This window comes from Bacillus sp. ISL-47 (assembly GCF_018613175.1).
Lineage (GTDB): Bacteria > Bacillota > Bacilli > Bacillales > Cytobacillaceae > Cytobacillus.
Map to the genome: position 1 here is coordinate 1 of NZ_JAGGQS010000006.1, position 57,671 is coordinate 57,671.

A 57,671-nucleotide genomic window follows, 5' to 3' on the forward strand; every position below is an offset into this window, starting at 1 on the left:
CACAATTATATGGACTTTATCCTCCCTTATTAGAATTTAGAATAGGAATTCTGTTTTGGCGGAGAAATCTCCTGCTTTTTTACTTCATTTTTAGGCACCAAATGATTTATCAGTCACTTTACAGAGTTTATCGGTCAGATTAAGATTTTATCGGTCACTTTTTTGATATATCGGTCAAATTTCATTTTTATCAGTCACTTTTTCAATATATCGGTCACTTCGCGTCCTATCAACATTCCTGCATTCTCAAGGTGTAAATAAAAAAAACGAAGAGCCCAAAAGTAAGTAGTTCGGTTTTGAAGTGCAAAATTAGAACTAACCTTGCTAATCAAACGGTAATTCACATTTAAATTAACAGGCAATTTGATAAGCAAAAATGCTTGGAACATGGTGTCTCCAAGCATCTTTTATATTATCTGGCACTCTATAGTTGAACAAAATAATAGAGCATTGATTTCACTAAGTTTGAAAAATAAACGGAAAAATTCCGTTTATTTTGGGAAATACCAACATTTCTCGCAAAATACGTGGAGTTTTTCCGCTTATATGAACCTAATCTTTAGAGTTAGTTATATATATAGAAGTTAATCGGAATATATCCGCTTATATCTGCTTCTTGTACCCCTACTATACACATTAACCGGAATTTCTCCGCCTATGAATTCCTATACCTCCGCAAAAAAGTCAACAATGGATAACAACAGAGTCTTTTCTGACTTGAATATCAAAAAACCTACCAACCATTTTTAAGCACATCCATCCCCAATTAAATTAGCAAACAATTTCGAACACTGACACTAACTTTTGTCATCCTGTTAAAAAAGGTGCGAATTATGGTGCTAAAATACCATTACATTTATAAAAAGCCTTAATATTCAACAAAAAAGATGCAGTCCAATTCAGTTGCGAATTGGACTGCTAATTTGTTTGCTAATTAAGTTTTCGTACTCGAAAACCGAACCCGTTAGCCCAAAAGCCCTCCGTTTATTTTTTAAGCCATTCTTTTACACCGGAAATCTTGTCCCAAAGATGCTTCTTTAATCCTGCAATGATCATTGCTTCATTTTGATCGCCGAATCCGTAGTAATCAGGGAGTTCCGCAGGCAATTTCTTTTTGCCTGTTAAATAATCGACAACGTATTTGTTGCTTCTCTTCGCTTCTTTTAGCAGTTTATCCGCTTTTGCTGTGAATCCGTTTGCTAAAAGTTCAAGAAGAACTTGGTTATAGGCATTTTCCGCTGTAGTTTCCTCATACTGCTTTAGCAGCTTTTGAGCCTTTTTTAGCTGCCCGTCTGCACAGTAGGCGGAGAAGAGCAAATCGCGAATGCCCTGATTGTCATCTGGGTTAAGTTCAAGCAACTCTTCGTATTGGCTGATAGCATCTTTTATTCTGCCGGCACCTTCAAGAGCGGCAGCAAAGTTTGCAGCAGCACGCATGTATGGACGAGTTTCAATTAATCCCCAGAAATAGCCTTTATTTTGCTTGAAGAAGTCTTGCCCAAGCTCTTCCCTTCCAAGTTTAACACCTTTTTCAAATAGTGTAAGTGCGGCAGTGATAGATGAGGCTTCCTCTCCTAGAATATTATAGGCGTCCGGGTGATTTGGATTTAGCTCAAGTGCTTGTTCAGCCAGCTGGACACGTTTTTTTCCGGATTCCTCCATTGCAGCGTAAATCAGATCCTGTGCCTTATCTTCTTTTGACTGGCTTGTATTTCTTTTCGGACCTGGTTCATTCACCCGCTTTTCCATGTAATCATTGATTTCTTCCATGTCTGTTAAACCTAACTCTTGGATCTCTTTTACAATGTCGTGCATTTCGGATTCCATAGCCAAGTTATGAGATTGAACTGGAGGAACCTCCTCAACATTAGAAGACTCAATCAGCTGACGAATTGTATCCTCAACTTCATTATAGATATCACCATAGTAGTTTGATACCCGGCTTCCGGAAATACCATACTTCTCGCCAATTTCCTTCTGTGTCAGGGTTTCCATGACAGGAGCAATTGTTGTCACAAGATATCGCAGCCCTGCTACATAATTATCCGGCTTTTTAACCTGTTTGCCGGTCTTCTCGCAGTACTCCATCCAAAGTGAAATCCCCATGCCGATAATCCATGGTTCCTCTCCAGCCTGTTCCATGTCTTTTCTAAAAATGTCCGCTACATTCTCTGCACCCTTGCTCGGCCAGTCAAAATTGTCCATAGATGGAGCGGATAATGATTTTGGTGTTTCATTCATGAGATCAATGAAGTATTCAGCCAAGTATACTTCGGGGTGGTCATAGCCTGCATCCTCGAAAGAATATTGAATATAGTCTTCAAAACGTGAAGCATTTTCTTTTGGCAGATCTAAAATGGCCGGAAAAGCTAAGTGTTCTTCCCCATAAGGAAGGAGGATGGCAAACGCAAAGTTTCCTTCTTCAAAACCATTCATCTCGCCGAAGAGTGAAACATTGTATACCTTCCCAGTCAAGCTATCTTTAATGGCTGCTTTTTCATCAGTGACTTCAGTCATTATTCCAGCCACAGCTTTGCCCTCAGCCCAGGATTGCAGAATGCTTTTTAACCTCGGACGCGCAATGTAAGGCGTTTTCTCGTGGATGAACTCATCCATAATAGAGTCTTCATCGTCTACAGTTCCAAAAAGTATGTACCAAAACGAATGGACGAATTCATAGAACTCTTTCTCTTCCCGATCAATATCCTCGAGTATTTCCAAAAGGTCAGTGAAATCCTCTTTCATGTCGCCGGCATAATGGGTAAGAGCAAACGCCCTTACTTCCTTTTGAAGCTCAATAACCTCATGATTCAGGACTTCCTTAATAGATACTGCTTCCTTGCTGCCGCAGCATTTTTTATATTTTTTTCCGCTGCCGCATGGGCAAGGTTCATTTCTGCTTACTTTAACTGTTGACATGCTTTAAATCTCTCCCACTAATTTCGTTCGATTCTACTATCCTAACATTTATCAGCAGTTTGGGCATTTTTCAAGTAAATTAAAACAATTGGCTCTTGTCAGATAGCTTTGAATCAAGTAGTGAGCTATAGTTAATATTTTCTAATTATAATACGGTATTAATGAATAAATTTCAGGCACGCTGAGGATATTTCAGTCACTCCCCCATGTTTATCAGCCAGTTTTTCATTTTATCAGTCACTTTCCCGATATATATGACTGGGTCGCAACTGCTCCCACTCCCGCTTTTGCAAACGGCACAACGGCGCCAACACCTAAAAATTTAGATTGAACCGCAATTCCCCATTCTTTTTCCTTCGGATCGTATCCTACAATAGAAAACGTCATATATTAGTCCTCCCCTATGCTAAAACAAGTCCCCCGTAGACGAGCGCTCCGGCAATGACATAAGCCGGATGCACTTTAAGCTTTTCCATCAGGAAAAAGCTCAGTATGCCAATGAATAATGTCTGCCAGATGCCGACGCCCTCATAGGCTGAGAAAAAGAAATCATACGTCATGATGCCAAGCAGCACGGCGATCACCGGACGGATAAAAGTAGTCATCCGCTTTACGCGCGGTGATTCCTTATATTTCATCAGCAGTCCAAGCAAGGTAATCATCAGAATCAGGGAAGGCGCAACGGTTGCAAACACCCCAACAATGGCTCCGAGCACCCCTGCCTGCTGGAAGCCAATATAGCCGGCCATTTTAGTCGCAATCGGGCCAGGCAGTGCGTTGCCCATTGCCAGCACTTCACTAAATTCATTGACGGTCAGCCATTCATAATTATCTACCACTTCATTTTCCACCAAAGGAATGGATGCCGGTCCCCCACCGTATCCAAGAATCCCCGGGATGAAAAATGCCAGGAAAATCTGTACGTATATCATGCTGGATTCTTCTCCTTTTTCGCTTCATTTTTTTCGGCTGCATCCTTTTTCAGAAGAGCTGTTAAGAGTAAAGCAAAAATGATAATGGCAGGATGAATGTTTACAAATTCGAGAAGAATTAAGCTTGCCGCTACAAAAAGGAGTGTCCAGCCCCAGCCAAGTGATGATTTCGTCGACTTTTTTACAAAGTCCCATGTCAGTGTGGCGAGCATGACTGCCACAACCGGAACAACGGCTTTGGTCATGCCTGCGACCCATGGCTGGTCTTTGAATGTATTTAATGCTGTAAGAAGAATAATCATAAGGACAATCGTCGGTACCATTGTTGCTACAAGCGCTGTTACCATTCCAAGTATTCCGCCGACGCGGTAGCCGATATAGCCGGCCATTTTCGTGGCAATCGGGCCAGGCAGGGCATTACCAAGCGCCAGCACATCGCCAAACTCATCCGTATCCATCCATTTATATTTATCAACAACCTCTTTATGGACAAGCGGAATCGACGACGGACCGCCGCCGTAACCCAAAATGCCCACTCTGAAAAAAGCCATAAAGATGTCAACCTGCTTCAAGATGCCACACCTCTTTTCATTCAATCGTGCCTGTTTCCCCATCCGGAAAAAGCAGGCGAAGGAGCGCCTTTCTTTTCCGCTCCTCAGTACCTTTTATATGGTTATTTTACGCTGATATGCGAGCTTCTTCCTCTTTTTTTATTACCAAGCAGCAATGCTGCCATCTGTACGCGGCTCGGTTCCGCCCATAAGGACGCCGGTTTTCGGATCACGCCAGATGATTTGCCCGCGGCCGAATCCGCCGGTATCAACGGTTACTTCGATTTGATGTCCCTTACGCGCTAAGGCCTGGGCAATATGGTTCGGGAAGTTCGGTTCCACTTGAACCTTTTTGCCTTCAATCCATTGCCATCTTGGCGCATCCAATGCTGCCTGCGGGTTCAGGTGGAAGTCAACAGTGTTCATGACCACCTGCATATGGCCCTGCGGCTGCATATAGCCTCCCATAACGCCGAACGGCCCGACTGCTTCCCCGTCTTTTGTCAGGAAACCAGGGATAATTGTGTGATACGTTTTCTTGCCTGGCTTCAATGCGTTATGGTGCTCAGGATCAAGCGAGAAGTCGTGTCCGCGGTTTTGCAGCGCAATACCTGTTCCCGGAACAACTAGCCCTGAACCAAAGCCCATGTAGTTGCTTTGGATAAATGAAACCATGTTGCCTTCACTGTCAGCTGCTGCAAGGTAAACGGTGCCTCCGCTTGGCGGCTGGTATGGCTCAGGAGTAAGAGCATCATTGCCAATCTCGCTGCGGCGGGATTCGCCATATTGCTCAGAAAGCAATTCTTCAACCGTTACTCTCATATCGGCTGGATCCGTAATAAATGCCTTTCCGTCGGTGAAAGCTAACTTCATGGCTTCGATTTGCTTGTGGTATGTATCCACCGTATCTTTATCGCCGAACTCAAAGCCTTTGGCAATATTCAACCCTAATAGTGCGACAAGCCCCTGGCCGTTCGGCGGGATTTCCCACACATCATAGCCGCGGTAGCTGACCTTAATCGGGTCAACCCATTCCGCTTTAAAATCAGCCAAATCTTCTTTAGAAAGAAATGCATTATATTTTTTGGAGAAGGCGTCGATTTTGTCAGCAATTTCTCCGCGGTAAAAGCTTTCGCCGGCTGTCTCGCCAATGGATCTTAACGTAGCGGCATGCCCTTCCGAGCGCCACACCTCGCCAACTTCAGGACACTTTCCGTCTGGAGCAAACGTTTCAAACCAATGCTGGAATTCGTCATCTGTAAAAATTTGCTTGAATTTGTTATAAGCAAACTTCCAGTACTTGCCGAGAATTGGCGTTAATGGATAGCCTTTTTCCGCATAATCAATGGCCGGTTGCAGCACTTCTTTTAATGGAAGCTTACCGAAACGCTTGGATAGCTCTGCCCATGCGGAAGGCGCGCCTGGTACGGTAACGGGCATCCAGCCGTGCACCGGCATTTTTTCATGGCCTCTTTCCTTTAGTGCTTCAATGGAAATGGACTTTGGTGCCGGGCCGCTGGCATTCAATCCGTGCAGTTCTCCCTTTGTCCAAACAAGGGCAAATGCGTCACCGCCGATTCCGTTTGAAGTCGGTTCAACTACTGTCAGAGCAGCAGCTGTGGCAATCGCTGCATCGATCGCATTTCCGCCTTTTTTCAACATATCGAGTCCTGCCTGTGCAGCAAGCGGCTGGGAAGTCGCAACCATGCCGTTATTTGCCATAACTGTCGTTCGCTGTGATGCATATGGATGGTTCTGAAAATCAAATTTCAAGCTGATCACCTCTGTGTTATATTTACGTATCTTTAGTTCTGATTATAGCAAATTATTAAACTATTAACGTTTTAATTCCATAAAAATTTCGGGTTAAGAAATATTTTTTTCGATGAAAGGAGCCGTATCCGAATGGCTACAGCTCCTTTATGATCCTATTTTTTGTCCTAGTTTTATAAAAGTTTACTTATTCAACTGTTACCTTTTCAAGCATGTACAATCCTGATGGATGCATCCAGAAGCCTTTTACATTGCTTCCGATAACGGCAAGATCTTCGTCATTGCGAAGGAAGACAATTGGTGCTTCTTCCATTTCAATTTCTTGTGCTTCTGCATAGATTTCAAGACGTTTTTGTTCGTCTGTTTCCTGGCGTCCTTTGTCAATTAACTCATCGACTTTAGGATTGCTGTAGAAAGAACGGTTACCAGGGTTTCCGCGTGCATCACTGTGGAACAGGAAGTATTGGTTATAATCCGCGTCACCAGTCATGTTAGACCAGCCAAGGATGAACATATCGTGATCACCTTTTGCTGTACCTTCAAGGTAAGCTCCCCACTCAACAACTTTTGTTTCAACATCAATGCCGATGCCTTTTAATTGGGACTGAACAACTTCCGCTACGTCCATACGTGCTTTGTTATCGTTTGTCCAGATCGTTGTTTTAAAGCCATCCGGATAGCCGGCTTCTGCTAAAAGCTTTTTCGCTTTTTCAAGATCATATTTATAGCCTTCCAGCTCTGCGTTATGTCCCCAGATTGCAGGTCCCATAGGTGCAGTTGCCACAGTACCAACATTGTTATAGACACCATTTACAATTGCTTCTGTATCAATGGCATAGCTGATTGCCTGACGCACTTTTACATTGTTAAAAGGTTCTTTTTCAACATTAAAGCCGATGTAGTCAACACCTAAAGCATCACTGCGCACAAGCTCCATGCTGTCGCTATTTTCAATGCGTTCTACTTCTGTTACAGGTACAGGTTCAGCGATATGAGCTTCTCCTGTTTCAACCATGGCAATACGTGTTGAATCTTCAGGAACGACTTTATAAGTGACCGTTTCCATGGTTGGCTTATCGCCCCAGTAATCTTCAAAGGCAGCCAATTTAATTTCCTGGCCAGGCTTCCATTCGCCAAGCTTATAAGGGCCTGTACCAACCGGATTTTGTCCAAGATTTTCACCTGATTCAATCGCAGTTGGGCTTAGGATGCCTGCTGCATAGTGAGCAAGGTTAGCCAATAAAGGCGCATATGGATATTCGGTAATTAATTGAACGGTGTGGTCATCTACTACCTTAACTTCAGTAATCATTTCAAAAAGGTTTGAACGCGGTGAAGCTGTTTCTTCTGCTAAAACTCTTTCGATCGTTTTTTGTACTGCTTCGGCTGTAAAGTCAGTGCCGTCATGGAATTTCACGCCTTCACGAAGCTTGAATTCCCAAGTCAAATCATCAAGCTGCTTCCATTCTGTTGCAAGCGCAGGCTGGATTTCCATGTTTTCATCCTGCTGTACAAGGCCTTCATAAATTTTTCCGTGATAAACGTTCGCTGAAGGAATGTCAGTGCCAAGATGCGGATCCAGCTTTGTCGCATCTGACAGTACGGCAATGATTAAATCCTTATTTGATGCCGCTTCTCCCCCGGAAGATTCCAGGCTGCCCGGATCACTGCCGCCTGAGCATCCGGCAAGCAATAGAATCGCTGCTACTAACCCTAACCAAAAACTTCTCTTTCTCATCCTCACTACCCCCTGTTTTTTATGATATTACTTGCAAATCCTTTGTGGATTTAGTGAAATTCACATGGCCATCCTTTGTTATGACGACCAAATCTTCTATCCTGACTCCGCCAAATTCAGGAATATAAATCCCCGGCTCAACCGTGATGACCATTCCTTCCTGAAGAACGGTATCATCCGTGGCCCTCATGGCGGGCTGTTCATGAATGGCCAGTCCAAGCGAATGGCCCAGGCTATGGCCGAAGTTATCGCCATATCCGGCTTCCCGGATGATTCCCCGGCCGACCTCATCAAGCTCACTGCACGTTTTTCCTGGACCAATCGCTTTCAACGATTCCTCCTGTGCATGGCGGACAATATTATAAATCTCCACCTGCTTGTCGGAAGGCTCTCCAAGCACGACTGTTCTTGTAAAATCGGAAAAATATCCGTTTACGATTGCACCGTAATCCATTTTGACAAAATCGCCCACTTTGACAACCCGGTCTGTAGCTTGTCCATGCGGAAGGCAGGAACGCGGTCCGGAAGCAATCACATGATTCGGCTTGATGCGTTCAGCACCTTGCTTTTTCATAAAAATCTCAAGCTCCAGGCCGATATCCTTCTCGGTCATGCCTGGACGGATAAAATTTAAAATGTGTGAAAAAGCCTGGTCGCAAATCTCAATCCCTTTTCGCATGTTTTCGATTTCTTCTTTATCCTTAATCATGCGGATTTCATTGGTTGCCGCTGTTACATCAACCAAGTCAGCTTCCGGCAGCCTTGACTGAATTTCAAGATAAACAGATGCCGGTACATCACCAAGCTCAAGGGCGAGTGTTCCTTTATGATAGGAAGAAAAGGAATCGCAAACCATTTCAATTAGGTTTTGCTGGTGCTGGATCACCTCGAAATCCGGTGCCTGGTCTTTGGCCTGGTCCACATAACGGAAGTCTGTGAATAGCTTTTGCGAATCTTCTTCTATTAAGAGTGCTCCCGCTGATCCTTTGTACCCGGAGAAATAGTATCTGTTTTCCGGTGAAAAGATGAAAACACCCTTCCATCCTTTTTCCGACATTTTCTTTCTAAGCTTATCTAGACGCTGCTTCAAAGTTACACCCCCTGTTAATAAGTAAAGGCTCTTTTCATATAGGTTGTTGTTTTTACTTTTGAATTCTGCCCGTTGATTTCCGCTGCGGGCATTTGCTTTCCGCGGGGAGGAATGAGAGCCTCCTCGGCTTCGCCTGTGGGGTCTCTCACTCCCTCTCCTCCCGCAGGAGTCAAATGCCCTCCGCTCCAATCAACTCAGATAAACAAACTAAGTTTGCAGTCAAGAAGCAACAACTTTACGAAAACAGCCAAAAAGTAAAAATATGATAATCATTGCTGTTTTTCATGAAGTACAGTTGAGTCGAGCAGAGCTGATTCTGCCGCCCATTTGTAAATGGACTGTCTAGCTGCAGCGCCTAGCCCCTCGAGGTCACAAGCCAATCCTTTTCAGAAGGAAAGAACGCCTTCTTGCAGGGCTTGTCTTGTGCTTGAGACCCTCAGGATGAGGGTCATGCAGACGTTGCCACAGGACGTGGCGCTTTTAGTCTGCGTTCCTCATAAACAAGGCGCTTTCGCCTTCTGTGTGTCCATTATAGGAAAAATAATTTGTCGATGTTTTCATTTTTTTGTCGTGTTTTTGTGAATTTTATACTTAATCATAAAATTCAGACAAAATAGATAATATTTTTGATAAATTAGGTTTCAACCAAATAAGACACTGGGAGGTTTTTATCATGAGCACAATTGCAAATCCGCAAGAAACCGCAAAAGCTCCTGTGCCTGTACCCAAAAGGAAGGCTAAAGGAGCTGGGCTAGCCAAAGCTCTTATTAAAAATAAAATGTCGCTCGTTGGGGGCAGCATTGTTTTAATCTATATTATTCTGGCCGCACTCGCACCTCTTATCTCGCCTTATGATCCATACGAGATTGATTTGGTGAATAAACTGCAGGCCCCATCGGCTGACCATATTATGGGGACAGATGATAAAGGCCGGGATATTTTCAGCCGGATTTTATATGGATCACAGCTATCCCTGGCAGTAGGTTTTGTATCTGTCTTTATCGGAGCGCTGTTTGGAATTATTTTAGGAATCGTTTCCGGCTACTACGGAGGCTGGGTGGATACGATTATCATGCGTTTCATCGATGTATTGCTTGCATTCCCTGGATTGCTTCTAGCTCTCGCCATTGTGAGTGCGCTGGGGCCAAGCCTGATCAATGTCATGATCGCTGTCGGTGTTTTCTCGGTTCCGACTTTTGCCCGTATTGTTCGCGGCTCGACGTTAAGTGTAAAGAAAATGGAATATATCGATGCCATTCGCGTATTAGGGGCAAGCGACGCGAAAATTATTTTTGTTCATATACTGCCTAACATTATGAGTCCAATTATTGTACAGGGAACATTAAGACTCGCGACTTCTATTTTATCGGTAGCCGGCCTTTCCTTCCTTGGAATGGGTGCACAGCCGCCAACACCTGAATGGGGAGCCATGCTGAGTGATGGCCGTGACTTCTTATTCACAGCACCGCATATCGCGCTATTCCCTGGTATCGCCATTGCGTTGATTGTTCTGGGCTTTAACCTGTTTGGAGACGGACTGCGCGATGCGCTTGATCCGCGAATGAAAAATTAAGGAGGTTGTCATATGTTTATCTTTCTGATGCGAAGGCTTGTTCAAATCATCCCGGTTCTGCTGGGCGTTACCCTTATGGTTTTCTTCATCATGCAAATGGTTCCCGGTGACCCTGCCGTTCTTGTCGCAGGTGAAGGCGCCAGTGACGAACAAGTAGAAGCCATCCGCCATGACCTTGGCCTGGATCAGCCTATTTTCGTTCAATATCTTGATTATGTCGGCAATGTTGTAAAGGGAGACCTCGGTGAATCCATCCGGACAAGCCGTCCGGTTCTGGATGAAATACTCGTCCGTTTGCCGATTACCCTTGAATTGGCGTTTTGGAGTATTGTCATTACTGTCGTTTTAGGTGTTCTTATTGGAATTATCGCAGCAACGAAGCAAAACAGCTTTACAGATGTAGGGTTAATGATGGTTGCCCTGCTTGGCGTTTCCTTGCCGAACTTCTGGCTCGGCCTTATGCTTATCATTTATTTCTCCGTTGAGCTTCAATGGTTTCCGGTTGCCGGCTGGGGTACCTTCAGCCACGTCATTCTTCCAGCCCTCACATTGGGGACAGGCGGTGCAGCGATTGTTGCCAGAATGACTCGTGCCAGCATGCTGGAGGTTATTCGCCAGGATTATATCCGTACAGCCAAGGCAAAAGGTGTCCGCCAGCGCCTGATTATTTATAAGCACGCTTTAAAAAATGCACTAATCCCTGTTATTACCGTAGTCGGTCTCCAATTCGGAGCCCTTCTTGGCGGGACCGTTTTAACAGAATCCGTCTTTGCCATCAATGGAGTCGGCCGCTTAATCATTGATGCCATCCGGATGCGTGACCTGCCGCTTGTACAAGGATCAATTTTATTCGTATCGGTGCTGTTTGTTATCGTCAACCTGCTTGTCGACCTGTCGTACCGATTCCTGAATAAACGTGTTGAATTGAATTAAAACCATTCCCGATTGAGAGGAGCAAGAATAATGGGAACTGAACATAAAGAAACAATACTGGAAGTGAAAAACTTAAAAACTCATTTCTTCTCCGGAAAAAAGGTCATCAAAGCCGTGGACGGCGTAGACTTTGATGTGAAAAGAGGAGAAACGCTAGGCATTGTCGGAGAGTCTGGGAGCGGAAAGAGCATTACCTCCCTCTCCATCATGCGGCTGATTGCAGAGCCTCCCGGAAAAATTGTGGACGGTGAGATTAATTTTAAAGGGAAGAACCTGCTTGCCGAAACCGAAGAAGGCATGCGCCAAATGCGCGGAAACAAAATTTCGATGATTTTCCAGGAGCCGATGACTTCCCTTAATCCTGTCTATTCCGTAGGGGAACAGATTGCAGAAGCTTTTCGCATCCATCAAAAGCTGCCGAAAAAAGAAGCATGGCAGAAAGCCGTTGAAATGCTGCGTTTAGTCGGCATTCCTTCTCCTGAAAAAAGAGCGAAGCAGGAGCCGCATGAACTGAGCGGCGGTATGCGCCAGCGTGTCATGATCGCAATGGCATTGGCATGCAAGCCGGAGCTGCTGATCGCCGATGAACCGACAACTGCTCTTGATGTAACAATTCAGGCGCAAATCCTGGATCTATTAAAAAATCTGCAGGAACAGCTGGGCACCGCCGTTATCATGATTACACATGATATGGGTGTTGTTTCTGAAACCTGTGACCGGGTTGCGGTTATGTATTGCGGAAAAATTGTGGAGCATTCCGATGTGGATTCCCTTTTTGAAAACCCGAAGCATCCATATACACAGGGCTTGCTGAGAAGCATTCCGACAGTGGATCGGGACGTGGAAGAGCTGGAAACCATCCCTGGAACCGTTCCAAGCCCGGACAATCTTCCGGCAGGATGCAGCTTTGCACCAAGATGCCCGTTTGCCACTGATTTGTGCAGAACGGAAGAACCGCCATTATTAACGGATCATGATGATAAAGTTCGCTGCTGGATGTATTCGGAAAGATGGAACGGCCCGGCAGGTAAGGAGGTTGCAGCAGATGTCAGCACCGCTAACTAAAGAAAAAGAAATCCTTCAAGTCAAAAACCTGCAGCAGTACTTCCCGATTAAAGGCGGAGTCTTCGGCAGGACTGTCAATCATGTTAAAGCCGTAGATGGCGTTAACTTTACGATTTATGAAGGCGAAACTGTCAGCATCGTTGGCGAATCCGGCTGCGGCAAGTCCACTACCGGACGCGCGATCTTGCGTTTGGATGAGCCGACTGGCGGAGAGGTTATTTTTCAGGGAACAGATCTATTAGCTAAATCGAAGAGTGAAATGCGTTCGATCCGCAAAGACTTGCAGGTCATTTTCCAGGATCCGTTTGCTTCTTTGAATCCAAGAAGAAGCATTGGGCAGACGCTGGAAGAAGCAATGGGAATCTTGAATGTGGTTCCGAAAGCCGACCGCCGTCGCAGAGCGATTGAGCTGCTTGAGCAGGTTGGACTAAAAGAAGAGCATATTGACCGCTATCCGCACGAATTCAGCGGCGGGCAGCGCCAGCGGATCGGGATTGCCCGTGCATTGGCGGTGGAGCCGAAGCTGATTATCTGTGATGAAGCGGTATCCGCGTTGGACGTGTCCGTTCAGGCACAGGTACTGAATCTATTAAAAAAATTGCAAAAGGAATATGGCTTAACCTATCTATTTATCTCCCATGACTTAGGGGTTGTGCGCCATATCTCTGATCGAATCATCGTTATGTATCTTGGCAAAGTCGTTGAAATCGCCGAGAAAAAGAGTCTGTTTGAAAACCCGCGCCATCCGTACACGCAGGCGCTGCTTTCAGCGATTCCGGAACCAAATCGGAAAAAGAAAAAGGAACGGATTATTCTGAAGGGCGATGTGCCATCCCCTATCGATCCGCCTACCGGGTGCCGGTTCCACACAAGATGCCCGCTGGCAACCGATCTTTGCAGACAGTCCGATCCTGAGCTTAAGAGTTTGGGAGAAGGACATCAGGCTGCCTGCCACTATGCGGAGGAAATCTCATAATTTGGCGAGTACCAGCCAAAACGGCTGATCTCATATAGTAATAGTACCCCCTTTTGGGCGGAGCTTGATGGCTTCGCTCTTTTTTTGTTTTTTTTGGGGCGTTTTTAAGAATTTATATTTGCATATACCACTTTATTACTGTTACGCAATAAACTTACTACTATTTATCAGACATGTTATACTATTAGAAATTCTTTTAAGGCAGTGAAGATCATGCTAATTACCTATGAAACCTTTTCATTGTTCGCGATTTTTTCCATATTCGTGCCGATGGCCGGTGCGATTATTTTGATGATGGTGCTGGCGTTTGAAAAGCAAATCGACAGCCTATCCTTCGAGAAGCAGCAGGTTGAGCTCGAAAATACACTGCAGGAAAGCAAATATATGCAGCTGAACCAGCAGATCCACCCCCACTTTTTATTCAATACCATCAATCTGATGCTCGGGCTCGCCCGCCTCAATCGGATTGATACACTCATCAAGGCAATGGAAACCCTGTCTTTATTTTTAAAATTCAAGTACCAGATTAAAGAGCAGCTGATTCCGTTAAAGGAAGAATGGAAATATACGAAATACTATTTAAAAATTCAGGAGCTTAGGTTTCATAATCGGTTAACGATTACGGAAGATATAGAGGAAGCGGCATTGGAGCATGTCGTCCCACCCTATCTTCTGCAGACGATTGTGGAGAACTCTTTTAAGCACGGGCTGGAAAAAAAGCCGGGGCCACTCACCCTCTGGATTAAAGCAGTCGATGGGAAGGACAGTATCACCTTATATGTGGAGGACAACGGACTTGGCATTGGCGATCACTCTTTTGATGACATGATGACAAAGGGACAGGGCCTTTCCAATGTCAAAAAGCGTCTCGAGCTGCTTTTTAACAGTGCAGGTCTGGATATTTACGCAAATGAACAAAACGGGGCAACCGTGAAAATAAACATTCCAAAAGTAGAGATTAAGAAGGAGGAGCAGGCATGAATGTATTATGCATAGATGATGAACCAATCGTAATTGAACAGCTTGAATATATTCTGAAGCCGGCTTTCCCGTTATGGAATTTCCACTTTGCCTATGACAGCAGCCAGGCTATTGCCATCAGCAAGGAAAACTACTTTCATCTCGCTTTCGTCGACATCGAAATGCCTGGCAAATCAGGGCTTGAGCTGGTCAAGGACTTGAAGGACCTGCAGCCCCATCTGCAAATTATTATTTTATCAGCCCACCAGGACTTTGAATTCGCTAAAAAATCCATTCAGCTGGGCGTTTCAGAATATTTAACCAAGCCTATTATTGAAGATGAACTAAAGGAAACGCTGAAGAAATTCTCAACGCCTATATTCAATAAAGAGTATTCTAAAATTGTGAATGAAGCATTGCTTCAAATTCACGAGAATTATGAGCAGCGGACCAGCCTCCAGGACATTGCCGCAAAGGTACATGCCAGCCCTGCTTATTTAAGCCGCAAGTTCAGCGAGGAAGTGGGCACTTCCTTAATCGATTATTTGACTGTGTATCGGCTCGAAAAAGCAAAGCACCTTTTGGCCACAACAAATAGCAGCATTTCAGAAATTGCGGAGAAAACCGGTTTTAACAGCCTTCATTACTTCTCAAGCCAATTTAAGAAAAAAGAAGACATCACACCAAAGCAATACAGGGAGCAGCATTAATGAATACGAACTTATCAAAATCAGTCCAATACGGCTTCGGGCTGTTAAGCATTGCTTTGATCTCAAGATGGACATCAGGAAATGCCGTCTTTACAGCGCCGGAAGCTTTTTTGCGTTACGGGTTTATCGGAGCAGTCAGTTTTTCAGCAGCGGGCATCCTTGCCTTCCTTATGCTGATCCCGATTATCACGCGTGTTCGGGAGTCAGCAGGATCGGCATCTTTCCCCGAAATCATGGCAAGCCGTCTGTCTGATCCCTCCCTCAAGTGGATGAAACGGATCCTCCTTTTGGCGATCTTTTTCGGGATGACGGTAATGGGATATGCAGCGGGCATTCTCGTTTACCCTCTGGGTACTCCGGTTCCAATTGGGATGAGCCTTTTCTTTCTGTTCGGATTTCTCGCAGCGATTTTTTTCCGCTTAAAATGGTTTACCCGCTTTAGTATGCTGAAGGTCGGCATTCTTTTTTTAATTATGATTATGATCCTTGTCCATGCGTATATGCTGGAAGGAATTGAAGTCGTTTATGATGGCATCCGGCTGTACCACCCGTATTTGCTTTATGTAGAATGGGATGTCCTGCCAAGTTTAGTGACCGCCTTTACGCTCGCCATGCTCGGCCACCTGCTGCTGGACTTAAAAATGTGGAATATGCTTTTAAAAAGCAAAAAGGAGAAGCTGCGCCCCGGCCTTATCACAACCGGACTCATTTGGGGCACCATCCCCTTCTCCTTCTCCATGATCGCCTTATCGGCCATTTACAAGGGTGGTTTTGAAAACCTTTATGCGGTGTTTGAAAAAATATTTCTGAGATACGAGCATTTTACCTTTACCGTTTTGCTTGTTTTTATCTTAATGATTATTTTCTTTGAAACCTTTTTATCGCAGGTTCACTCCCTCTATGTCCTTTATAACCGGAATGATCGGAAACTGAACAAGCATATGTGGGGAATATTGAGTTTATTTGTGCTGGTCATCCCATTATGGGTGCACTTCTACTCGATTTCGCTGCTGAATTTATATTTCATTTCCGGAGTCTTTTTTGCTGGTGCCTTGCCTGTTATTTTGAGAATTTTATGGAGCAAGCAGAAGCAGGGAAGGATGATGCCGGCAGCTGTACTGATTAGTGCACTAACGGGCTGGACGGCACTCTATACCGGAGCTGAATATAGGGGGATCATCGTCAGCTTCATGGTCTCCATTCTGATTTTGCTTGCCGGATGGCCCATCGTAAAAAGGCAGCACAAAACCAATTGACATTTTTCAAAAAATTTAATATGATTTAGCTATAAATTGAATAGTCATTCTCCTAAAGGGGAGTAGCTTTTACAGCAGAGTCGTCATTACGGAGCACACGCTCTCGGCTTTGTTGGCAATCTAAACAATTGTTAGCAAGACCTTTACCAATATGGTAGAGGTCTTTATTTATGGCCTTTACCAGCTGTGGTAAAGGCCTTTTTTGTATACAGGCCCACACAACTAATTGTTTTACTTTATAAAATGGAGGAATAGGATATGAAGAAGAAAATACGATACACAATGGATGAACTGATCAAACGAAATAAAGAAGAACTGCTGAAGGACAAAATACATCTGGAGAAAATTGAACGAAAGCTTGATGAGAAATATATGAAGGTGAAGCCAATGTAGTTTACAGCTAATAGATTGGGGAAATATGAAACTTTCTCATAGCTAGCGCTGAAAAAGCAAAAGGTTGTTTTAGCACCCTGTTGATTGGAGCGGAAGGCGCTCGACTCCTGCGGGAGAAGCGAGTCAAAGGGAGACCCCGCAGGCGTGGAACGCCGAGGAGGCTCCCGGACCGCCCGCGGAAAGCGAGCGCCTGGAGCGGAAATCAACAGACACGTTTAACAGCGCTAATAGCATACATTTTATCATTTACCACTGTAGAGGAGAGATCTTGATTGATTTTGCGAAAATATATGTCAATGCTGGGAATCGGTTCTGCAAAAATTGACCTGCAGCTGCCAAAGCATGAATACACTCCAGGCGAAAATGTGAACGGCACCTTCCTAATAGAAGGCGGCACCATCGACCAGCAGATTAAACGGATTGAGTGCGACCTGGTCATGATCACACTAACTGATGAGCAGGAAGAAGTGATCGACTCAGCGACAATCCTGACATCTCAAACGATTGAGTCGGAAGAAACCAACCGGATGGAATTCAACTTTCAATTACCTGAAAATATTCCTGCTTCCACACCGGAGCGCACGTTTCAATTCAAAACGAGACTGATCTTTAACGAAGGCGTCAAAAGCGCGGACCTGGATAAAATAACGATTACCTATTAAACAAACCGAAGGAGGAAGACTGCGGTGTAAAAAATCCCCTCTATTATAGAAAAATAAACAAAGAGGAGATTCGTACCCAATTGAAAACAGCGGCTTTGCAAAAGTGGCTTATCATCCTAACTTTTTGAAGCATCCTTGAAACCAGCTATCTATCGGCTGTCACACTTGAAGTGAAAAACCCGCCAAGAGTTCAAATGGCGGCCATGGCAGCCCCCTTCCAGCGAATGAACTAGAAAAAGGTGAAAGCGATGAAGTTTATAAAACGCATCAAATTTGTATTTAAATTTTGGAAATTCCTGCCCTTCCTGAGAGACTACTTTCTCTCAAGAGAAGTATCGGCCGGCAAAAAGCTGTTTCCGATTGCGGCCGGATTGCTGTATATCCTCCTGCCGCTGGATTTCGCACCCGACTTCCTATCCATTTTTGGATTTACAGATGATATTGTGGTCACATCGTTTGTTCTTCAGCAGATGGTGAAGATGGCACCGGAGGAATTGAAGGAAAAGTACAAGGTTCTAGAGGATTGATAAAAGCCCTGCCGGATGCCGGCAGGGCTTAGTTTTTATATTATTGGGCTTCAATCAAGCCATAACGGCCGTCTTTACGCTTGTACACCACGTTTGTTAAGTTAGACTCTGCATTCGTGAACACGTAGAAGCTGTGGCCCAGCATGTTCATTTGCAGGATGGCCTCTTCGCTGTCCATTGGCTTCAAATCGAAGCTCTTTTGACGGACCACCTCAAGATCCTGATCATCGTCCACTTCAGGTGCTTCTGCTTCATCCGCCAATGCTGCAAACACAGCTGTCAAATTGCCTTTTTCGCGGAACTTGCGGTTTACTTTCGTTTTGTGCTTGCGGATCTGGCGCTCTAATTTATCAGTAATCAAGTCTATTGCTGCATACATATCCTCATGATCTTCCTCTGCGCGAAGAACCAGATTCGGCATCGGAATCGTTACTTCCACTTTAGAACGGTTATTATTGTACGTTTTCAAGTTTACATGTACATTTGCATCAGGAGTTTCAGTAAAATACTTTTCTAACTTAGCAATTTTCTTCTCTACGTACTCTCTAATTGCTGGAGTTACCTCAATGTTTTCACCACGAATGTTGTAATTCATAAGTGAACTCCTCCTTTTCATTATACAATAGCGGCTATTTCCCAGAACGCCAGCTGTAAAATCAACAGCTAAAAAATGAGCTTCTGAAAAAGAATGCCTAGTCTTAAAAGTATATTAAGACTATGTATTTATATTTCTATTTTACCCTTAAAAACTCCTGCCGAAACAGTGAAAAATGTGCAAAAGTTGTGGCGTATTGGTGACGAGAGTGTGACTAAATTATAGGGGGAAAATAAAGTGAACCTTCCATCAGCGGGGGTTTTTCATTACTCGCTGGTGGTTAGTTGCACCGATCAGGCTTTTACGGGCAGTTGGCCCACCATTCAGAAATCTATTTTGATTTTCAAATCCTTGAAATAGGTGGGCTTACTGCCCGTTAATGCGTGATAAAACCGCTTCGTCGGGAAGCGCTCAGGATTGGATATAGGGATTAAGCTCTTGCTGGATGGATTGATGCCAATGAGCAAAAGCTGGATAAAGCTTTTGTGAGATGATTTCCTGCCTTACTGGAAGGTCTTCAAAGCATTGCAAAAGCAGCTCAACTTGATCGGCCACAGTGCTGATATCTTTTAACGCATTCTGCATCGAATGGTCGTTATGAAAAAGCTGGCTGATCTGCTCATTAGATGCTGCTACCTGCGGCAGTGCCTGAAAAACATCAGCAAGGAGACGGTCTCCTTCTGTTTTGCTCAAATCGCTATAGCTTTTGACAATATAATCAAACGCCTCATCAATCGTATATAAAAGGTCGCTGTATCCTTTCAAAAAAACGTACTGCTCTTCTGTCAAAGTTAACAAATGGGTCACCTATTTTCTTTTATCATAAAACATGCCGTCCGTTGCCATGGATTGATAGGGATTGATGTATTTATTGGATGATTCTTTTTTGACGCTTAAGTCTTTGATGTCTTTTTGGATGAAAAGCTTTTCGCGCTGCATGAGCTGGGTTGCCTTTTCGTTGAGCTTGATTAGCTTGGCACCCAATTCCTTTTCGACTTCTGTATAAGGAGGGGCCATGTTAGCCATAGTCAGCTGGCGCTTCTCAAGGAGCACTTCTACCTCACTTATTTTTTTATCACGGTCGATGGTTGTATTTTCTAAAGTGGCAATCAGCTCAAGTGTTGCTTCATAAAAGCTTTGTACCGAACTCACTAAGCCGTGCCGCCTTGTGAGAACTGTTTCTGGCGATTAACCTGGATAACTTCCTTCCAAGTATCACGGAATTCGGTCACCAGGCCTTCTACCTCTTCAAGAATCGCAGCATCATTTTTAATATTAGCCTCTATTAATCTCCGGTTCATATAATCATATAGAGACATCATATTCTGCGAAACGTCCAAATCCATATTAAGTGTCACCATCAGCTCCTGGATGATATTCTGCGCTTTTTGGATATTGGTATTTTTCGTTTCAATGTTCTGATCTGCAATGGCCTTTTTAGCCTGATGAATAAACTTCAGGCAGCCGTTATAAAGCATAAGTGTCAGCTCTCCTGGTGATGCTGTATTCACCGAGTTCTGCTGATAGGATTGGTATGGATTGCTTATTGCCATTTCAAACACTCCTTTTTATTACATGCCGCTGTTGAATTGATTCATGAGGAACATGGATTGCTCATTAGAACGCTGGATCGCTTTTTCCATAGCGGTGAATTGGCGCCAGTAGCGGTCTTCTACTCTTTTTAATTTATCTTCGAAGCTGTCGATTCTTTTGTCCATGTCAATCAGTTGTTTCCCTAGCTCAAACTGTGTATTAACAGAACCGCTGCCCCCTGCTTTTTTCTTTAATTTTTCAAAGCTAGCATTAACCGTATCATATAGACGCTGGACAATTCCTCTTTCGGCATTCGCTGTGCCAGAAGCGTTAAAAAGCTTTTCAACCGAACTTGGATCTGCTTCAATTACCTTCCTTAGCTCAGCTTCGTTAATCTCAAGCTTCCCGCCTTCCAAATAGTTTGCTGTCGTCTTAATGCCAATCGAAGCTAATTGATTGTATAGAGGATTCACACTATCATTCTGCACAGGTGTATAAAAGTCACTTCTCATCCCTGATAATAATTGAGAGAGTATAGGGTCTCTTTTTAATAAACCGCTTTTGGCCTTCTCTTCCCATTGTTCCTGCTGTTTATCGGAGAGTGATTCGCGCTGCTCATCTGTTAAGGGCTGATAAGAGCGATACACGTCTTCCCCGATCTTCGTTTGAATCTTACCAATGAGTTCGTTGTACTTCGTTACAAACTCTTTAATATTGTCAAATACTTTTTGCGAATCATTGCTGATGGATAAATTAACTGGTGCATCACTGAAGGTTTGCTTGAGAGTGAACGTGACGCCATTAATATCAAATGTATTGCTGCTGCGTTCAGTTGAAAGGCCGTTTATTTCAAAAACAGCATTTTCTCCGCCCGTTTCAGTGGCACCATCAAATTTTAATAACTTATTAAAAAAGTCCCCTCCCGTTTCAATTTCCCCATCTGTTGCTGCGCTATAGGTATAGGCCTCATCTGCAGCAAGAGTCGGATCCTCTCCTCTGAAATTCCCCGTTTCCTTCCGTGTTAAGGAGATGCGATCGGAGAAAGAATCATAAAACATGGAGATGCCAGCATTGGATTCGTTCACCTTACTCATAACCATGTTTAATGAATCCGTTCCTTTTACCAGGAAGTTTTCCTTTACTGCGCCTTTTGACGTGTGGGAAGTTAAATTGAAGGTAGCGTAATTATGCTTGTAGGTAGCTTCTAATTTGGTATCTGCCGCCTGCTCAGTGTCAAACTTTATTTTACCGGTCTCCAGATTTATTTTTCCAATGGAATTCGTTCCATCTGTTAGAGTAACAAACCCCTCAGAATCCACTGCAGCCGGTTCACTGACAGTGTAGGTAACATCGTTTACTTTCAATGAGATATCCGAAGCAAGAGCACCTTCAGCTAATTGCCATTCCTTAGCAGGAGACGTTAAAGTCTGAGCAGTCACCTTGTTCTCCAGAACATAGTTAACTGAGATGACACTTTCCTTTATAGGAGCTTTTTTAAACTTTAAAGATCCATTAGCACTAACCAATACCTGATTGTCCTTTAGCAAATCCGCTTCAGAAGTAACGATTTCAAAGGAAGTTCCATTCACCTTCACGGACATATTGGGAATTTCACTTGCCTTTAGGGTGGAACCCAATTCTAATGAATAATCAACTGTATTGTCCGCAGTCACCTTTATAGACTTGCTGCCCACTATTCCTTGAGACCATTTATAACCAGTGCTGGTGTCAAGCTTACTAGTTTGTGAATACAGACCTATATTAGGATCAAGCTTGGCATCAGGATCAGTTGAAACTCCTCCAGCATTAATCCTTGTAGCAGCAGAAGCGAGCTGTTTCACATTGGAAATCGAATAAGAAGATAACGAAGCCGCACTGCTTGCATTCGCGGTGACTCTGTCATCATTCGTAGAAACTACATTTCTGACCCTATATTTAGTGGTTAATTTCATTTGTGTTAATTCAGAACGAAAGTCCAGAAGCAACGTATTCATAGCGCGGAAATCATCCCGCTGCCACTCAAGCTTCTGCTTCTTCTGCATAATCTTATCAAGCGGCATCCGCTCCGCCTTCATCAAGTCTTTCACAAGGGAATCAATATCCATTCCGCTTGCCAGACCGCCGATTCTTACCATTTAAATCAACTCGCTTAAATTTTTTTATCTACCATAAGGCCAAGGAATTCCGTCATCGCAGCGTATACATCAAGCAGCTTTTTAGAAGGTATCTCACGAACTACTTCCTGGGTAACATCATCCACCAAAGTCACATAGTATTCATTTAATTTTTCGTGAAGTTCGAATTTTAAAGAGGTATGAGACGCCTGTAAAAATTTATTCATGCTATCTACTACTTCAGTGACCTCTTCTTCCTTTTTAGCTTCATTTGCTTGTGCTTGAACCTGCTGTTTACTTACTGTTTCTATTTTTTTGCTTTCATTTGAATTCTCATTGAGGCTTGTCGTTCTTGATGTAAGAGAAACGGTTTGGGATGATAATCGATCTATCATAGCAATCTCCTACCTTATTTATTTTACTTAGTACTAATATCGGCAAAAAATAAAAATTATTAACTAAACCTTTATATCAGTTTCCGTTTAGGATAAAATAAATACGAACATATATTCCTATATATATATATTGGCGAGGTGGTCCAAATGACTTTTTCATGCCTTAGTCCTGTCCAACAGAATATCTTATTTGCCAGCATTATTGCTGACGGGGAGATCACAAAATGCTACCCGGGAAGCAGAAGAAAAAACAACAGTTACCGAGAGCATTACGGCAAACAGCAAGAAGCTTATCGCATGTGGAAAGCTTCCTTTTATGATGGACAGCTTTATATTCGGCCAAACGGAAATTATCTCGTTTCTCGTTCTGATCCCTATTTCACCAAATTATATCCATATTTCTATGATATTTCGGGCAATAAGAGAATTCCTGTAGAATTGCTATCAACCTGTAATCTACTTCACTTTTTAACCGTTCTTTATCTGGATGACGGCTCATTATGTATATCAAAAAGGGTTAATCACCAAAAGAAGCTCATCTATTTAACTCCACATATTTTTCTTTATTTACAAAACTATCCTCGAGATCAGCTACATATATTAAAAACACATATTAATAGCAAATTTGGTTTTGACTTTAAGATAAGCAAAAGAAAAGATGGCTACGGTTATATACTAAGACTTACAACGGTAATGGCTAGTCTGGACTTTCTAGGTGTTATAAGAGAAATAGCAAGTGGATGCAAGAAAATGGAGTATAAATTTAATTGGGAAACAAGATTCCAAGTAGAAGAAGAAAAGTTAAAAAAACTACATACTGGCTATCAAATTCTTTCTTCTGACTCAAACAGATTTAGGAACTATACAGAAAACGAAGTGGCCCAAATCATTGATTTTAAAAAGAATGGGAAAACTGATAAACAAATCGCTAACGAACTGCAAAGATCGTATTGGTCGATTGTTTATAAGCTGAAGGAGTTGAGGAAGGCTGGTCTTTTACAATGAGATAAGTAATAGCATTTATAACTAATTCCTATAACTGATAATTTTAGCTTGCATAAATTTTTTTACCTATTAAACAAAGGGACTCCAGAAAATCTAGAGCCCCTTTTGATTAATCTAAATTTAACGAAGAAGTTGAAGAACCCCTTGTGGCTGTTGGTTCGCTTGCTTTGCGACTGTATCTTTCGAGAACAGAATAGACTATATCTTCACCCTTGTCTTCCAAGAGGCTGGGCACTTCGAACAGCTTTTACTGCCCTACGAGATTCATAGTCATAGCCTTTTGCCTTAGACCGTATTCCCTAGTCGTTGAACCTTCTCCAGAGTTTCCTCACAGGAGCTTGGCTGCTGATTATCCATTGTTCCATCCTCATCATTTTCAAACCATCACGCTAACCGTTTCCAATTACGTTGTGGTTGATGAAGCTTTAGGAAGTTCCAGCAATTCACCCAGTTATACTCTAGCTCGTTACCAAGCTAGACGCCCTTCTAATCAATTACCTTAAGAGTTGTAACACTCCTTGAGGCATTTGATTAGATTGAGCCAACATTGCTTGTGCTGCTTGAGAAAGAATTGAATTCTTAGTTTGGTTCATCATTTCTTTCGCCATCGTGCGAACATTTGCTTTCACAAATGACTAGACTATATCTTCACCCTCTATAACTCTGGTAGGGGTCGGGCACTTCGGATTCACAATGCTGATGATACATTGTTTCACCTATGGATTTCATCATCATAGCTATCGCCTTAGATGGTCTATCCTAGTCGTTGAACCTTCTCCACTCTTTCAAGACAGGAGCTTGGCTGCTGATTGCCCAATCTTTTCTTTTTTCAAACCATCACGTTTGTCGTTTCCAACTACGTTGTGGCAAGAAAAGCTCTAAGGGGTTTCCAGCAATTCACCCGATTATGATCGCTAGCCGTTACCAGCTAGGACGACTGTGCTTGTCACTCCTTATGCAGCTAAAGCATAATCTACGTCACGGATACGAGATTCCGCAGCAGTTAGGTTTTCAGATGATGTTCCTAGGTTGTTGATTGTGTGGTCTAGACGGTTTTGCCAAGCACCTAGTTGAGAACGTTGTGCAGATACTTTTTTGATTGCCTCATCAATTACTTCTAAGTTGTCACCAAAATCTTTATTAACAACATTAACTGCAGCCAAATTTGCAACATTTGCATTTGATGCGGTAGAACCAAGTGCAGAAGCCCTCATATCCCCAATACTAATATCTAGTGTCGTATCAGAGTTTGCTCCAATTTGGAAACTAAGCTGTGTTCCTGATGTTAAAAGCGTACTACCTGACGCGGTCGCAGTACCACCATCTAAGGTTTCAAGATTAGCATTTGAAGAAAAAGAAATTGATAGTCCTATAGAATCAAAATTTAAAGTTGTTCCAGCCGCTACAGCTGCCGGATCCTGAGAAAGTGTTTGAGATACACCACTGTTTGCACCTGTAACAGTAATAGTATCATCAGTTGCATTTGTAGTAATAGTTAACGTTTCACCACTTGGTACTCCAGACGCATCAAAAGAAATACCGGCTGCAAGATATTCAGCGTCAGTTACACCTGTGGCTGACGCTGCTGATACGCCTAAACTTCCTGTCAATAGAGTTTTAGTATTAAACTCTGTCTTTTCAGCAATTCTTGTAACTTCAGAGTTTAGCTCTGCTATCTCCTTTTGGATTTCAGCTAGATCATCAGGATTATTCGTATCATTGTTTGATTGAACTGTTAACTCTCTCATTCTCTGTAAAATTGAGTGCGTTTCATTCAATGCACCTTCAGCAGTTTGAATTAGAGAGATACCATCCTGGGCGTTTCGGGAAGCTTGGTCTAATCCACGAATTTGCCCACGCATTTTTTCAGAAATAGCAAGACCAGCAGCGTCATCTCCTGCACGATTAATACGAAGACCAGAAGATAGTTTCTCCATCGATTTTGATTGAGCTCCTGTTGCGCTGTTTAACTGACGATAAGTGTTAAGAGCCGCAATGTTATGATTAATTCTCATTGTTTTGTTCCTCCTTGAGTTATATGTCCCACGTCCATGTGGTTTGTTTTGCCCAACAGCAGAAAAGTCGGCCGCCTTTATGCTGTTTCAGCTTTACAATAGTTATATCGACTTATTTAGACAGGTCTTTAACAGTTTGGAAAAATTTTTTATTTTTTTTTAAAGAAGGAGCTTAGACTATCGATAGCGTTTACTTCGGTTTGTGCTGCGCTGCTGTTTTCCTGCTGAATAGACAAATAGATTTCTTTTCTATGTATGTCGACGTTTTTCGGAGCATTGATGCCAAGTTTGACTTGATCTCCTTCGATAGAGAGAACAGAGATTTCAATGTCGTCGCCGATCATGATGGATTCTTTAAGCTTTCTGGTAAGTACGAGCATTATTTCTCCCCCTGTTCTTGAGGAGTTGGGATTTTATGCTTTGTTTGGTAGGCTGGGTTATTGAGTATGATTTGCTTTCCCAATTTTTTTGTTTGGTTGATGATTAACGGCGCCTGCAGGTTGGCGGTTGTTTCCTGGAAGAGCTCTCTTACCGTTAAGATGGTAAAGATGGCAACGTCTTTTTCCGATTCGATCTCTAATTTTTCTAGTACCTCTTCCGGCAAATCAAATTCATATTGCGGAAAAAGCACAAAAGGATCTGTAATAATAAAAGCAACCTCTGTTTTATTAACTGACTGAAGCACATAAAGATCTGTCCCTTCAAGCAGCAGGATGTAAAATTCCTTTTCCTTTAAAAATCCAGGAATGCCACTTGAAAATTGAATAATATCTTTTCTGTTTATATCCTGTTCGCCATGAAATTTCGTCTGTATCTTCATTTTTTCACCACTTTGTTAGATTGTTAGATTTATAAAATCAAAGCTTAGACTGTTTTTTTCAAGTATTTCTGCGGTTACTTTCCCAGGCGTATAGTTATGAATAGGCTTTCTAATTTCAACGTCAATCTTCGGCTTTTGCGGCTGGGCCTTAACGTTTACCTTAGCAGGTTCATAATTAACCTTTACACTATTGTGAGATGGAATCCATCCGATATTAAACTGTTTAGGCAAACCCTCACTGTTTTCTTTTGCTTGGTATGCAATCGGATTGCCGCCATTTTCAATTCTCATGAGCTCCGTCCCTTGTGCTGCCCTTCTTTCAAGCCCTTTCAGCCAGTCCTGATAGCCATTTTGTGCAAACTCCTCAATTCTCCTGCCGATGCTTTTTAAATCTACGTCTTCCCTTGCTTTCGTCTGGTCGATGGTCAGCTTACCTGGAGCGGTTTCGATTTCAAGTATAGCTTTTGGCTGCTGAATGGATAAAACAGCAGGCGGCTGCGAGATTTCCTGCATGGGCCTTTCAATGTTTAGGCCCAGCCGGATAAAGTTGGATTCCAGTCTTATTTGCGGGACATTCATTAGCGTCACCTCTTTAAAGTTTGTTTCTTTTTAATAACTTAGTTAAATTTGCTGAGTTGATTGGAGCGGAGGGTACTTGACTCCTGCGGGAGGAGAGGGAGCGGGAGACCCCACAGACGCAGGGCGTCGAGGAGGCTCCCGTTCCTCCCCGCGGAAAGCAAGTGCCTGCAGCGGAAATCAACGGGCAAAATTCCTAAGCTAAAACAACAATCTATGAGAAAACAGCCTTTATGAAAAAAAGCTATCACAAATGGATAGCTTTCATTTATTATCTTAAAAAGTCAGTCAGAGTGGGCTGTATAATCTTGGCACCGACACTTAGTGCGGCACGATGGACGCTTTCCTGCGTTGTAAGCTCAATGATCGCTTTTTCCATATCGATATCCTCATTATCAGAAAGAATTCTGGTCGAGAATACTTCCTGCTGGGAAAGGCGGTCCTCCATGAGGTCGACACGGTTTTGCTTGGCACCAATGAGAGCACGCGCTGACAAGAAGTTATCGATATTCTTATCAACGTTTTCAAGCATGTCCCCAATAGACGGATCATTCGTTTCCAGAGCTATGATTAATTTTTGAATATCTCCATCAGCAGACAGCATATCCCCAAATAACTCAGATCCCTCTGTATTCACCTGAATCTTAATTCCTGAGAAGACCTCTAGCTCAATACTTCCACTTGCATAAGTACCAGCCTCCGAAGGTCTTACATTTGTCTTGTTCCCATTAAAAATATATTTTCCGCCAACCTGAGTATCGCCGATGTTTTGCAGGTGCTCTTTCAACTGCTTGACTTCTTCAGCAATAGCCTTTCGCTGGTCCCCTTCAAGCGTACCGTTGCTGGCCTGGACAGTTAGCTCACGAATCCTTTGCAGTGCCAGCACGCCTTTATCCAAAGCGTCATCCGTGCTGTCGACCCAGTTCCTCACTTCTCCGATGTTGCGGGTATACTGCTGAATCCGATTTAAATCCGTACGATAGTTCATCCCCATCATGGCAGCAACCGGGTCATCAGATGGCTTCGTAAATTTCTTTTGTGTGGAAATCTGGTCCTGCAGCTTGTCCAGCCGGCTATAGCTGTTGCTCAGGTTTCGCAGCATGTTATTGGAAAGCATTGATTGCGTTACGCGCATATTAATTCACCGCCTATCTGCCTACAACGCCCATGCCGTTGATGATTTTATCGAGCATTTCATCGACCACCGTAATATTGCGGGCCGAAGCATTGTAGGCATGTTGGAATCTAATCATATTGGTCATTTCTTCATCTAATGAAACCGCGCTGACGGATTGCCTGTTCTGTTCAACCGAGTCTGCGAGAATCGAAGAGTTTTTCAAATCCTTTTTGGCGCTTTGGGAATCTACGCCCATCCGGCCTATGATTCCTGAATAATAGGAATCAAGGCTGCCGCTTAATTGGGCCTTTTCATCTGGAGACAGAGAGGTATATTCATTAAAACTCTTCTTTCGCAAATCCGCCAATTCCTGTGCATTGGCGTTATCTCCTGAAGCACCGCTTGCTTTGCCTGCAGCGATTTTAGTAGAGTCATCCAATATCGCCTGATTAACCTTAATGGATTGAGCCGCATTTACAGACGTGAATTGGAAAAAGTCCAATCCTGATGGATCAGCTGCTCCAAGGGCGAATCCATTTTTATGAATCTCATTAAACTCCCTGGCAAATGCCTCAGCCATCTTATTCAGCTTATCCAGCATTTCCGGATAGATTCCTTTCGAGCCGCCTTCTGTCTCGTACCCATAGCTTTTTATCAGACCGGCCAGCCCTCCTGAGAGATTGCTAAAATCAGAGATATTACTCTCTCCAATTTTCAATCCCGCTACCAATCCGCTGTCAGGGTTCTTTTCAAGTTCCACTTTACTGATACCCACGACACCTGACTCTTTGGTTGCAGATACCAGGTTTATAGGGGGATCGAACGACTTCCCATCCTGCTGCACGATTTCAATATTATATAATCCATCAGCAATCTTCTTTGCGTTGCCATAATTATCAGGGGTCACTTTGGACACCTTTACATTTACCAGACTTGAAAGACTATCAACAAGCATATCGCGTTCATCATACAGGTCATTCGGAAGATAGCCATGCGGCTCTACCGCAGCAATCTGTTTGTTAAGATGATCAATTTGCGCCACAATCGAATTTATTTCTTCTACTTTCACTTCAGCCTGGCTGCCGATATCATCCTGCACTCTTGTTAATGAGTTATAGTAATAATTAAGCGTGTCGGCGACCATTTGTCCGGATGCAGCCACTACATCACGGGCACCGGTGTTTTCAGTATGGCTGGATAGATCCTGAAGTGCGTTCCAAAATTTCTCGAGCGTGCTATGCAGTCCGCTTTCGGATGGTTCATTCATAATCTCTTCCATCTTGGTAAGGGATTCGCTCATGGAACCGTAATAGCCCATTTTGGTGTTCTCTGTCCTAAATTGAACATCCAGGAAGGATTCCCTTATGCGCTGGACGCTTCCGGCTTCAACACCCGTTCCCATTTGGCCTGGCAGCTGCGGGCGGTTCATGCCGACAGATGGGTAAGGAGTTGTCTGTGTAAAATTAATCCGCTGCCGGGAATAGCCGGGCGTGTTTGCGTTTGAAATGTTATGGCCTGTTGTATGTAAAGCACTTTGCTGGGTAAACATGCCGCGGCGGGCCGTTTCAAGTCCCATAAAGGTTGAACGCATGTTTGTTCCTCCGTTCTGCTACACTTTCGAGTTAAAGATGCCTGGGGTGTTCTTTTCGGATGATTTCTTTTTTGCCGGCGGGCCGTAGTTCATGTTTTCCGGCTGCGGCCTTAAGAGATTCATAGAGACATTGACAAACTGCAGGGAATGATGGACAAGCTGCTGGTTCAGGTAATTCTGTTCCTTTAATTCGTATACCAGCTCAGTCAGCTCTTTTGCTATCGTCTCCAGCTTGATCTGTTCATCCTGTGAAAGGAAAGCCATGCAATCTGAAACTGTTGGGTTCTCCATCCCGGCAGCAATCATCTTTGCCGCTTTCTGACGTTCCTTTTCCATCCGGTCAATCGCAGCTATATGCGTTTGCTCATCCTTCAGCATCTGGTTCAGGGCGTCCATGTCGCCGTTCTTAATGATGTCTGTCTTTTTGACGGCAAGCTCATAAAGGCTTTTATGCAGCTTGAGCAGTTTTTCCATGGTTGTGATTAGCGTTTCGGCGGACATGCCTGTTCCCTCCCCTTTATTTTTTCGAATAGAAGCTGGCTATGCTTTTTGCTAATTCTTTTGGATTTATTTTATACGTGCCGTTCTCTACCTGAATTTTAAGCTCTTCTACCTTTGCTTTGCGGTTTTCACTCAGCTGTGATACCTGCTGCATTTCCTTGGCAGTGGAGCTGATTTCGATTTTATCTGAAGCAGTCTTCGCTGGTTTGCTCGTGCTTTCAAGCTTATTCATTTGTCGTTTGTACGGATTCACACCTGAAGGTCCAAAGTTATTAATTTTCATAGGTATCCCTCACTTTCATTCCGGTCGATTTCAATCTAATTCTATTATCGGCTATAGATGCGGTTTCTTTAAATATTAATTTATGTTTGGTAAAAAATACATCTAAAAGCCTATAGAAAAGGCTATGTGCACCTGACACATAGCCTAATACCGCCCCTTTAGTTTTTCATCTACCACAAAATAAGTCGCGTTTTTCTCTTTCTTTAACATTTCTTTTCTCCGTTGTTCCTCAGCGGTAAATTGCTGAAGATCCTTCCTCAGTTCCTCAGCACAGCTCCCGCAAATCTTTCCTTCGCGAATGCTTGTCCCGCATTTTTCGCACGGATAGCCGAGATTTGGAAAGTGAGCAAGCTTTAATCGCCCGCTTTTAATAAATTTCAAAATAAGCTCTTCTTCAACTCCGGTCGCTTCCACAACCTCCAGCAGCTTCGCTGTCCGATTCTCCCGCTTGCGGATAAATTGATAAACCGTTTCGTATATCTTTTCTTCCTCTTTCCAGCAATCCTGGCAGATTTCGCGGAATTGATTTTTTACAAAAAGGCCGTCGCATTTTGGACAGTTTGATAACTCAGCCATGATGATTCTCCCTTTCCTGTTATCTTCTGACAACATTATAGCTCGAAGAAAAGGAGAATTATAGAAAAATTAATCAAAATACATGTGGCTGCTGCTAATTTGGATGAAACGGCATTCCGGGACCATGGAGTGTTTTTTCAGCTGGATTTGCAGTTTATTCAGCATGGTAACCAGTTCTGACCTTTGATTTTCATCCAATATAAATTGGAAGCCATAGTTATTGAGGGTATCGGATATCTCCTCTTTCCAGACGATGAACCCTGTAAAGGACACGGTTTCTCCCAGTATTTCTGTTTCAATCTTTAAAATAATATCCTGTCTGACTGGCAATTTGATTGGGGATAAGAACTTAACCCCACCCGGGCCCATGTCTTCGATTAAGATCTCAGTCGTTCCCATTTCGACTTTCTTGTTATTGAGCTTCAGGATCGTCATATCGGCTCCAAGCGGATAGGGAAATTCTACACGGAAGAATTTCCTCAGCTTTTTAAAGACATTCTCCCTTTGGGCATCCTTAGGCTTTAGCATTCCAGCTGCTAGCTTTTGTTCGAAGATATTGTGCGGCAGAGGTTTGCTGAAAAGGAAGCCTTGAATTTGGTCACATTCCTTTTGCCTTAAGAATTGATATTGCTCAAAGGTTTCGACCCCTTCTGCAACAACCTCCATATTCAGCCCATGTGCCAGCTGAATAAGATTGGCAGTGATCACGGTATCTTCAGGGCTTTTATCCATGTTCTGAATAAAGGATTTATCAATTTTTAAGACATCAAACTTATACTGTTTCAGCTGGGTGATGGAGGAATAGCCCGTTCCGAAATCGTCCAGGGCAATTTTCACACCCATTTCGCCCAGCTCTGTTAAGGCTGATATTACATTCTCCGAGTAGTTAATCAGCGAAGACTCGGTTAATTCGAGCTCGATCAAGTTCGGTTCGATTCCATGTTGTGTAACGGCGCTTTTAAAAACAGACACCAGATCATTTTTTAAAAAGCGCTGCGGAGATATATTGACTGAGATCGGAACGACATGAAGACCTTTTTTCTTCCATTCCTGAATCTTTTCACAGACTTTCCATATCACATAATCGCCAATATCCAGAATCAGCCCTGATTCCTCCGCTACCGGGATGAATTCAGCCGGAGATACTCTCCCCCAATCCGGATGATTCCACCTAATCAAGGCTTCTGCACTTAAAATACGGCCCGTTTTTGTATCCACTCTTGGCTGGTATTCAAGATATAATTCATTATTTTTCAAGGCTTCCCGCATATCGCGTTCAAGGGTAAAAAGCTTGTAGGCTTGGATATCCATGGAGGAATTATATACCTGATAGCTGTTTTTCCCTCTTTGTTTGGCATGGTAGAGGGCAGCATCTGCGTTTCGGATGATCTCTTCCGCCGTTTTGCCGTTATTGGGGTAAATGCTTATGCCGATTGTGGAGTTTATATACAGTTCATAGCTGTCAATGATATAAGAATTTGAAGTCGACCGGGTGATTTCCTGAGCTAACCGTGTAGGCTCTTCAATGCTATGAAACCCCTCCATGATAATCGCGAATTCATCCCCGTTGATTCTTGCTGCCATCTGGCTGCCTTTAAGCGATTTTACTATTCTTTGAGAAACCTGCTTTAAGAGTTCATCCCCGACTGCATTGCCTAATGTGTCATTAATATGCTTTAACCGCTCCATTTCAAAAAACATAACAGCGAATTTTGCCTGAGTGCCGGTTTCCAGCAGACTGTTCAGCTTCTCGTCAAAGGATCTTCGATTCGGCAGCCCTGTTAAATAATCATGAAAAGCCATATGCCTCATCTTCTCTTCCAGCCTCTTGGATTCTGTAATATCGGCAACAAAGCCATCTGCCTGAATTAATTCCCCTTCTTCATTCAAAATCGGAATGGCATCAACATTCACCCATTTTTGCTCACCGGATTTATGGAGAATACGATATTGATAGCGGATGCTTTTCCCTTCCTTCAGCTTCTCCCGCTCTGAGGAGACCCCTGGCCTATCCTCGGGCAGAATGATCCTGTTCCATAACTCAAAATCAGTTATAAAATCCTCTGCCGTATAGCCAAAGATGCCTACTACTCCCCTTGAGAAGTGAAGGACCTTTCTATTTATTAAATCAGCAGAATAGATTCCTACATCAAGATTTTCATAGATTTGCGCTATTTTACGTTCGTTCTCATAAAGCTTCTCTTCAATCTGCCGTTTCTCGGTTATGTCCTGAACCGTTGCGACAATTTTAGGGAATTGATGCTCATCAAGGAAACTTGCTTTATGCTGAATATATCGCTCCTGCCCATCCTTCCTTAAAATGCGGCACTCGATTACCGCACTTCTTTTTTCATTCAAAAGCCTATTAAACTGTATTTTAAAAGCAGTCCGATCTTCCGGATGGATATAGCCTAAATAAGCATCAAATGTTGGGACGAATCCCTCTTGGGGATCAATGCCAAAAATCCGAAACAATTGCAGAGACCAAAATCCCCTATCCTTCTCCACGTCATACTCAAGACTCCCAATATTGGCGACCATCTGGGCACGATTAAGGCTATCCTTGATCTTTTCCAGCTCCCTTTGCTGTTGAATAAAGCTGGTTATATCCTTTGCAATCCCAAAAACACCCTTAATTTGGCCATTAACTTTAATGGGAACATTTGTGACTTGTACATCTACCAAATCATGATCCCTCTTAACCCCAACACTATGATAGGTTTGCGGGCTGCCTTGAAGGGCTTTTTGAAAATGCTCAACAGTCGTATCCAAATACTCTTCTGCAATAACATCCCGAAAGGAACCGGACAAATACTCGGGAGAACCTCCGAGCAGCTCCTCTAAAGAATCATTGTACTCTGAAAAATTCCCCTCTGGATCCAGTGTATAAATAGCATCGGGATGATAATCAAAAAGGGACTTGTACTTTTGATTCTGCAGCTCCAATGTCTCTTTCAAGTTCTCTTCTCTTGTAATATCCTTCGAAATGCCAATGGCACCAATGATCTGCTTATCTTTATAAACGGGGATGGATATATTATTCACTTTTAGTAAATGACCTTTTTTATGAAAAATTGAAAAGATCGTATTTTTCGCTCTCCCTTTTAAAACCTGCTGAAATGCACTCAAAACACCCGGGATCTCTTCCTCATTGATAAAAGAAGAAATATCGGCGCCTATAATCTCATCCTTCGTGAACCCGGTGATGCTATATGTACTTTTGTTTACTTCGATTATGTTTCCTTTAAGGTCAGTAATATAAGTCATATCGGGATTATGAATAAATAGGGTCCGAAAGATAGCGGGATCTTCAATATCCAGATTGACGATCTCATCCATTGGCTTCCTGCTAAATCGAGTAAATAATTTGTTCAATGCATAACGTCCTTTCCTTTTAAAAAGGCAAATGAGGAAAGTGTTCATTTTTCTATGCAACCCGGCTGCCATGGCAGGAACCTGCTTTAGGCCCGCAGCTTTGCGTCTTTTACTTTCGTAAAATTTGCCCTTAATTAGAATATGTTACCATATGACGTTAGCACTATGAACAGATTGTTAACAATTAATGTAAATGAAAGTTTTTCCATTTTTAACCTCGTGCGATTGTGACTGAGCTAACGGAAGCCGCTCCTGTTACTTTCAGCACTTTCGCGGCATGGTATAAGGTAGAGCCGGTTGTATAGATATCATCCATGAGGAGAATTTTTTTGTCTCGAATGTCTGTATTCGGAATGAGCTGGAAGACCTGCTGGAGATGGATTCGCTCTTTTCGTGATTTTTTGGATTGTTTTTCGGAGTGGGTGCGCTGAAGGACTTCTGTTGATGCAAATCCCGCCTCCTGGAATAGTGCAGCTGACTGATTGAATCCTCTTTCATAAAGCCGCTCAGGACTTAATGGGATAGGGACAAGCAGATCGAAGGCGAGCGTTTGCAGCTTTGCTTTTATAAAAGGAGAGAACGCTTTGGCAAGGATATAATCTCCTCGGAATTTATATTGGGCAATGACTTCTTTTAGGAAGTCATCGTATAGGAAAAGGGAGTGGTTGCTCTCAAGGCAATGGCCCCACTCCGGATCCTCATTCCATTTTAGACAGTCCCGGCAAAGGTTTCCGGTACGAAATTGCGGTTCTAATTGACTGAACGGACGGCTGCACTTTTCGCAGGTTTCCCCTTGGATAAAAGAGAGTTTTTCGGTGCAATTCATGCACAGGTGATCTTCTTTTGGCCTGGACCAAAGAGTCGACCAGCTTACTACTAGGGTGATTTCTTCGTGGCAAATGAGACAATTAATAATCAATCAGTCCTTTCTTTCTGGCTTCTATATTCATTTGGAGGATTTGTTTACGTGCTTGAACCATGTTTTCTGTTTTGCCGTAGTGGAAAAAGGTTATATCGCCAGCGGGAAATTGCGCGCTTCTCCCAGCCCTGCCGGCGATCTGGACAAGGGCACTTTCTGTAAAAATGCGGTCTTCTGCTCCTAGAACGGCTACATCAATATTGGGGAAGGTTACGCCTCTTTCCAGAATGGTTGTGGTTAAAAGCATCGGGATCTCTTTGTCGCGCATGGCTTGGACCTTGCTTTTTCGGTCTGGATCTTCCGCGTGAACCGCTTCAATTTTCGGGTGGAGTTTCTTGAGGATAGTTAGGACTGTTTCCATCTTATCGATTTTTGGGAGGAACAGCAGGCATTGCTTTTGGGTTTCGAGCCGCTTTTTGATCCATTGGGTGACTGGCGGCGGAAGCTTGTCCTTTTTGAGAGCTTTTTCCCAGTTGCCGCACCATTTGAAGGCTGGAGCTGGTAAAGGGTGACGGTGATATCTTGCGGGGATGGTGACAAAATCTCTCTTCCCGCTCCGGCATTCATTTTGCCATTTCCGGTTTGGAGTTGCTGTTAGGCTGATCATCGAGGAGAGGTCTTTGCGGGCTTGGCGGACAGCATATTGCAGGCTTTCGTCTGCCGTGTACGGAAAGGCGTCTACTTCATCCACGATGACGGTATCGAAGGCTTTATAGAAACGGAGAAGCTGGTGAGTGGTGGCGATGGTTAGCGGAGCCTGGAGATGGCGGTCTTCACTGCCACCGTAGAGGACGGCAACTTGGATACCGGGGAAGACTGCTTTTAGACGAGGTCCAAGCTCAAGGACCACATCAGTCCGCGGAGTGGCAATGCAGACTCTTTTTCCAGATGCGAGGGCCGTGCTGATTCCATCGAAAAGCACTTCTGTTTTCCCGGCTCCGCATACGGCCCATACGAGGAGTTCTTTATTAACTTGGATAGCCTGCTTTACTCGATCAGAGGCAGCCTGCTGCCCATCTGAAAGCTTGCCGTTCCAAACTAAAGAATCCTGAGCTATCACCTCGTCCTGCTCTGTCCCCCGCCAGCTAATCAAAGGTGCACAAGCACCCACCCTCCCCATCATGATGCACTTCCGGCAATAGGTACAACCCTTCTCACCGCAGCGCGCACAGGGAAAGCTGGCAAAAAGCGAGAGATCCTGATTGCCGCACCTCGCACAGGCAATCTTATTATTCTCTTTACTAATGCCTTTTCTGTAAAGAATGTGGCCGTTTTCATAGTGTTGCTGGATTTCTTCCAGGGGGAAAGGCAGATCATCCATTAGAAGCTGTTTTCCGTGAAGTAATTGCTGGAGTTCTTTGTTAAAAGGGAAAGTTTGATTAAGCGGTGGCTCTGGAGTGGTCTTAATCGAGGTAATTGGGAGGCTGTCTGGAGGGGGTTCGTTAACATGTGGAGATAGCTTAATGCTTCTTAAAGTAAATCTCAAAAAATCACCTCATTATTTTTTAGGTAGGCTTTTTCGTAAAGTTTGTTGCTTTCGGGTAAGCTAACTTAGTTTGAGCTCTGAGTTGATTGTAGCGGAGGGCACTTGATCCTCGAAAATGCATTCGCATTTTCTTCGTGCGGTGTCTATTCAAGGAAGTTTATTCAATGTCCTGCGGGAAGTGAGGGAGTGGGAGACCCCACAGGCGAAGCCGAGGAGGCTCCCATTCCTCCCCGCGGAAAGCAAGTGACCGCAGCGGAAATCAACGGGCAGAATTTATAAGTGAAAACAATAATCTTTGAAGAAAGAGACTTTTGATAAAAAGAATAACTATCTTCTACTCTTCAATTTTGCCATTCTACAACCCAGTTGTTCAAGTCCATTCGCGTATTTCACAATATAGACAAAAAGAAAGCACCATCCTCTTTAAAAGATGGCGCCTTCTTTTACTTCTTTACCCAGCCAAATCCCATCGCACCTTCGCCCAAATGAGTTCCGATAACCGGTCCAAAGTAGCTGATCATAAATTCCACATTCGGATACTGAGCCGCAAGCTCAGCTTTCCATTCGCGCGCTTCCTCTTCCCGATTCGCATGAATAATGACCGCTCGATAAGGCTCGCCGCTTTTCACGTCTTCCCAGAACAAATCGACCATACGCTTCATGGCTTTTTTCCGGGTGCGGATTTTTTCAAAAGGCACGATCTTCTTGTCCTCAAAGTGAAGCAGCGGCTTTACCTGCAGCAGGCTTCCAATCAATGCCTGTGCACTTGAAAGGCGTCCGCCGCGCTGAAGATGAGATAGATCATCGACCATAAAGTAGGCGCGGATTGATTTCTTCATTTCTTCAAGACGCTCGACAATCTCCTGAGGGCTTTTCCCGGCCGCAGCCAGTTCAGCAGCTTCTAAAACATAGAACCCCTGCACCATACAGCTAATCTCAGAATCAAACGGGAACACCTGAATTCCTTCCACCATGCTGCCAGCCGTCACGGACCCCTGGAAAGTGCCGCTGATGCCGCTCGATAGATGAATCGAAACAACTGCGTCATAGTCCTTCGAAAGCTCTTCAAATAGCTCAACAAACTGGCCAACAGAAGGCTGCGAAGTCGTCGGCAGCTCCTTATGCTTCACTTCTTCATAAAAATCCGCTGCAGTGATCTCCACTTCCTCCTGATAGGTTTCATTGCCGAAAATCACACTAAGCGGAATCATATGTATATGTAACTTTTCTCTTAAATCCTTGGGGATGTATGCTGTACTATCTGTTACAACAGCCGTTTTCATAAATAGAGTTACCATCCTTATCTTTTTTCTCTACTGTATGTTCTTGTTCCATTTTATATGATCGTGTGACAAATTGCATTAAGTTTAGGATCGAATAATGGGAGGACAATAAGGAAATTCGACAAAATTCGGGTGGTACCTGGTACCCTAAACCCTTTATTTATACCGGAGAGTGATGTAATATTTTTACATAAGTGTTATATACATATCATTACTAGATTTATAGGGAGGGGATGAAATGTGGTTTTGGGTTGGGGTTATTGCCTTGCCATTTGTAGTGTTTATGCTGATTGAGGAGTTTTTCCAGATGGCGATGAGAAGGTATATGAATGGGCCCTTTAAACTGGAACTTAAACTTAAGTCTTATTTTTCGAAGCAATCCTGATCAGCTCTTAATCTATTGTCTGCTCCAAAGCAGATTAAGAGATTGCAAGAAACGAAAAAACAAAAAGCACGCGAGCGGCCCATGCCCATTCGCGTGCTTTTTCCATTAATACTTTTCGACAAAATTCGGGTGGTACCTGGTACCCATAAAATACAAAAAAACGGAATGGCGGCAGCCATTCCGTTTTTTCCTTTATCGTACTTCCACCCAGCCATTTTTAATAGCTACAACAACAGCTTGGGTTCTGTCATTGACGTTCATTTTCTGAAGGATATTGCTGACGTGGTTCTTGACGGTTTTTTCACTTATGTAAAGTGCTTCGCCGATTCCACGATTGCTTTTTCCGTCTGCAAGGAGCTGAAGGACTTCGCATTCACGGCGCGTCAGTAAGTGGAGCGGACGGCGAATTTCAGGCTGTGAGTAGGATCCGCCTCCTCCTGCACTTACTGTTGCCAGGCGGCGATATTCGTTCACAAGATTATGTGTAACCTTTGGATGCAGATAGGATCCGCCTTCTGCTACAACCTTAACAGCCTCTACCAATGCATCGGCATCCATTTCCTTCAATAGATATCCGCTGGCACCAGTTTTAAGCGCATGTGTAACATAGTTCTCATCATCATGAATGGAAAGGATGATCACCTTGGATTCAGGATGTTTTTCAATAAGCTGGCGTGTAGCCTCAACACCATTTACATTCGGCATATTGATATCCATAATAATAACATCTGGATTATACTCCTCGACCAATGAAATAGCTTCTGTGCCATCATCTCCTTCTGCCACAACATCAAATGATCTTTCAAAATCTAAGATGCGTTTTACCCCTTCTCTGAATAATTGATGGTCATCAATAATAACGATCTTCGTATTCAATTACTTCGCCTCCCCGAGTTCTTCCAGTTGTTTATCTCTTTTTTATGGCTCTGTTAAATTGGTCTGTTGATTTCCGCTGCAGGCACTCCCTTTCCGCGGGAGTCTCGTGCCTTCCGCTCCAATCACCAGGGTGCTAAAAACAACAATATGCTTTAACAGATCCTTTTTTATAATGTTAAAGGTATTTGAATAATAACTATCGTGCCTTTTCCGGCTTTGGAATCGATTGAAAGCTGGCCTTCCAAAAGCTCTACTCTCTCCCTCATTCCGATTATCCCAAATGATTGCCTTTTTTTCTCCTGGATATTAAATCCTTTGCCATTATCTTTAATGACAGCGGCAACTCTATTTTGATTAATTTCAAGCTTTACAACAATTTCTTGTGCTTCCGCATGCTTAAGTGCATTCGTGACTGATTCCTGAATCAGTCTAAAAAGTGCTACCTCATACTGGGCAGGAAGTCTTTTTTCCAAGCCCAGGTTTGCAAATTTAATTTTTGTCGTACTGTGATACTCTTCGATGGTTTGCAGGTATTTTTTGAGGGTAGGCACTAAGCCCAGGTCATCGAGTGCCATTGGACGCAGATCATAGATGATTCTCCGCACCTCATAGAGAGCACTTCGAACCATTTTTTTAAGATCCTTAATCTCTGTAAGAGCCGCATCTCCGCCCCGCTCATTATATACCCGCTCAATTAAATCGGACCGCATCATGACATTTGCCATCATTTGTGCAGGGCCATCATGGATATCCCTTGATAGCCGTTTACGCTCTTCCTCTTGAGCTTCGATAATTTTCAGACCGAAATCCAGCTTGACCTTGGCATCTTCAATGACTTCCCCCATCTGCTTTAAGTCACCCATCAAGTAATTCATAACTACCGTGATTTGCGAAACAAGCGTTTCAGCCCGTTCGATCGTGTCGTTTAAACCCAGTAGCCTTCGTTCAATATCATCCCGGCGGTCCCGGAGCTGCTTTTCCATCTGCCTGTTCATGGATAGGTCCATTTGCAGCTGATGTGCTTTTTCATAAGCCTCCCGAACCTCGGCCTCTGTATAGTCCTTAAAATGCATACTTACTTCAGAGAGCCTCTTTCGGGCAAACTTAGTTTGCACCTCAAGCTTGTCCCCTTCATCAATGACCTTCAGAACCATATGCTTGACTTCTTTTAACTGATCAGTAAGCGTTTCATGGTCAGTCCGGCACTGCTCGCTAATTCGAAAAATTTCATCCTTGCTTGTTCCGACAGTATCTATCATTTTCTGCAAAATAAGATCGAGGGTTTTCGTGTCAAATTTCTTTATATTCATTTAAGTCCTCCAACATGTTGACAGCCTTTTTACTTTATAACCCCCATTTTAACGCGAATAAAAGAAGGATACTATCTCCTTGACAAGAAAACTATACCAAAACATCAAAAATTCGGTATAATGGCACAGTTTCATCTTTTCCACCTATGTCTTATATCCTATATAACAAGTAGTGAAACATGCCCATTATCCAAAATATTTATCACAAAAGAATCCTACTTTTAGAACTAGAAATTATATTGCAATAAAGAATTTTTCACTATCAGAATATTTTTCATTATAACATGCGAAAAAGTTACCAATATTAAAGTTTCATTACAATCAATTGAAATTTTAAACTGTCGATTTCTGAATAAACATGTCATAATTTAAGTAACGATACTAAGCATACAAAAGGAGTGGTAAAATGCTGCCACGCTACTATACAGTAAAAGGCTTTGGCGAACATGAAATTAACATTCAAAAATCAAGGTTTATTGCCTATATATCCCGGGCTGAATCCGAAGAAGAAGCACAGGAGTTCATTCAGACCATTAAGAAAAAGCATCGTGACGCTAACCATAATTGTTCTGCCTACCTAATTGGCGAAAATGACCAAATCCAGAAAGCGAATGATGATGGAGAACCAAGCGGCACGGCCGGTGTCCCTATCCTCGAGGTTCTGAAAAAAAAGCAATTAAAAGATACAGTAGCTGTCATAACCCGATACTTCGGCGGAATAAAATTAGGTGCAGGCGGCCTAATTCGCGCTTACGGCAAAGCCACTTCAGAAGGAATCCAAGCAACTGGCATTGTTGAAAGAAAACTGATGAAGATCATGCACACCAGGGTTGACTATACCTGGCTTGGCAAACTCGAAAATGAGCTTCGTTCCTCCGTTTATGCAATCAAGGAAATCCATTATCTTGATCTGGTTGAAGTAGAAACCTTCGTTGAAGAAGCACAGATTCAAACCTTCACTGATTGGATAATCGAACTGACAAATGGCCAGGCTAAAATATCTGAAGGTGACATGCTTTACCTTGAAAGCGACATATAAAAAAAGAAATTTACGAATTCTTAAAAAAAGGTTAAAATATTGAGTGTGTTAAATGTGAATTTTTTCCCATTTTTATTTTCTAAGGAGATCACATATGTCTAACTCCAGACAGCAGATGAAAGCTCAAAAAAAGAATAGAAGCCGCAGAAGAATTCTTTTGTGGGTAATGCTTCCTATCCTCATACTCTTGGTAAGCACGATATCCTACGGAGCATTCTTATATAATAAAGCTCAGTCCGTCATGGATGAGTCATACGTCCCTATCGAAAGGGAGTCCTCCAAGAGGGAAACGAAAGCAGATCCGCACATAGACAATATTTCAATCTTATTTGCCGGAATTGATGACAGCGAAAAAAGGAACTTCAGTGATGCCTCCCGGACAGATGCACTGATGCTGGCAACCTTTAATGATGAACAGAAATCCGTTAAGCTGCTTAGTATCCCGCGTGATTCTTATGTGTATATCCCTAATAAGGGCTATGAAGATAAAATAAATCATGCTTATGGAAAAGGCGGCATTGCTTCCACAATCGAAACAGTTGAGGAACTCTTTGACATACCGGTGGATTACTATGTGAATATGAACTTCAATGCTTTTATAGACATTGTCGATGCACTAGGAGGCATAGAAGTAGAAGTGCCTTATGCATTAAGCGAGCAGGATTCACACGATAGAGCAAATGCGATTAACCTTAATCCAGGAATACAGGAGCTGAATGGTGAAGAAGCACTAGCTTTAGCCCGGACACGAAAGCTTGATAATGACATCGAGCGCGGGAAAAGGCAGCAGGAAATTCTAAAAGCCATTATGAACAAAGCCGTATCCGTTAAGTCTGTTACCAGGTACTCAGATGTGATTGAAGCGGTTGGCGATAATATGAAAACAGATCTTTCCTTCAGTGAAATGAAGTCGTTTATTGATTACGCAACAGCAGGAACGGGCCTTAGCGTTGAAACATTAAACCTGGCCGGCCAGGATAGTTACATTAACGGAATTTATTATTATCAGCTGGACAGCTCCGGCATGGAAGAAATAAAAGTGACGCTAAAAGACCATCTTGAACTTGCCAATCAATCACTAACTGGTTCAAATACAGAAAGCAGCACACCATAATGCCGCTTATAAAACAATCGTCCTCTCTTCATAGAGTGGACGATTTTTCCTTTAATGGTTCAAACTAAACTCTTGGACCTGCTTTTTATATACATAATTCTGAATGCCTATAACCTTTAAAAACTCAATCATCTTCTGAAAAGAACGTTTTTTATACTCCTCTATTACTTCAAACTCTTTAATTAATGCGATTTTTTTACCGAGCGAGAAGTTTTTTTCTGCTCCTGAGTCTAAATCCTCTTGGTGATATCCTTCAGACCATGTACAAATGACGGCTTCACCTATTTTTTGCTTTTCCGTGTTAAAATAGAACGAAAAAATGATGGAACATTCCTTATCACAAAAAGACGGCAAAATTCTCATTTCAAGATCTTTATTCATTGGACACCTCTTTCAGTAGGATTTACCCATACTATAACAGGATTTTAAATCATCTGAATTTCTTCAAATGAGCTAAAAATCCCCTTTTTCTGCTTATTATTTAACATAACTGCATTGTCAGCTTATAAAATATAACTATAAGCATATTTTTTGGTTTATAATTTCCAAACATTCTAGTATATTCATTTATATAGATAAAAAAAGGCACCCTGTCACCAGGATGCCAAAATGGAGATTTAAGGTATTGTTCGTAAAACCGAAAAGCTAGTTCTTAAGTATTAATTTTAGTGCATGGAAGGAAGTTCTAAAGTTTGAACTCCGCCATTTCCATTGCTTGCAGCAGCTCCAACTCCTGCTCCAGCTGTCATAATTAAAGTTAATGCAGCAATGATGGCAATAATACGTTTCTTCATAGTATTTCCTCCTATAATAAGTAAACTATTGTTAAGATCATTTAATTTTATTAAAACATAATATTAAAAATCACTGAGAGGCGATGAGAGGCCATAAAGCCTAGTTTTTTATGGTTTTTCAGCCATTTTCTTTCATTATTCTATTTACTTATAACTTTAGGAATATATCAATTGGGGTGAGAACGTGGACTTTTCAGCTATTGGGGGAAAAATTAAGGAATTAAGAAAGCTTCTAGGACTATCTCAGAAAGATCTTGCTGCAGGCATATGTACCCAAGCACAAATAAGCAAAATTGAAAAGGGCGATGTTTATCCCTATGCTTCTACTCTTTATTTAATATCTCAGCGCTTGGGAGTTGATGTCAACTACTTTTTTGATATTGGAACAACCCCTCGCCTGGATTATGTTAAAGAAGTTAGCAGGCAGCTTATGATTGCAAGAAGAAAGCTTGATTATGAAGAAGTAAGGCAAATTGTAAAGACAGAAGAAAAAAATCCGCTTTTTTCTCAGAATAGGAGGAATCTTCAAATTCTGTTATGGCATAAAGGGATTTATGTCTATCATATGACCAATAATGTAAAAAAGGCCCTTTCTCATTTTGAAGAAGCCATTTATCTTACTCATGATAAAATATGGACTGAACGCGAGCTGGAAATAATCATAAGTAAAGGAATTATATATTTCGAGGAAGGTCAGCTTGAAACAGCGTTGGAGGTATATGAATTTGCACATGAACAGCTTCATTATTTACCCCACATTCAGGATGGCTCCATTAAAAGCAGACTATTCTATAATATCGCTAGAGTATTAACAAGACTTGGCCGGTTTAATCGTTCCATTAATTATTGTAAGGAAGCCATTGACTGGTGTATAGAGAAAGAAGACTTATTTCTTCTCGCTGAACTTCATTATCATATTGGCTATAATTATGAGCTGTTAAAAGAAATCGATCGTGCAAAGTCCTATATGGAAAAATCATTAATCATCTTTGAACTTCAAATGGATGACAAGTATACCTCGTTTATTAAAAGTAAAATAGCTAATTGGTAGAAAAACCTTGCCTTTTTTCGGCAGGTTTTTTCTATGATTTACCAAATAAAACATTGTTTTATCTTTTGGTTTTTAATCTATAATTTAAGTTAATTATACTTCAATTGAGATATTTGGAAATTAAAAGTATTATATTTAAATTTTTGGTTTTTATTTCAAGTTGAGTTAAAATAATATTTGTTGCTATTAAAATCATTTGGAGGATTTATATGTACTATCGATTTCGTCTGCTTAAAGGCATCTTTTTCCCTTCTTACTCCTCGCATCAATTAAAGCAGGCTGAAGCAATTCCAAGATTTTGGCCAAGGCTTTTCTTATTGGTTTTAACCAGCGGTTTCATCTACTTTCTAGGGTCATACTTTGGTCTTGGAAACGAGATTTTATCAAAAGAACTGACAAGCCTGCCAAGCAGTGAATTTGAGGCGAAAAAGCTTTTATTTATTTTAGGAGAGACAGGCTGGGGAATCATATTCTGTCTATTTTATTTATTTTTTCCTGCACTTTTTTTCTGGACCGTTACGGAAATAGACTATAAGAAATTAGTCACCATTCAAATGCTTGCATATACTGTTTTATTAATTGAGAAAATGTTAGTTAGCCTCTTGGCGTTAACCATCGGGCTTGATCAATTCTCTTCCCCATTCTCATTTGGGGTTTTAACACAATATCTGACTGACAAAAATTTTCTCATCATATTCTTCGGAACGATCTCACTCTTCCATTTTTGGATTATTTATTTGCAGTACATCTACTTAACAAGATTATCGGAAAAAAGAGGATGGGTATTATTTTTATTAATACTGGGACTGCATGCATTTCTGCTGATTGTATCCACCCTTCTTGATTATATTGAAATAGAAAGGCTGATTTAAGGTGGTGGCCACATGCATATGAAAAAACCTGCAAAAATAACCCTCTTCCTTTTATCTGCACTTTTTGTTGGAGGTAATTTATATCTTACTGAGAAAAAAGACAGTAAGATTGAAAAGATCGAGAGAATCGAAGAGTGGCAGCAAGTTCGTATTGGATCTATAAAAAATGTTCTAAACAAACCCGGAGTGGTTACTCCCTCTGAAGAAATGCCGATTTATTATGATGATCAAGCTGGTGCTTTTAATCAGTTTCTAGTAAAGCCCGGTGATGAAATTTCAAACGGAACTGACTTATTTGAGTATTCACCTCATTCGATTGAACAGGAAGTAAGCCGGCTGGAGGCTGAGAAAAGCGAGGCAGACAATAAAGCGGATAGTGTTGAATCACATATTAGAGACCTGGAAAGCTTATTGACCCAGGCAAAGAGTGATGCGGATGAAGATAATCCAAATCTTGAAGCCATCTATTCCCTTGAAAAAGAAATTTCCCAAAAGGAACTGGAACAGGAACTGCTGGAGAATGAATCTGAAAAACTTGAAGAGCTAATAGATGAGCTAAATGACAGACCAGATGTAGTAACAGTGAAAAGCGAGTTCGATGGTTATGTTAAAGAAATCAATCCAACGCTCAATAATCCTGTTATGACGATAAGCTCTATCACCCCTTCTGTTAAAGGAGCCTTAAATGAAGAGGAAATCCATGAGGTAACGGAAGGCATGAAGGTTTTGATATCAAGCCCTTACGATGAAAAAAAGCGGGATGGACAAATCCTTAACATTCTTCAAATGCCTGAAAAAGAACCGGATTTAGAGAATGAAACACTTTATCCATTCTTCATTCAGCTTAATGGAGATGAATCTGGTCTGCATTCAGGAAATCACGTTAATGTGGACATTATATTAAGAGAATCTGCAAATGCACTCCTGGTTCATAAAAACAGCGTTACAAAAGCGAAAAAGAATTCTTATTCGTATGTATTGACGCCATCCGGTACGGTTGAAAAGCGTAAAGTGAAGCCGGGTATTAAAGAAGGCAAAAAAGTGGAGATCACAGAAGGGTTAACCCCTGAAGAATTTGTAGTCAAAAACGCAAAGCAGGTTCAGCAGAAAACAGGATCCCTATTTACGACCACACTGGAGCCAAAAGAACTAGAAAAGAAAAAAGTAAAAGAAGCCTTTAAAAAGGATTGGAGATATATCCTGCGCGGCTTCCTTTCCAGATAACATTCTTGAACCATCCTATTCCATAGGGTGGTTTATTTTATGTGAAACTATCATTCTTCGACAATTTTTTCCAATATTTGATAGTTCGACAATTAATTCATAGTATGGTAGAAATATATAGGTAATGTAATATTTGGTACATATATTAAGGAGGCCCCAACTTTGTTACACAAAAGAAAGAAAGCTTTAATATTTTTAATGTCTTTGTCCCTTTTTACTTTCCCGCAAAAGTCTGCATTCGCTGAAACAAAAGCACAGTATCCTATTTCCTCTGGAGTTCAATATAAATATAGCCAGGAAGTAATTAATACATACCCGCAAGCTATTAATCTCCTAGAAATCAATACAGCAGATACTTATACTCAGCTGGATCTGTCATACCCTGATCCGCTTAACACTTTAGCCGCTACTTCAGCACAAGCTAAAAGAAACCATTATGAAGGGCATCGCGTGATCGGTGCAGTCAATGGATCATTCTTTGATATGAAGTCAAAACTGCCGATGTATTTAATCTCGTACAATAATAAGCTCGTTAATCTCGGCTTAACTCAATTTGAAAGTGAGCATTATGTAAATAAACCGGCTGCTTTTGGTGTGAACAGCAGCGGTAAAGCCCAAATTGAAGATTACAGCTTAAGTGTGAAGATGACCCATTCCGGGAGCACGAAAGAAATTACAAGCATTAATAAAATCCGTGAAGCCAATGAATTAATTCTATACACTCCTGAAAACATTACTCGTAATCCAGGAACAAACCAATGGGGCTATGAAGTCGTTTTTACAAATGCTTCTAAAAACCGCGATTTGGCATTCGGAGACCGCATAACAGGGACCGTTCAAGCAATTAGGCCTTTTGGTGATACAACTGTTCCAACGATCCCGGAAGATGGATTTATCTTATCTGCTCATGGTGATAAACAGGAAGCATTAAAGTCATTAAAACCAGGTGATACTGTTCAGATCGATCTTAGCATCGATTCGAAATGGCAAAACTCCAGATTCATGCTGGCCAGCGGACCAATGCTAGTTAATAATGGTGCGTATGGACTTAATATGGATTCGAATAACATCCGTGCCAGGGAGAGAGCTCCAAGAACGGCAATCGCTATTGATAAAACACAAACAAAGGTTTTCATGGTTACGGTAGATGGAAGACAATCAGGCTACAGTTCAGGTATGACGCTCCCTGAATTTGCAAACTATCTAATTAAAATAGGAGCCTATAAAGCCATTAATCTTGATGGAGGCGGCTCTACTGCAATGGCAATTCGGAAACAGGGGCAGGAGTATCCTTCACTGATTAATCGCCCTTCTGATGGCTGGGAAAGATCTGTTTCCTCCACCCTTCAGGTAATCAGCACAGCGCCTATTGGCAATCCAAAATATATCAATGCTTCTCTTTCGAAAAGCGGAGAGGTTATAGCAGGAACAAGCGTTTCTGTTGAATTAAAAACCGTTTTAGATCAATTTTATAATCCGCTTCCTAAGGATCTGACAAAATTGAAAGTAACAACGACACTTGGCGAAGTCCAGGGCAATACCGTTTCACTAACGAAGCCTGGACAAGCTGTCATCACTGCATCCTACGGAGAAGCAGTCAAAAAGTTCACTGTAAATGTAACAGAAGAGGAAACAGAATTTTCAGATGTCCCGGCTTCTTATAAATATTACAAAGAAATCACGGCATTAACCAGCCAGCAGATCATAACTGGTTATCCGGATGGGACCTTCAGACCTAATACAACTATTTCCAGAATGGAGGCTGCCCTTCTCTTAACAAGAGCCTTGAAGCTGGACACTGAAAATGTTCAGGACGTTGATTTCCGTGATGTTCCGAAAGATCATAAATTTTATAAGGAAATTGCAGCCGTTGCGAGCAAAGGAATTATGGTAGGTAAAAGCGAAAATTACTTCGATTTATCTTCCAATTTAACAAGAGCAGAAATGGCAGTCATTCTGCATAGAGCATTTAACCTAAGCGGAAGCGAAAAAGTTCCATTTACGGATGTTACGCCTGAAACCTTTGGATATTACTCCATTTCAACACTATTGGCAAATGATATTACAGAAGGTTTCCCTGATAACACGTATCGTCCGAAGGAATCCTTAAATCGATTCCAGTTTGCCCTATTCCTATATCGAATTCTGAATTAGGCAAAAGAAAAGGAGGCACAGACCATTCTGTGTCTCCTTTTCTATTAATCTATAATACCAAGATCCTTTAAACCCATTGGTATCGTATAATAAACAGACTGGTTGTACAGGAGATGATCCAGCTCCCCTGTATCGCTCAATACGATTTCATCTGTTGCCAGGTCATAAACCTCCATATAAAATTCTCCATCTATGAAGGTATTTCCATTTTCATCAACAAGTTCTCCAAAGGTGGTCATATAAACACCATACTCATCATCCTCAATCTTTCTTACCGAAAAGTTCTCTGAAGTGATAAACTGGCTATCATCCAAATAGCTATAATAAAGCGACACATTCACCACTTCCTGATCGAGACCAGGATTTTCGATCCGATTAAAAAATTCTGCCTCTGAGATCTCGAGAGAGTAGCTTCCATTATTATAAGATTGGAAATATTGGTCTACCATCATTTCCATTGTTTCAATTTCCACTATTTTTTCATCATTATCCCAGCTAACCTTTGCGCCGATGGACTCTGACACAAACCGAAGAGGCACCAGGGTACGGCTGTTCATAATTTGTGCCGGCACCTCAATTTTCACCGTCTTGCCATTGACTGTCGTGTAAACACTTCCTATCTTCAATTTGATTACTTTATCAGCTCTGACAGCTGTAACTGTCTTCGATTTTGAATCATAGGAAACATCTGCACCTAATTCCTCAAAAATCTTCCGAAATGGAACAAGAGTCCTTCCGCTTTTAATCACAGGTGCCTGGTCAAACGCAAGAGGCTCTCCATCAAGCAGCACTATAATGTTTGTAGAAGCAGCTGAAGCAGTTTGCATACCACTAAACCAAACGAAAGACAGCAGCAGAAGTACAATACTAACCCTAACTTTTCTCATCTCAATCTCCTTGGAAAGTATATTTTTGAGACAATTATATAAAATTGGCCGAAAAATAAATAGCTAAACTTTCCATTTAAGATAAGGGAATTTTTTACTGAAATAGATTTTATATATCAATGTTTCTATTCACGAATTTATTCAAAAAACACATTTATTAGAAAACAGCCTTTTTAAAACAAAAGGTTCTGTTATACTGGCCTGTTGATTTCCGCTCCAGGATGCTCGCTTTCCGCGGGGTGGGCGGTGAGCCTCCTCGGCGCGAGCGCCTGTGGGGTCTCACCTGTCCCACTCCTCCCGCAGGAGTCTCGCACCTTCCGCTCCAATCAACAGGGTGCTAACAACATCAATGAGCTTTCAAGAAGTTTAAATAAAAAGGCCGGATTATTTCAAATAATTCAGACGCACGCGGCTAATTGAGATTTTTGTTGGTTGATTGGAGCGTAAGTGTGTATTTCACACCTGATTATATAGAAGAGTTTATTTTAAACGGGAGAAATATAAAACAAGAAAACGCGGAATGGGTTCTGGCTTTTCATGGTTCGGAATTTATAGAAGGAACGTATTTTCATGTTTTATTCACTGATAAAACTGAAGTAAAACAAATGTTCGCAACTGAAAAAATTGAAGTGATTAATCCTTTAGGTAGGCGATGGCTTATATACCCCGCATAAGGAGCTGTTATCATTAATTTATACAGATGATGAATGGAAAATACATGGTTTAAAATGGGAACACAAATAAGTGTTGAGGATTTATTAAAAATCCTTTTTATGTATGTTTCATTACAAAGCTAGACACACTAAAAAACGCATTGAAAAGCCGCAATCAAAAGATTGCGGCAAGAAGGTATTATCGGTTTTTTACGTTTGCTCCACTTTTTACATTTGCTCCACTGAGCATTTTCAGCAGTGGCTTGTAGTCATGTCCTACAAGTCCAATTTTTTCTGCAAAAATTTCAATTGCAATTAAGATCACACCCACGACGAGCAAGGCTCCCCATACCGTTGACTGCGAGAAGATCACTGCTGCTAGTCCAAATAGTCCCGCAATGCTATAGATGATCAGGACCGTTTGGCGATGAGAATAACCTAAACGCAGCAAGCAGTGATGCAGATGGGACTTATCCGGTGCGGATAGAGGCTGCTTGTTCACGAACCTTCTGATAATCGCAAAGAATGTATCAGAAATGGGAACACCCAGGATAATAACCGGGATAACAAGTGACAAGAAGGTTATGTTTTTAAAACCTAACAGCGCGAGCACTGAAATCATATAGCCTAAAAACAGAGCACCTGTATCACCCATAAATATTTTCGCTGGATGGAAATTGTAAACAAGAAACCCTAGCGTACTTCCCAGCAGGAGAAGGCCAATTGTCAGAACGAAAACATTCCCTTGCAGCATGGCCATTCCGGAGATCGTAATTAATGCAATAGATGATACACCTGCAGCCAGGCCATCAAGACCGTCAATCAGGTTGATGGCATTCGTAATTCCTACAATCCAAAGGATCGTAAGCGGGATGCTAAAGTAACCAAACTCCAGTGTACCGCCAAATGGCATTTTGATGAACTCCATCTGCACGCCGCTTAGCACGACTACAAGAGCTGCAGCCAGCTGGCCAAACAGTTTGATTTTGGCAGATAGTTCAAGCATATCGTCTAGAACACCTGTAATAATTATAATCAAACTGCCAATAATAATGGGAATGAAATTCTCGTCGCCGGGTCTCATGATGAAAACCCCGATAATAAAACTTATATATATCGCTAAACCGCCTAAACGCGGCATGATTTTTTGGTGAACTTTCCTTTGGTTCGGCTTATCAGTCGCCCCAATGGCAATGGCAAATTTCTTCACTAATGGCGTTAAAAGTACCGAAGCAATAAAACAAAGAGCTAAGGTTACATAAACCATGAAATACCTCCTCAAATGTAGCATAACCATTCCGTATTATTTTAAAATGTTAATTTCAGCAACCTCTAGTGTATTACTGGGCTTCCAGCATAACCGATATGATTATATCACCTTACTAAAAATAAGAAAATGTATTTTGTACAAATTAATATTTTTGAAAAGAAATAGACATATATCCTCCCTTTTTATTTATCCATATTTGTTAGACGGAAAACCTGCTGAAAAAGTTGCATAATTTTGCTAGTTTTTTAACTATATAGTAATTCCTTGTCGGATTTGGTAAGATATTTAAATGATAGATAAATATAGATAATAAGATATACATTAAGGGAGCATCCGCTATGTTAACTTACCTCAAGAAGGCTTTCGGCGATATGAATGAGCGCCGGTTAAAGAGCTACTTTAAAACAGTTGAAAAAATCAATCAAATAGAAGATCAGTTCAGCAGCTTATCGGATGAACAGTTAAAGGAAAAAACTTCAGAATATAAGGAAAAGCTGCAGAATGGAAGCCAGATAGAGGATATTAAAATTGAGGCATTCGCCACCGTCAGAGAAGCAGCCAAACGTGTTTTGGGCATGCGCCATTTTGACGTCCAGCTTGCCGGAGGCCTTGTCCTGGCAGATGGAAATATTGCTGAAATGGCAACTGGAGAAGGAAAAACGCTTGTCGCTTCCCTTCCAAGCTATCTAAAAGCTCTCGAAGGTAAAGGCGTCCATGTCATAACCGTCAATGACTACCTTGCAAAGCGGGACAGAGAAATTATTGGGCAAGTCCATGAATTCCTCGGCCTGTCTGTCGGATTAAACCTTCCATTAATGAACCCTTTAGAAAAGAAGAACGCTTATAAAGCAGATATTACATATGGCGTAGGTACAGAGTTTGGTTTTGACTACCTCCGGGACAATATGGTCGGCAGCCCGGAAGAAAGAGTTCAGCGGCCATATCACTTTGCAATTATTGATGAAGTGGATAGTGTTTTAATCGACGAGGCAAAGACCCCTCTGATTATCGCCGGAAAAATGAAATCCGGACCAGAACTTCGTTATATCGCTGCAAAACTGGCCATCCGCTTCGAACAGGATATCGACTACATATTAGATGAAGAAACAAAAGCAACGAGTTTAACTGACGAAGGAATTGAAAAAGTCGAAATGGCTTTCGGCGTGGATAATTTATATGACTTGGAGCATCAGACTCTTTATCACTACGTCATTCAAGCTGTCAGAGCTTATGTCCTGTTCAAGAAAGACGTCGACTATATCATAAAGGACGGCAAAATTATGCTGGTCGACATGTTCACCGGCCGCATCATGGAGGGCAGAACATTAAGCGACGGCCTGCACCAGGCAATCGAAGCCAAAGAAGGTTTGCAAATAACTGAAGAAAACAAAACACAGGCGTCGATTACAATCCAGAACTACTTTAGAATGTACCCTTTCCTATCCGGCATGACCGGCACTGCTAAAACATCCGAAAAGGAATTTGAGCAGGTCTATGGCATGCAAGTAGTCCAAGTGCCAACGAACCGTCCTAAAATAAGAATGGACTCTCTTGACCGGGTTTATAAAACCATTGAAGAGAAATATGATGCAGTAACAAAAGAGGTACAGGAACGGCACAGCAAGGACCAGCCTGTTTTAATCGGAACTACCTCCATCCTTCAATCAGAAGAAGTCGCTAAATACCTGAAACAGGCCGGATTAAAATTTGAATTGCTTAATGCCAAAAGCGTTGAACAGGAAGTACGATTAATTTCCATCGCCGGTCAAAAAGGGCAAATTACGATTGCCACCAATATGGCTGGGCGCGGAACGGATATTCTTCTAGGGGAAGGTGTCCATGCTTTAGGAGGCTTGCACGTAATTGGAACAGAACGCCATGAAAGCCGGAGAATTGATGACCAGCTTAAAGGACGTTCAGGCCGCCAGGGTGATCCTGGATCAACACAATTTTTCATCTCGCTTGAAGATGATATGTTTAGAAGATTTGCCAAAGAAGAGCTGGAAAAGTTAAATAAAAGCCTTTCAGTCTCAGAAGATGGCTTGGTTAAGAATAAAAATATCCACGAGTTTGTTGACCGTGTTCAGAGGATTGTGGAAGGCGCCAATTATAGCATGAGGGAGTATAACCTGAAGCTTGATGATGTCATCAACGAGCAAAGAAATATCATTTATACATTGCGCAATAGAATCATCGAAAATAGAGACCTGGATAAGCTGTTAATTTCCACAGTTGAAAGTGCCGTTCAAGCAGAGATTAAGCTAGCTTGCCAGGAAGGCGTTTTACCTGAAGACTGGGCGATTGACCAATTAGCACAAAGTATGGATGAGATCCTGGTAAATCAGGAATACCGTTTCCCTGACCCGATCTTGGATATTGAAGAGGTCCAACAGCCATTAAAACAGGCAGTCGACAGCTATACAGCGTATATACTTGAACAATCTCAAATAAATGAACCGGAGTTTACAGCAGCCATCAAGCATATTATGACATCAATCCTTGATTACAATTGGATTCAGCATATAGAAGCAATGACACGTTTAAAAGAAGGAATCGGCTTGCGCTCTTATCAGCAGGAAGATCCTATGAGACTTTACCAGAATGATGGACTTGAGCTCTTTACCCTCACTTATGAGAAAATCGAGAAGGAAATGGCAAGAGGCGCTGCAAACTTTTTAAGAAATCGGCATTAAGGGAGTTTTATTTCATGCTTTCAATTTTTCGGAAAAAAAATAAAGAGATCAAAAAGAGCGGGAAAGATAATACGATTGAAGCGAAAGAATTAATGGATGTAAAGGAGTCTGCAGATGTTAAAGAAGTGAAAACAGCACTTTTTATACATCCAGGCTGGACCCTGCCTGCTGAGCAGCAGTATGTATTCCGCTTCCTGCATAATGAGCTGATGCCATTGCAGCCCAATCAGATTTCAATAGCTGGAGTGGATTTGGCCAATACACCAAACGGCATTGAAGTGACGGCATTTGTACGGAACAGCTTACAGAAAAAGGTGTCATTTGGCGAAACAACCCTGCTCCTTTTAGATGAGGAACAAAGCCTTATCGCAAGACAGTCCTTTGACTTAAGCGAGCTGGGCGAAATCCCTGCAGAAAGCAGCATGCCATGGGTGTTCCGCTTCCCTGCAAACACAATAAAGCAGGAAATCATTAAGGATAGCAACTGGACATTGGCTTTTGAGCTTGCAAAGCCTCATACTCTTGATCTTCACGAAAGCTGGGAGAAAGCTCTTTCAGCAGAAGAAAAAGAAGGGTTAAGAAAATTGGTCGCTTCTGCGGGCAAGCCTAAGGATGGAGAAGTCAATTTCATGGGGATTAAGATTAACCATAACCCTGGTGAAAATCTTTCTGTTACACTAATGATCCGAAACGGTACCAAACAGGATATTCATCTCCATCAAATACCTCTTGCTGCCAAAGATTCCTCCAACGAGGTTTTTGCTCAAGGAGTATTTAAATTAGAAGACTTTACCGTAAAAGCAAATACTTCTAAACCTTGGACCTTTATCTTCCCTTCTTCTTTTATTAAAAAGAATGATATAGATTTAACAGCCTGGTCAATTGAAGTGATAAATAATTAACCACTCGGCAGCAGATGAATATCTGCTGTCTTTCTTTATTACAGCCCTATTTTTAAATTGCAAATTATTTAAAATATTCAGCTTACCTGTCTAATTTTGTATTATAATAGAAATGATTGACTATTAATCTTTTAGGAGGAGAAAAATGGCTACGTTAAAAAGAAGTTTTCTAGTATTGTTTTCTGCAGTCTTAATCCTTGCTTCCCTGGCAGGACTCCAACCAGCTGCTGCAGCCGAAACAGGCACCAAAACAATCACGATTCTACATACAAATGACTCTCACGCTAAAGTAAAGCCAACTGATGGAGGATTGGGCTTTGCCAAGCTGGCTACCCTAATCAAAGAACTTGAGCAGGAAAACGCTAATACGCTTCTGCTCGACGCAGGTGATACACTTCATGGAACTCCCTTTGCAACAGTTGAAAAAGGTGAAAGTATTACACAAATTTTAAATAAATTAGGCTATGATGCAATGGCGGCAGGAAACCACGATTTCAACTATGGTTATCAGCAATTATTGGCATTGCAAAAACTGATGGACTTCCCTGTTCTAAGTGCCAACGTCCGAAATAAGACGGATGATTCCCTTCTATTACAGCCATATAAGGTTGAAGAAGTAGATGGCATCAAGATTGGTATCTTCGGACTTTCCACTCCAGAAACGCATTACAAGACCAATCCGAAAAATGTTGAAGGGTTAGAATTCACGGATCCTGTTGAAGAAGCCAAGGCTATGGTTAAAGTGCTGAAGGAAACAGAAAAAGTGGATATGGTTGTAGCATTAACCCACCTCGGAATTGACGAATCCAGCACTGACACATCCATCCGTGTAGCAGAAGGTGCACCAGGCATTGACTTGATCGTCGATGGCCACAGCCATTCTACCCTTGTTGAAGGACAAGCTGCTGGTGAAAGCACCCTTATAGTTAGTGCCGGTGAGCATACGAAAAATCTGGGTGTTGTTAAATTAACCTTTGATGGAAACAAGCTTGTCGGCAAAGAAGCACGTTTGATTACGAAAGAAGATGCTGCTGAAACACTGGAAGATGCAGATGTAAAAGCATTAATTGACGAAGTAAGCGAAGCCCAGGACGTAATTTTGTCTGAAAAAATCGGTACCACTAAAACACTTTTAGATGGTGTACGCGAACATGTTCGTGCAGGCGAAACAAATTTGGGTAACCTTTTGACCGATGCCATGCACAAAGCTTCAAATGCAGACGCTGCCATTACAAATGGCGGAGGAATACGTGCGTCTATTGAAGCAGGCGATATTACAAAAAAGAATGTAATTGATGTTCTGCCATTCGGTAATTTCCTTGTGACAAAGAAATTCACGGGTGCAGAAATTAAGGCTGCACTTGAACATGGTACCAGCGACTATCCTAATGTTAAGGGTGCATTTCCCCATGTTTCAGGTATGAGCTTTGAAATTGATCTAAATGCTGAAAAGGGCCAAAGAGTTAAGGATCTAATGATCGCCGGAAAGCCAGTTGACCTTACAAAGGATTATGTTGTAGCAACAAACGACTTTATGGCTGTCGGCGGCGATGATTACACAATGTTTGAAAAAGGGCCGCTTGTGAATGAATATGGTGCCTTGGATGAGGTCTTAATCGACTATATTAAAGCAAATAGCCCAATCGATGCTAATAAGGAAGGCCGCATCGTCACTTATCTTCCATTTAAAGATGTACCGGCCTATTCATGGTCCCGCCAATATATTGCAGACCTTTACGATCAGAATCTAGTAAAAGGCACATCTGAAACGACATTTGCTCCAAAAGCTGAATTAACACGCTCTCAATTTGCTTCTCTATTAGTGAGGGCTCTAGATTTAAAAGCATCCACAGACGCTCCATTTACAGATATCGCTCATCTTCCTGATGAAACAAAACAGGAAATTTCGGCTGCCCATGAATTTGGATTAGTCAAAGGTGTAACGGAAACAACATTTAACCCTAAGCATCCTATTACACGTGCAGATATGACGATTATGCTTGAGCGTGCTTATGAGCTGCAAACTGAAACAGCTTATGAACCAAAGGCAAAAGCACCATTTACTGATATCACGAAGCTGACTGTGGAAGCTCAGGAAGCAATTGCTGCTGCATATGAGCTTGGATATGTTGAAGGCTATGGCAAAGGTCTCTTCCTGCCGAAAGGCCATGCGACACGCCAGGAAGCGGCAAAAGTAATATCTGT

Annotated in this window: 54 protein-coding genes, 2 pseudogenes and 1 riboswitch (1 of these 57 running past the window's edge); of the genes and pseudogenes, 22 read left to right on the forward strand and 34 right to left on the reverse strand. The window is 42.1% G+C overall.

Features of this window, described 5'->3' with window-relative positions; translation table 11 throughout:
* Nucleotides 1–984 precede the first annotated feature (984 nt).
* From J7I93_RS02965 to J7I93_RS25340, 8 genes and pseudogenes are all read right to left on the reverse strand, one after another.
* Nucleotides 985–2,919, reverse strand: coding sequence for an SEC-C metal-binding domain-containing protein (locus J7I93_RS02965; protein ID WP_214723147.1), 1,935 nt, complete (start codon nucleotides 2,917–2,919; stop codon nucleotides 985–987).
* Nucleotides 2,920–3,171: 252 nt separating this feature from the next.
* Nucleotides 3,172–3,306, reverse strand: a pseudogene (locus tag J7I93_RS02970) (DUF1028 domain-containing protein); the annotation flags it as partial.
* 14 nt (nucleotides 3,307–3,320) lie between these two features.
* Nucleotides 3,321–3,851, reverse strand: coding sequence for a chromate transporter (locus J7I93_RS02975; RefSeq protein ID WP_214723149.1), 531 nt, complete (start codon nucleotides 3,849–3,851; stop codon nucleotides 3,321–3,323).
* Complete coding sequence (locus J7I93_RS02980; RefSeq protein WP_214723151.1) at nucleotides 3,848–4,423, reverse strand: chromate transporter; 576 nt, start codon at nucleotides 4,421–4,423, stop codon at nucleotides 3,848–3,850. Before J7I93_RS02980 ends, J7I93_RS02975 begins: the two co-directional genes overlap by 4 nt.
* A 141-nt stretch (nucleotides 4,424–4,564) precedes the next feature.
* The gene (locus J7I93_RS02985; RefSeq protein WP_214988463.1) at nucleotides 4,565–6,124 is read right to left on the reverse strand and encodes a gamma-glutamyltransferase family protein; all 1,560 of its coding nucleotides are present in this window, start codon (nucleotides 6,122–6,124) and stop codon (nucleotides 4,565–4,567) included.
* Nucleotides 6,125–6,362: 238 nt separating this feature from the next.
* Complete coding sequence (locus J7I93_RS02990) at nucleotides 6,363–7,913, reverse strand: glutathione ABC transporter substrate-binding protein (protein WP_214723155.1); 1,551 nt, start codon at nucleotides 7,911–7,913, stop codon at nucleotides 6,363–6,365.
* 19 nt (nucleotides 7,914–7,932) lie between these two features.
* Nucleotides 7,933–9,003, reverse strand: coding sequence for a M24 family metallopeptidase (locus J7I93_RS02995; protein ID WP_214723157.1), 1,071 nt, complete (start codon nucleotides 9,001–9,003; stop codon nucleotides 7,933–7,935).
* A 14-nt stretch (nucleotides 9,004–9,017) separates the two neighbouring features.
* Nucleotides 9,018–9,152 carry a hypothetical protein gene (locus tag J7I93_RS25340; protein ID WP_285289061.1) on the reverse strand — a complete coding sequence of 45 codons (135 nt, stop codon included), beginning with the start codon at nucleotides 9,150–9,152 and terminating at the stop codon, nucleotides 9,018–9,020.
* A 524-nt stretch (nucleotides 9,153–9,676) separates the two neighbouring features.
* On the opposite strand from J7I93_RS25340, the gene nikC reads away from it, so the two are divergent.
* The 10 genes from nikC (at nucleotide 9,677) to J7I93_RS03045 (ending at nucleotide 18,058) form a co-directional block, all read left to right on the forward strand.
* A complete protein-coding gene (nikC, locus tag J7I93_RS03000; RefSeq protein WP_214723159.1) occupies nucleotides 9,677–10,576 on the forward strand; it encodes a nickel transporter permease in 900 nt (299 codons plus the stop codon).
* 12 nt (nucleotides 10,577–10,588) lie between these two features.
* Entirely contained in the window at nucleotides 10,589–11,509 is a 921-nt protein-coding gene (nikB, locus tag J7I93_RS03005) for a nickel ABC transporter permease (RefSeq protein ID WP_214723161.1), read from the forward strand.
* Nucleotides 11,510–11,539: 30 nt separating this feature from the next.
* Nucleotides 11,540–12,574, forward strand: a complete 1,035-nt coding sequence (locus J7I93_RS03010; protein WP_214723163.1) for an ABC transporter ATP-binding protein — start codon at nucleotides 11,540–11,542, stop codon at nucleotides 12,572–12,574.
* Nucleotides 12,555–13,550: an ABC transporter ATP-binding protein gene (locus J7I93_RS03015; RefSeq protein ID WP_214723165.1), complete on the forward strand. Its 996-nt coding sequence runs from the start codon at nucleotides 12,555–12,557 to the stop codon at nucleotides 13,548–13,550. The genes J7I93_RS03010 and J7I93_RS03015 overlap by 20 nt, the downstream gene beginning before the upstream one ends.
* Before the next feature lie 213 nt (nucleotides 13,551–13,763).
* Complete coding sequence (locus J7I93_RS03020) at nucleotides 13,764–14,531, forward strand: sensor histidine kinase (protein ID WP_214723167.1); 768 nt, start codon at nucleotides 13,764–13,766, stop codon at nucleotides 14,529–14,531.
* Nucleotides 14,528–15,220 (forward strand): response regulator transcription factor, encoded by a 693-nt coding sequence (locus J7I93_RS03025; RefSeq protein WP_214723169.1) that lies wholly within the window; start codon nucleotides 14,528–14,530, stop codon nucleotides 15,218–15,220. The genes J7I93_RS03020 and J7I93_RS03025 overlap by 4 nt, the downstream gene beginning before the upstream one ends.
* Nucleotides 15,220–16,476, forward strand: coding sequence for an SLC5/6 family protein (locus J7I93_RS03030; RefSeq protein ID WP_214723171.1), 1,257 nt, complete (start codon nucleotides 15,220–15,222; stop codon nucleotides 16,474–16,476). Before J7I93_RS03025 ends, J7I93_RS03030 begins: the two co-directional genes overlap by 1 nt.
* A 258-nt stretch (nucleotides 16,477–16,734) precedes the next feature.
* Nucleotides 16,735–16,869: an FbpB family small basic protein gene (locus J7I93_RS03035; protein ID WP_214723173.1), complete on the forward strand. Its 135-nt coding sequence runs from the start codon at nucleotides 16,735–16,737 to the stop codon at nucleotides 16,867–16,869.
* A 272-nt stretch (nucleotides 16,870–17,141) separates the two neighbouring features.
* Nucleotides 17,142–17,531: a sporulation protein gene (locus J7I93_RS03040; protein ID WP_214723175.1), complete on the forward strand. Its 390-nt coding sequence runs from the start codon at nucleotides 17,142–17,144 to the stop codon at nucleotides 17,529–17,531.
* A gap of 248 nt (nucleotides 17,532–17,779) precedes the next feature.
* Entirely contained in the window at nucleotides 17,780–18,058 is a 279-nt protein-coding gene (locus tag J7I93_RS03045) for a YkvA family protein (protein ID WP_214723177.1), read from the forward strand.
* 40 nt (nucleotides 18,059–18,098) lie between these two features.
* Here the strand turns inward: J7I93_RS03045 and hpf are convergent, their stop codons facing one another.
* The 6 genes from hpf to flaG form a co-directional block, all read right to left on the reverse strand.
* Complete coding sequence (gene hpf, locus J7I93_RS03050; protein WP_214723179.1) at nucleotides 18,099–18,653, reverse strand: ribosome hibernation-promoting factor, HPF/YfiA family; 555 nt, start codon at nucleotides 18,651–18,653, stop codon at nucleotides 18,099–18,101.
* A 411-nt stretch (nucleotides 18,654–19,064) separates the two neighbouring features.
* On the reverse strand, nucleotides 19,065–19,451 hold the full coding sequence (locus tag J7I93_RS03055) for a DUF8042 domain-containing protein (RefSeq protein ID WP_214723181.1): 387 nt from the start codon (nucleotides 19,449–19,451) through the stop codon (nucleotides 19,065–19,067).
* A gap of 9 nt (nucleotides 19,452–19,460) precedes the next feature.
* Nucleotides 19,461–19,805, reverse strand: a complete 345-nt coding sequence (gene fliT / locus J7I93_RS03060; RefSeq protein ID WP_214723183.1) for a flagellar protein FliT — start codon at nucleotides 19,803–19,805, stop codon at nucleotides 19,461–19,463.
* Nucleotides 19,805–20,206, reverse strand: coding sequence for a flagellar export chaperone FliS (fliS, locus tag J7I93_RS03065; RefSeq protein ID WP_214723185.1), 402 nt, complete (start codon nucleotides 20,204–20,206; stop codon nucleotides 19,805–19,807). Before fliS ends, fliT begins: the two co-directional genes overlap by 1 nt.
* An 18-nt stretch (nucleotides 20,207–20,224) precedes the next feature.
* A complete protein-coding gene (gene fliD, locus J7I93_RS03070) occupies nucleotides 20,225–22,321 on the reverse strand; it encodes a flagellar filament capping protein FliD (protein WP_214723188.1) in 2,097 nt (698 codons plus the stop codon).
* A 14-nt stretch (nucleotides 22,322–22,335) separates the two neighbouring features.
* Nucleotides 22,336–22,695, reverse strand: a complete 360-nt coding sequence (gene flaG, locus J7I93_RS03075; protein WP_214723190.1) for a flagellar protein FlaG — start codon at nucleotides 22,693–22,695, stop codon at nucleotides 22,336–22,338.
* Between the two features lie 147 nt (nucleotides 22,696–22,842).
* Between flaG and J7I93_RS03080 the strand changes: the two genes are divergently transcribed.
* Nucleotides 22,843–23,700, forward strand: coding sequence for a DNA endonuclease (locus tag J7I93_RS03080; protein WP_214723192.1), 858 nt, complete (start codon nucleotides 22,843–22,845; stop codon nucleotides 23,698–23,700).
* A gap of 494 nt (nucleotides 23,701–24,194) precedes the next feature.
* Here the strand turns inward: J7I93_RS03080 and J7I93_RS25070 are convergent.
* The 14 genes and pseudogenes from J7I93_RS25070 to J7I93_RS03150 all read right to left on the reverse strand — a co-directional run.
* Nucleotides 24,195–24,308: pseudogene (locus tag J7I93_RS25070) on the reverse strand (flagellin); the annotation flags it as partial.
* A 345-nt stretch (nucleotides 24,309–24,653) separates the two neighbouring features.
* Entirely contained in the window at nucleotides 24,654–25,715 is a 1,062-nt protein-coding gene (locus J7I93_RS25345; RefSeq protein ID WP_214723194.1) for a flagellin N-terminal helical domain-containing protein, read from the reverse strand.
* 149 nt (nucleotides 25,716–25,864) lie between these two features.
* Complete coding sequence (gene csrA / locus J7I93_RS03095; protein ID WP_214723196.1) at nucleotides 25,865–26,095, reverse strand: carbon storage regulator CsrA; 231 nt, start codon at nucleotides 26,093–26,095, stop codon at nucleotides 25,865–25,867.
* Nucleotides 26,095–26,535: a flagellar assembly protein FliW gene (fliW, locus tag J7I93_RS03100; protein WP_214723198.1), complete on the reverse strand. Its 441-nt coding sequence runs from the start codon at nucleotides 26,533–26,535 to the stop codon at nucleotides 26,095–26,097. The genes csrA and fliW overlap by 1 nt, the downstream gene beginning before the upstream one ends.
* 15 nt (nucleotides 26,536–26,550) lie before the next feature.
* On the reverse strand, nucleotides 26,551–27,114 hold the full coding sequence (locus J7I93_RS03105; RefSeq protein ID WP_214723200.1) for a DUF6470 family protein: 564 nt from the start codon (nucleotides 27,112–27,114) through the stop codon (nucleotides 26,551–26,553).
* 268 nt (nucleotides 27,115–27,382) lie between these two features.
* Complete coding sequence (gene flgL, locus J7I93_RS03110; protein WP_214723202.1) at nucleotides 27,383–28,246, reverse strand: flagellar hook-associated protein FlgL; 864 nt, start codon at nucleotides 28,244–28,246, stop codon at nucleotides 27,383–27,385.
* Nucleotides 28,247–28,259: 13 nt separating this feature from the next.
* Entirely contained in the window at nucleotides 28,260–29,819 is a 1,560-nt protein-coding gene (gene flgK, locus J7I93_RS03115; RefSeq protein ID WP_214723204.1) for a flagellar hook-associated protein FlgK, read from the reverse strand.
* Between the two features lie 18 nt (nucleotides 29,820–29,837).
* Nucleotides 29,838–30,320, reverse strand: a complete 483-nt coding sequence (locus tag J7I93_RS03120; RefSeq protein ID WP_214723206.1) for a flagellar protein FlgN — start codon at nucleotides 30,318–30,320, stop codon at nucleotides 29,838–29,840.
* Between the two features lie 16 nt (nucleotides 30,321–30,336).
* Nucleotides 30,337–30,603 carry a flagellar biosynthesis anti-sigma factor FlgM gene (gene flgM, locus J7I93_RS03125; protein ID WP_214723208.1) on the reverse strand — a complete coding sequence of 89 codons (267 nt, stop codon included), beginning with the start codon at nucleotides 30,601–30,603 and terminating at the stop codon, nucleotides 30,337–30,339.
* A 144-nt stretch (nucleotides 30,604–30,747) separates the two neighbouring features.
* The gene (locus J7I93_RS03130; protein WP_214723210.1) at nucleotides 30,748–31,179 is read right to left on the reverse strand and encodes a TIGR03826 family flagellar region protein; all 432 of its coding nucleotides are present in this window, start codon (nucleotides 31,177–31,179) and stop codon (nucleotides 30,748–30,750) included.
* Nucleotides 31,180–31,248: 69 nt separating this feature from the next.
* Nucleotides 31,249–34,518, reverse strand: a complete 3,270-nt coding sequence (locus tag J7I93_RS03135) for an EAL domain-containing protein (protein WP_214723212.1) — start codon at nucleotides 34,516–34,518, stop codon at nucleotides 31,249–31,251.
* A gap of 88 nt (nucleotides 34,519–34,606) precedes the next feature.
* Nucleotides 34,607–34,693, reverse strand: a riboswitch (cyclic di-GMP riboswitch).
* A gap of 72 nt (nucleotides 34,694–34,765) precedes the next feature.
* Nucleotides 34,766–35,473 carry a ComFC family protein gene (locus J7I93_RS03140; protein WP_251025707.1) on the reverse strand — a complete coding sequence of 236 codons (708 nt, stop codon included), beginning with the start codon at nucleotides 35,471–35,473 and terminating at the stop codon, nucleotides 34,766–34,768.
* The gene (locus tag J7I93_RS03145) at nucleotides 35,463–36,959 is read right to left on the reverse strand and encodes an ATP-dependent helicase ComFA (protein ID WP_251025708.1); all 1,497 of its coding nucleotides are present in this window, start codon (nucleotides 36,957–36,959) and stop codon (nucleotides 35,463–35,465) included. The genes J7I93_RS03140 and J7I93_RS03145 overlap by 11 nt, the downstream gene beginning before the upstream one ends.
* A gap of 443 nt (nucleotides 36,960–37,402) precedes the next feature.
* Entirely contained in the window at nucleotides 37,403–38,242 is an 840-nt protein-coding gene (locus J7I93_RS03150; RefSeq protein ID WP_214723216.1) for a DegV family protein, read from the reverse strand.
* Between the two features lie 238 nt (nucleotides 38,243–38,480).
* On the opposite strand from J7I93_RS03150, the gene J7I93_RS03155 reads away from it, so the two are divergent.
* Nucleotides 38,481–38,627 (forward strand): hypothetical protein, encoded by a 147-nt coding sequence (locus tag J7I93_RS03155; RefSeq protein WP_214723218.1) that lies wholly within the window; start codon nucleotides 38,481–38,483, stop codon nucleotides 38,625–38,627.
* Nucleotides 38,628–38,819: 192 nt separating this feature from the next.
* On the opposite strand, the gene J7I93_RS03160 is transcribed toward J7I93_RS03155, so the two are convergent.
* A complete protein-coding gene (locus J7I93_RS03160) occupies nucleotides 38,820–39,503 on the reverse strand; it encodes a response regulator (RefSeq protein WP_214723220.1) in 684 nt (227 codons plus the stop codon).
* Nucleotides 39,504–39,670: 167 nt separating this feature from the next.
* Nucleotides 39,671–40,813, reverse strand: coding sequence for a sensor histidine kinase (locus tag J7I93_RS03165; RefSeq protein ID WP_214723222.1), 1,143 nt, complete (start codon nucleotides 40,811–40,813; stop codon nucleotides 39,671–39,673).
* Nucleotides 40,814–41,219: 406 nt separating this feature from the next.
* Between J7I93_RS03165 and J7I93_RS03170 the strand changes: the two genes are divergently transcribed.
* On the forward strand, nucleotides 41,220–41,852 hold the full coding sequence (locus J7I93_RS03170; protein WP_214723224.1) for a YigZ family protein: 633 nt from the start codon (nucleotides 41,220–41,222) through the stop codon (nucleotides 41,850–41,852).
* A gap of 94 nt (nucleotides 41,853–41,946) precedes the next feature.
* Complete coding sequence (locus J7I93_RS03175; RefSeq protein ID WP_214723226.1) at nucleotides 41,947–42,966, forward strand: LCP family protein; 1,020 nt, start codon at nucleotides 41,947–41,949, stop codon at nucleotides 42,964–42,966.
* Between the two features lie 51 nt (nucleotides 42,967–43,017).
* Here the strand turns inward: J7I93_RS03175 and J7I93_RS03180 are convergent, their stop codons facing one another.
* Both J7I93_RS03180 and J7I93_RS25350 read right to left on the reverse strand, forming a co-directional pair.
* Nucleotides 43,018–43,347 (reverse strand): hypothetical protein, encoded by a 330-nt coding sequence (locus tag J7I93_RS03180; RefSeq protein ID WP_214723228.1) that lies wholly within the window; start codon nucleotides 43,345–43,347, stop codon nucleotides 43,018–43,020.
* Between the two features lie 284 nt (nucleotides 43,348–43,631).
* Complete coding sequence (locus J7I93_RS25350; RefSeq protein WP_285289062.1) at nucleotides 43,632–43,760, reverse strand: hypothetical protein; 129 nt, start codon at nucleotides 43,758–43,760, stop codon at nucleotides 43,632–43,634.
* A 184-nt stretch (nucleotides 43,761–43,944) separates the two neighbouring features.
* Between J7I93_RS25350 and J7I93_RS03185 the strand changes: the two genes are divergently transcribed.
* From J7I93_RS03185 to J7I93_RS03200, 4 genes are all read left to right on the forward strand, one after another.
* The gene (locus J7I93_RS03185; protein WP_214723230.1) at nucleotides 43,945–44,811 is read left to right on the forward strand and encodes a helix-turn-helix domain-containing protein; all 867 of its coding nucleotides are present in this window, start codon (nucleotides 43,945–43,947) and stop codon (nucleotides 44,809–44,811) included.
* Nucleotides 44,812–45,020: 209 nt separating this feature from the next.
* Complete coding sequence (locus J7I93_RS03190; RefSeq protein WP_214723232.1) at nucleotides 45,021–45,683, forward strand: hypothetical protein; 663 nt, start codon at nucleotides 45,021–45,023, stop codon at nucleotides 45,681–45,683.
* A 12-nt stretch (nucleotides 45,684–45,695) separates the two neighbouring features.
* Nucleotides 45,696–46,907, forward strand: a complete 1,212-nt coding sequence (locus J7I93_RS03195; protein WP_214723234.1) for an efflux RND transporter periplasmic adaptor subunit — start codon at nucleotides 45,696–45,698, stop codon at nucleotides 46,905–46,907.
* Between the two features lie 162 nt (nucleotides 46,908–47,069).
* Nucleotides 47,070–49,061: a phosphodiester glycosidase family protein gene (locus J7I93_RS03200; protein ID WP_214723236.1), complete on the forward strand. Its 1,992-nt coding sequence runs from the start codon at nucleotides 47,070–47,072 to the stop codon at nucleotides 49,059–49,061.
* A 44-nt stretch (nucleotides 49,062–49,105) separates the two neighbouring features.
* Here J7I93_RS03200 and J7I93_RS03205 read toward each other — a convergent pair whose 3' ends face one another.
* A complete protein-coding gene (locus tag J7I93_RS03205; protein WP_214723239.1) occupies nucleotides 49,106–49,948 on the reverse strand; it encodes a copper amine oxidase N-terminal domain-containing protein in 843 nt (280 codons plus the stop codon).
* Nucleotides 49,949–50,397: 449 nt separating this feature from the next.
* Between J7I93_RS03205 and J7I93_RS03210 the strand changes: the two genes are divergently transcribed.
* Nucleotides 50,398–50,622, forward strand: a complete 225-nt coding sequence (locus J7I93_RS03210) for a hypothetical protein (protein WP_214723241.1) — start codon at nucleotides 50,398–50,400, stop codon at nucleotides 50,620–50,622.
* A 178-nt stretch (nucleotides 50,623–50,800) separates the two neighbouring features.
* Here the strand turns inward: J7I93_RS03210 and J7I93_RS03215 are convergent, their stop codons facing one another.
* The gene (locus J7I93_RS03215; protein ID WP_214723243.1) at nucleotides 50,801–51,868 is read right to left on the reverse strand and encodes a glycosyltransferase family 4 protein; all 1,068 of its coding nucleotides are present in this window, start codon (nucleotides 51,866–51,868) and stop codon (nucleotides 50,801–50,803) included.
* A 341-nt stretch (nucleotides 51,869–52,209) separates the two neighbouring features.
* Here J7I93_RS03215 and secA2 point away from each other — a divergent pair, with 341 nt between their 5' ends.
* The 3 genes from secA2 to J7I93_RS03230 all read left to right on the forward strand — a co-directional run.
* A complete protein-coding gene (gene secA2 / locus J7I93_RS03220; RefSeq protein ID WP_214723245.1) occupies nucleotides 52,210–54,564 on the forward strand; it encodes an accessory Sec system translocase SecA2 in 2,355 nt (784 codons plus the stop codon).
* A 14-nt stretch (nucleotides 54,565–54,578) separates the two neighbouring features.
* Complete coding sequence (locus tag J7I93_RS03225) at nucleotides 54,579–55,466, forward strand: accessory Sec system S-layer assembly protein (protein WP_214723247.1); 888 nt, start codon at nucleotides 54,579–54,581, stop codon at nucleotides 55,464–55,466.
* Nucleotides 55,467–55,611: 145 nt separating this feature from the next.
* Nucleotides 55,612–57,671 carry the 5' portion of a 5'-nucleotidase C-terminal domain-containing protein gene (locus J7I93_RS03230; RefSeq protein ID WP_214723249.1) on the forward strand. It continues 25 nt past the right edge of the window, so 2,060 of the gene's 2,085 nt are visible here — the first part of the coding sequence; it begins with the start codon at nucleotides 55,612–55,614; its stop codon lies off the right edge, out of view.

Excerpts from the sequence above, each read along its gene's own strand:
- J7I93_RS02965 (WP_214723147.1), bottom strand. The coding sequence starts at position 2,919 with ATGTCAACAGTTAAAGTAAGCAGAAATGAACCTTGCCCATGCGGCAGC.
- J7I93_RS02975 (WP_214723149.1), bottom strand. The coding sequence starts at position 3,851 with ATGATATACGTACAGATTTTCCTGGCATTTTTCATCCCGGGGATTCTT.
- J7I93_RS02985 (WP_214988463.1), bottom strand. The coding sequence starts at position 6,124 with ATGGCAAATAACGGCATGGTTGCGACTTCCCAGCCGCTTGCTGCACAG.
- J7I93_RS02990 (WP_214723155.1), bottom strand. The coding sequence starts at position 7,913 with ATGAGAAAGAGAAGTTTTTGGTTAGGGTTAGTAGCAGCGATTCTATTG.
- nikC (WP_214723159.1), top strand. The coding sequence starts at position 9,677 with ATGAGCACAATTGCAAATCCGCAAGAAACCGCAAAAGCTCCTGTGCCT.
- nikB (WP_214723161.1), top strand. The coding sequence starts at position 10,589 with ATGTTTATCTTTCTGATGCGAAGGCTTGTTCAAATCATCCCGGTTCTG.
- J7I93_RS03010 (WP_214723163.1), top strand. The coding sequence starts at position 11,540 with ATGGGAACTGAACATAAAGAAACAATACTGGAAGTGAAAAACTTAAAA.
- J7I93_RS03015 (WP_214723165.1), top strand. The coding sequence starts at position 12,555 with ATGTCAGCACCGCTAACTAAAGAAAAAGAAATCCTTCAAGTCAAAAAC.
- J7I93_RS03020 (WP_214723167.1), top strand. The coding sequence starts at position 13,764 with ATGCTAATTACCTATGAAACCTTTTCATTGTTCGCGATTTTTTCCATA.
- J7I93_RS03025 (WP_214723169.1), top strand. The coding sequence starts at position 14,528 with ATGAATGTATTATGCATAGATGATGAACCAATCGTAATTGAACAGCTT.
- J7I93_RS03030 (WP_214723171.1), top strand. The coding sequence starts at position 15,220 with ATGAATACGAACTTATCAAAATCAGTCCAATACGGCTTCGGGCTGTTA.
- J7I93_RS03035 (WP_214723173.1), top strand. The coding sequence starts at position 16,735 with ATGAAGAAGAAAATACGATACACAATGGATGAACTGATCAAACGAAAT.
- J7I93_RS03045 (WP_214723177.1), top strand. The coding sequence starts at position 17,780 with ATGAAGTTTATAAAACGCATCAAATTTGTATTTAAATTTTGGAAATTC.
- hpf (WP_214723179.1), bottom strand. The coding sequence starts at position 18,653 with ATGAATTACAACATTCGTGGTGAAAACATTGAGGTAACTCCAGCAATT.
- fliS (WP_214723185.1), bottom strand. The coding sequence starts at position 20,206 with ATGGCAATAAGCAATCCATACCAATCCTATCAGCAGAACTCGGTGAAT.
- fliD (WP_214723188.1), bottom strand. The coding sequence starts at position 22,321 with ATGGTAAGAATCGGCGGTCTGGCAAGCGGAATGGATATTGATTCCCTT.
- flaG (WP_214723190.1), bottom strand. The coding sequence starts at position 22,695 with ATGATAGATCGATTATCATCCCAAACCGTTTCTCTTACATCAAGAACG.
- J7I93_RS03080 (WP_214723192.1), top strand. The coding sequence starts at position 22,843 with ATGACTTTTTCATGCCTTAGTCCTGTCCAACAGAATATCTTATTTGCC.
- J7I93_RS25345 (WP_214723194.1), bottom strand. The coding sequence starts at position 25,715 with ATGAGAATTAATCATAACATTGCGGCTCTTAACACTTATCGTCAGTTA.
- csrA (WP_214723196.1), bottom strand. The coding sequence starts at position 26,095 with ATGCTCGTACTTACCAGAAAGCTTAAAGAATCCATCATGATCGGCGAC.
- fliW (WP_214723198.1), bottom strand. The coding sequence starts at position 26,535 with ATGAAGATACAGACGAAATTTCATGGCGAACAGGATATAAACAGAAAA.
- J7I93_RS03105 (WP_214723200.1), bottom strand. The coding sequence starts at position 27,114 with ATGAATGTCCCGCAAATAAGACTGGAATCCAACTTTATCCGGCTGGGC.
- flgL (WP_214723202.1), bottom strand. The coding sequence starts at position 28,246 with ATGCGCGTAACGCAATCAATGCTTTCCAATAACATGCTGCGAAACCTG.
- flgK (WP_214723204.1), bottom strand. The coding sequence starts at position 29,819 with ATGCGTTCAACCTTTATGGGACTTGAAACGGCCCGCCGCGGCATGTTT.
- J7I93_RS03120 (WP_214723206.1), bottom strand. The coding sequence starts at position 30,320 with ATGTCCGCCGAAACGCTAATCACAACCATGGAAAAACTGCTCAAGCTG.
- flgM (WP_214723208.1), bottom strand. The coding sequence starts at position 30,603 with ATGAAAATTAATAACTTTGGACCTTCAGGTGTGAATCCGTACAAACGA.
- J7I93_RS03130 (WP_214723210.1), bottom strand. The coding sequence starts at position 31,179 with ATGGCTGAGTTATCAAACTGTCCAAAATGCGACGGCCTTTTTGTAAAA.
- J7I93_RS03135 (WP_214723212.1), bottom strand. The coding sequence starts at position 34,518 with ATGGATGAGATCGTCAATCTGGATATTGAAGATCCCGCTATCTTTCGG.
- J7I93_RS03150 (WP_214723216.1), bottom strand. The coding sequence starts at position 38,242 with ATGAAAACGGCTGTTGTAACAGATAGTACAGCATACATCCCCAAGGAT.
- J7I93_RS03155 (WP_214723218.1), top strand. The coding sequence starts at position 38,481 with ATGTGGTTTTGGGTTGGGGTTATTGCCTTGCCATTTGTAGTGTTTATG.
- J7I93_RS03165 (WP_214723222.1), bottom strand. The coding sequence starts at position 40,813 with ATGAATATAAAGAAATTTGACACGAAAACCCTCGATCTTATTTTGCAG.
- J7I93_RS03170 (WP_214723224.1), top strand. The coding sequence starts at position 41,220 with ATGCTGCCACGCTACTATACAGTAAAAGGCTTTGGCGAACATGAAATT.
- J7I93_RS03175 (WP_214723226.1), top strand. The coding sequence starts at position 41,947 with ATGTCTAACTCCAGACAGCAGATGAAAGCTCAAAAAAAGAATAGAAGC.
- J7I93_RS03180 (WP_214723228.1), bottom strand. The coding sequence starts at position 43,347 with ATGAATAAAGATCTTGAAATGAGAATTTTGCCGTCTTTTTGTGATAAG.
- J7I93_RS25350 (WP_285289062.1), bottom strand. The coding sequence starts at position 43,760 with ATGAAGAAACGTATTATTGCCATCATTGCTGCATTAACTTTAATTATG.
- J7I93_RS03190 (WP_214723232.1), top strand. The coding sequence starts at position 45,021 with ATGTACTATCGATTTCGTCTGCTTAAAGGCATCTTTTTCCCTTCTTAC.
- J7I93_RS03195 (WP_214723234.1), top strand. The coding sequence starts at position 45,696 with ATGCATATGAAAAAACCTGCAAAAATAACCCTCTTCCTTTTATCTGCA.
- J7I93_RS03205 (WP_214723239.1), bottom strand. The coding sequence starts at position 49,948 with ATGAGAAAAGTTAGGGTTAGTATTGTACTTCTGCTGCTGTCTTTCGTT.
- J7I93_RS03215 (WP_214723243.1), bottom strand. The coding sequence starts at position 51,868 with ATGGTTTATGTAACCTTAGCTCTTTGTTTTATTGCTTCGGTACTTTTA.
- secA2 (WP_214723245.1), top strand. The coding sequence starts at position 52,210 with ATGTTAACTTACCTCAAGAAGGCTTTCGGCGATATGAATGAGCGCCGG.
- J7I93_RS03225 (WP_214723247.1), top strand. The coding sequence starts at position 54,579 with ATGCTTTCAATTTTTCGGAAAAAAAATAAAGAGATCAAAAAGAGCGGG.